Genomic DNA, 57,671 nt, shown 5'->3' with positions numbered 1-57,671 from the left:
AGTACTCAGGCATATCCATCGTGTAAGGCTTTTTGGAGGTAGGATCCGCCACCTTATCTTCGGTTTTTGCCAGACTCGCCAGCATTTCCGGAGTACGTTTCAGAATCCAGACTGGCTTACCGCGCCACTCGACTGTTGTCATCTCACCCGGTTTCAAAGCTGAAATATCAACTTCCACCGGAGCACCAGCTGCTTTGGCTCGCTCAGATGGCTGGAAAGTGCTCACCAGTGCTCCTGCTGTTGCCAAACCTGCCACACCACCCGCCGCGCAAGTGGCGACGAGCAAACCGCGACGGCCAGAATCGACCTGCTTTTCGTTACTCATACCAACCCCAATCTGTCAAAAATCAAAACCCGATGAAGCTCAATCCAACTTCTAGCAACATTAAATTATAAAGTAGCTGGATATGCTTTTAAAGCAAAAGATACCCGAAACGCCCGTTTCAAGGCTTTTTTTCAACAACTTACACACTTTTTGATTTACTTCAGATCTTTTCCTGTACTTTGTGATTAAAGCAAAAAATTTACGAAAAGATAATTAACAAAGCATCCTGATTATTCAGGCTACTTTCGGCCTTAAAATACAATCTAACTATCTTGGCAGCGTTTGCCAATATATTAATCAATATATTTACGGAGAAAAATAATGAGCATGATGCAGGAATTTAAAGCTTTCGCAAGCAAGGGCAACGTCGTCGATCTGGCGGTTGGTGTCATTATCGGTGGTGCTTTCGGCAAAATCGTTGACTCTCTGGTGGGAGATGTTGTCATGCCTATCATCGGGCGTATCTTTGGCGGTCTGGATTTTTCCAACTATTATCTGCCGCTGAATGGACAAGGAACCACATTGACGCTGATCGAGGTGAAAAAAGCCGGCGGCGTGCTTGCTTACGGCAGTTTCATTACAGTTGCGGTCAACTTCCTGATTCTGGCCTTTATCATTTTTCAGATGGTGCGTCTGTTTAATAAAATGAAAAAGGCAGAACCTGCCCCCGCCCCAGCACCAGTTGTAACGCCGGAAGATGTGTTGTTGCTCAGAGAAATTCGCGACTCACTGAAAAAATAACAATAACGCAACCTCAAAGGGATTGCCTGACGACGCCGGCAATCCCAACGGATATCAAACCGGATTATCAATATCTACAAATAAGTGTTCGATTCCGAACTTTTCTGCAAGCAACCCGCCCAACGCCTGAATACCATAACGTTCGGTCGCATGATGACCACACGCCAGGTAAGCGACGCCGGACTCTCTCGCGAGATGCACTGTTGGTTCCGATATCTCACCACTCAGATAAACGCTTGCTCCTGCCGCGATCGCCGCGTCTAACATGCCTTGTGCCGCGCCGGTACACCATGCAATTTTGCCCAGAGGCTCGTCCGACTCACCGATCAACAATGGCTGCCGTCCGAGGCACGTCTCGATATGCCGGGCAAATTGCCCTACAGTAACGATCTCCGGCACAACTGAATGACCGATCCAACCAAGGTCATCGTCACCAAATCTTCCCTCTGCCTGCAAACCGAGTTCATGCGCCAGACGTGCGTTATTTCCTATCAGCGGATGCATATCGAGCGGTAAGTGATAGGCAAATAAAGAGATATCATGTTGCAGCAAAAGTTTTAAGCGCTTTTGTTTCTGCCCGATGACGCGCATATCCTCGCCGCGCCAGAAATAGCCATGATGTACCAGTACAGCGTCAGCCTGCAGGCTGACAGCCTTATTCAGCAGCGCCAGACTTGCCGTAACACCAGTAACAATGCGCTTAATTTCATTTCGTCCTTCCACCTGTACGCCATTTGGGCAATAATCACGAACACGGGCAAGCTGCAATTCTGTCTCTAGAAATTGGGCAAGTTCATCCCTACTTATTGAATTTACTTTCATCATTTACCTTATGCGACGTCTTTGGTTATTGTTTGCCCAGACTGTAACAGTTGGTCTGGCGATTTGGTTTATTGTAACCACCTTAAAACCAGGCTGGGTAAATCAGCCGTTCAGCGCAGCGCAGGGCGACCCGATGGGGTCGGCACTCAGCCTGAAAGAAGCACCGGCAAACAGTGTCGGTGCGCAAAGCTCTTATCGCGGTGCGGCACAGAAAGCCATGCCGTCGGTGGTCAACATCTACACCTCGAAAGAAATCCAACGTGCGCGCAATCCATTATTAAATGATCCGTTTCTGCGTCGTTTTTTTGGCGAGCAATCAAATCAGAGAACTGAGCGACAATCCAGCCTGGGTTCAGGCGTCATCGTTAGTGCTGAAGGTTATATCCTGACTAATAACCACGTAGTCGAATCGGCGGATGAAATTGATGTCGCCCTTGCCGACGGACGCACTGCTGCGGCAAAAGTCGTCGGTACCGATCCGGAAACCGATCTGGCGGTCATTAAAATTAATCTGCCGAATATTCCTGCCATCACACTCGGACAACCCGACGACACCAAGGTCGGCGACGTTGTACTGGCGATTGGTAATCCTTTCGGTGTCGGACAAACGGTAACGATGGGTATTATTTCTGCACAGGGACGCAATAATCTGACCGACAACGCGTTCCAGAATTTCATACAAACCGACGCAGCGATTAATCCTGGTAATTCCGGTGGCGCACTGGTTGATATCAATGGCAACCTGCTTGGAATCAATACAGCGATCTACTCTCAGAGCGGTGGCTCGGTCGGCATTGGCTTTGCCACCCCGGTCTCGACTGTCAAAGCGGTCATGGAACAAATTATCAGCCAGGGACAAGTGGTACGCGGCTGGATCGGTGTAGAGCCTCAGGACATTACGCCAGAGCTGGCTGAAAGCTTTGGGCTGAAACAGAAATCGGGGGCAATTATTGCCGGTGTGATCCGCGGTGGGCCAGCAGACAAAGCGGGAATGAAGCCGGGTGATATTCTGGTCTCCATTGCAGGAAAGCCGGTCAGAGATACAACCGAAATGCTGAATCTGGTTGCACAACTCAAGCCAGGGAATACCGCAAAAATTACCGTGGTGAGAAATAAACAGGAACCCACTTTAGAAGTCACCGTCGGCAAACGTCCACCAAGCCGACGCGAAGAATAGGCTGATATATGCACCTGATTGATCTGCAAGCTTTTTTATCTGAGTTATCTGAAAACAATAATCGCGCGTGGTTCGTCATGAACAAGCCGCGTTACGATATTTTGCGCGCTGAGTTCTTACAGATGGTGACAGAACTCATACAAGGTATACAAAAATTCGACCCCGCAATCGCCGGTTGCGAACCGAAGAAGGCTCTGTTCCGGATTAATCGCGACGTCCGTTTTGCCAAAGACAAATCACCATACAAAACGACGTTTTCCTCCTCGATTCTGCCGAGCGGGCGCAAGAAGCCCAGCGAAGGCGGCGGGCCAGCTTATTATTTTCAAATGGACGCTACGGGCAGATTATTCTTTGCCGTGGGCGAATATATGCCGCCATCTGATCGGCTGCGGGCAATCCGTCAGCACATCGTTGATGATGCAGCAGGATTTGAAAAAGTGCTGAAAGATAAAAAACTCAAACAGGCTTTCGGGGCACTGCAAGAAGAAGGAAAACTGAGTCGCCCACCGAAAGGGTTTGATGCAGATCTGAAACACATCGAGTACATCAAACTCAAAAACTTTATGGTGTGGACAGAATGCCCGCTCAAAGGCATGGACAGTGACGACGTCAAGCGCACACTGCTGCAAGGGTTCCAAAGCGCGTTACCATTGGTGCACTGGTTACGCGCCGCATAATTCTGCGGGACGCATTCCGTCCCGCAGCATCTACTCGGCCGTGTCGGGTGACTGCGTTACGCGAACAAACAGTGGCGCAATGAGCAAACCAAGCTCATACAAAAACCACATTGGCAACGCCAGTGAAAACTGACTGACAATGTCCGGTGGCGTCACAATAGCCGCAATCACAAACGCCCCAACCACGACATAAGGTCGTATCGCTTTGAGTTTCTCAACTGTCACCAGGCCCATGCGCACCAAAACGACGACGACGACGGGCACTTCGAAGGTCACGCCAAACGCAAGGCACATCGACATAATAAAATCTAAATAATTTTCTATATCCGGTGCGATGCTGATCGACGCTGGCGAAAATTCGTTGATGAATTTAAATACCCGGCCAAACACCAGGAAATAACAAAACGCGACGCCGCCCAGAAACAGCAGAGATGAGGAAATGACCAGTGGAGCAACCAGTCGCTTTTCATGGGTGTACAAGCCTGGCGCGACAAAGGCCCAGACCTGATACAGTATCCACGGTAATGCCAGCATAAATGCCAGCAACAAGGTCACCTTCATCGGCACCAGAAATGGCGATATCACGCCCGTCGCGATCATTTTCGATCCGGCGGGCAACGACGCCAGCATGGGCCGGGCGAGAAAATCATAAATGGCTGCCGGCCCCGGCCACAGCATCAACACAATACATGCAGCGGCGAGACCGTAGACCGCCTTCACCAGACGGTCACGTAACTCAACAAGATGAGAAATGAAGGTTTCCTCAGCGCCGTGTTCAATCTTATCGCTCATGCGAATACCACCCAAAATAAAGAGCGCAGGGACATAAAAGAGGAATCAAAAAAAACTGACAGGTGGACGGGCTTTTGCCCTGTGTCTTGCCATCCGTGCGGAGCCGGACACGATATGGCTGCGCTGGCCATGCCGGCTTTTGTACCAGCCAGGAACTGCCGATGTTTTCGCCAGACGCTTGCGACGGAAATCTTTCGCTTTCTCGCTCACTTGATCATGGGTAACGGTAAATGGCGTCTGCAAATCATCTTGAGCATCGCGTTCAATCGAACGCAGCTCATTCTCTGCTTCCTGCAGTGAAGCGCTGACAGATTGCTCTACATTCTGAGCTGCTTCCTGTACGTCTTTCTGCATTTTGCGCAATTCTTCGAGTTCAATTTCTTTACTGACTTCGGCCTTCACATCGCTGATGTAACGCTGGGCACGCCCAAGCAAAGTGCCCGCCATGCGGGCAACTTTCGGTAATTTTTCCGGACCGATGACGATCAAGGCAACGACACCGATCAATGCCAGTTTGCTGATACCAAGATCAATCATGGCCGCATCCCACAGAAGTCAGCAACACTTGCTTCACTGTTTCGATTTTTCTTTGGCGTCAACATCAATCGTGCTTTTATCTGCCACTTGCTGAGTCGCAGTGGATGATTTTTCTTCTTCACCTTTAACGCCGTCTTTGAATCCTTTGACAGCCTTACCAAGATCAGCACCAACGTTACCAAGTTTTTTGGTGCCGAAAACTAATATAACCACGACTAAAACGATTAGCCAGTGCCAGATACTGAATGAACCCATGTTTGACTCCCAGGAGAGCAATGCTCTCTAAAAAAATTAGCGTTGTCCGCGCCAAGGCTGCGGACCACCGATCAGATGCGTGTGCAGATGATACACTTCCTGCCCACCATCCGGCCCTGTGTTAATCAGGGTTTTATAACCACCCGATAAACTTCCATCTGCCATCACCGTTGGTGCACAACCATGCTCAGTCGCAAGCTTAGGCACCAGCGCCAGCATTTTTCCCAGCAATTCCGTATGCTCTGACTGTGCGGAAGACAAGGTATCTATGTGCTTTTTTGGAATAATCAATAAGTGCACCGGTGCAGCAGGATGAATATCCTTAAACGCCAGTAAGCTCTCATCTTCATACACTATCGTTGATGGAATTTGCTTGGCAACAATTTTACAGAAGATACAATTATCCACGTTTATCCGATCAAATTAAACAAGGGAAATAATTCTCAGAACCAAAGCCGCACGCCTTACTCCTGGCGTGCTGCCTTTTCTTCGATACCGGAGATGCCCTCGCGCCTTGCCAGCTCATCTAATACTTGCTGAGGGCGCAAATCATACTGGGCCAACATGACAAGCGAATGAAACCATAAGTCAGCACATTCGTATAACACTTTGCTGGCATCACCTGAAACACGCGCATCTTTTGCGGCCATCACAGTTTCGGTTGCTTCTTCGCCGATTTTTTTCAAAATCGCATCGTCGCCTTTGGAAAACAAACGCGCGACATACGATTTATCAGGGTCGCCGCCATTGGCCAGTTTGCGACTTTCAATAATCTCTGCCAAACGTTCCAGCACTTGTACTTGTGTACTCATTTATAAATACTCTCAGGGTCTTTCAATACCGGATCCACTGCCTGCCAATCACCTTCATTCAGGCTGCCTTCAAATTTCTGAAAAAAACAAGAATGACGCCCGGTGTGACAGGCAATGCTGTCTGCCTGCTCAACTTTAATCAGCACCACGTCCTGATCGCAATCGAGGCGGATTTCTTTTACTTTCTGCACATGACCGGACTCCTCGCCCTTATGCCATAACTTTTTACGTGAACGGCTCCAGTAAACGGCTTCGCCGATCTCAACTGTTTTGCTTAACGCATCGCGGTTCATCCAGGCGAACATCAACACGTCGTTACTGCTGGCCTCTTGTGCGATCACGGGTACCAGCCCCTGATCATCCCACTTCACTTTGTTTAACCACGTCGCGGCACTCATATCAACCTCATAGGAATATTTTGCGCTGCCATGAATTGCTTCGCTTCTCCGACCGTGTGATGGCCGTAATGGAAAATGCTGGCGGCCAATACCGCATCTGCACCACCGACTTTGATACCGTCAGCAAGATCCTGCAAACCACCAACACCACCGGACGCAATCACCGGTATTGACACCGCGTCAGATACAGCACGGGTCAGGCCGAGATCAAAACCGGAACGGGTACCATCTTTATCCATGCTGGTCAGAAGAATCTCACCGGCACCAAGACGCGCCATATTTTGCGCCCACTCTACCGCATCCAAGCCAGTCGCATTGCGGCCGCCGTGGGTGAACACTTCCCATTTTCCCGGTGCGACATTCTTTGCATCAATCGCGACCACGATACATTGCGAGCCGTATTTATGCGCAGCATCTGCCACCAATTGCGGATTGGTCACCGCAGACGTATTGATGCCAACCTTGTCGGCACCCGCATTCAGCAAGCGTCGCACATCGGCAACCGTACGCACGCCGCCGCCAACCGTCAGAGGAATGAATACCTGCGATGCCACGGCTTCGATAATCGGCAGTATCAGATCACGCCCATCAGATGATGCGGTGATATCGAGGAAAGTAATTTCATCGGCACCCTGCGCATCGTAACGACGGGCAATCTCCACCGGGTCACCGGCATCGCGCAGCTCTTGAAAATTAATTCCTTTGACAACGCGACCTGCGGTCACATCCAGACAAGGAATAATGCGTTTAGCTAATGTCATTCAGCGTCTTCTTCATCCAAAAGCGGCTCACCACTGAGTTCGTCTGCCCGATCCTGTGCCGAGGCGAGATCCAGCGTGCCTTCGTAAATTGAGCGGCCACATATAACGCCCTCAATACCTTCCTCCTGTACCGCACACAGGGCTTCCACGTCGGCGAGATTATGCACGCCGCCGGAAGCAATGACCGGAATGCTGACGGCCTGCGCCAGTCTGACTGTCGCTTCAATATTGACGCCGCCCATCATGCCATCACGACCGATGTCGGTGTAGATGATGGATTCCACGCCGTAATCTTCAAATTTTTTCGCCAGATCAATCACTTCGTGACCGGATAATTTACTCCAGCCATCGGTTGCCACCTTACCGTCTTTAGCGTCAATGCCAACGATAATCTGACCGGGAAATGCGCTGCAGGCATCCGCCAGAAAGCCGGGGTTACGAACCGCTGCCGTGCCGATGATGATGTAAGACAGGCCGCCATCAAGATAGCGTTCGATGGTATCGAGATCACGGATACCGCCGCCGAGCTGAACCGGGATTTCCTCAGTGCCGGTTTCTTCGGCATATTCACGCACCGCTTTCAGAATGGATTTCACCGCGCCTTCATTTTTTGGCTTACCGGCAAAAGCCCCATTCAGATCGACCAGATGCAGCCGACGCGCTCCTTGTTTCAGCCAGTGACGGGCAGTTTCAGCCGGGTCTTCGGAGAACACGGTGGCTTGTTCCATATCACCTTGTTTCAGGCGTACACAGTGACCATCTTTCAGGTCGATAGCAGGGATGAGCAACATGATGTTAAAGAAATTAAGGTGTCGGTATCAGACAAAAAAGGGACAAAAAAGAAACGAAAGTACAACAGAAAATCAGACTATCCGGCAAAGCACAAAGCAACAACATTTCGCCCGATCAGCGACTCAAGGATTCCAGTGAACAAAGTTCTTATACAACTGCAAGCCGGCATGCGCACTTTTTTCAGGGTGAAATTGCGTCGCAAAAATATTATCGCGGGCAACGGCACAGGCGAAAAGCTGACCATAATCCGTCATACCCACAATATGCTCCGCATTGTCAGGCTGTGCATAATAGCTATGCACAAAATAAAAATATTCCTGATCGGGTATATCTTGCCACAAAGCGTGAGGACGGGATTGCTGCACACGATTCCAGCCCATCTGCGGCACTTTAAAACGCGAACCATCGGCTTGCAGTTGACCATCCAGATCAAAGCGTACAACCTTGCCCGGCAATAATCCCAGACCAGGCGTATTGCCTTCTTCACTCAGATCAAACAACATTTGTTCGCCAACACACACGCCGAACAAGGGTTTGTTACGGCTGGCATTGAGTACAGCTTCCTGCACACCGGAATCACGCAGACTGCTCATGCAGTCGGGCATCGCGCCCTGTCCTGGTAACACGATGCGGTCAGCACTCTGAATATCGGCCACCTCACCCGAAATCAATACGTTCGCTTCAGGTGCAACGGCACGCAAGGCTTGCGCTACTGAGCGCAAATTTCCCATACCGTAATCAACAACAACAATTTTATTCATAATGATCGCCCGACTGTCGCCGGGATCGGGATACGACTGACAATATTAAAGACAACCTTTGGTCGACGGAATCATACCGGCGGCACGCGGGTCCAGCTCGATGGCCATCCGTAATGCACGGCCAAACGCCTTGAACACGGTTTCGCATTGATGATGCGAATTATCGCCACGCAAATTATCGATATGCAGCGTAACCAGCGCGTGATTCACAAAACCCTGAAAAAACTCACGCGTCAGATCAACGTCAAACTGACCTATCATCGCACGGGTGAAAGGAATGTGATATTCCAGCCCGGGACGACCGGAAAAATCCACCACCACGCGTGACAATGCTTCATCCAGTGGCACATAAGCGTGACCATAGCGACGAATGCCTTTTTTGTCGCCGACTGCCTGCGCGAATGCCTGACCCAGCGTAATACCGACATCTTCGACGGTATGGTGCGCATCGATGTGCAGATCGCCGACCGCTTCTATCTCAAGATCGATCAATCCGTGACGGGCGATCTGATCAAGCATGTGATCCAGAAACGGCACGCCGGTATTGAGCTTTTGCTGACCGGTGCCATCGAGATTGATCGCGACGCGGATTTGCGTTTCATTGGTATTGCGGGATACCGCCGCAATGCGCGGCTGATATTCATTTTGCGTTGGCTTATTCATTTTGATGTCAGAGATGCTGCAAGCGCAGCCATAAAAAGAGCATTTTCTTCCTGAGTACTGACGGTGATGCGCAGACAGTTCTCAAGCAGAGAGTGCATTTTACCTACATTTTTGACTAAAATTTTGTGATCCAACAATTTAGCAAAGACTTGTTCAGCATTCGCCACACGGATCAGCAGGAAATTTGCAGCGGAGGGGAAAACCTGCACGCCGGGCAAGGCACTTAATGCCATTGCCAATTGGCTACGCTGCGCGCGTAATTCGGCTGCCTGCGCATCCAGCACTTCGACCCGCTGCAACACAAACTCTGCCGCCCCCTGCGTCAGCACATTGATATTGTATGGCGGGCGCACTTTTTCAAATTCATGCATCAGCGCGTTATTGCCTGCCATATAACCAAGACGTATGCCAGCCAGACCTAATTTTGACACCGTGCGCATGACCACCAGATTGTCGAATTCCGCCAGACGCGGCATAAAACTCGACGGTGCAAAAGGCTGATACGCTTCATCCACCACCACTACGCCACTGTCGCCAACGGCGTGCGCAATGGCAACGATATCGTCGGCATCATACAAAGTGCCGGTAGGATTATTCGGATACGCAAGATAAGTGATCGCCGGTCGGTGCGTGCGGATGGCTGCCAGCATCGCGGCAGTATCAAGTGTCAGATCAGCCTGCAGCGGCACGCCGATGAATTCCAGACCGGCAAATTTCGCCGACATCGCATACATCACAAATCCGGGCACCGGCGCCAGCACTTTCGCGCCCGGTTTGGCGCATGCCACCGAGATCATGGCGATCAGCTCGTCGGAACCATTGCCGAGCACGATCTCGCGATCTGCGGGCACGCCCAGCTTGTCGGCGATCAACTGCTTCAGGCTGAAATACGATGGCACCGGATAGCGATTCAGCGCCACCTGCGCCAGATGCTGCGCCAGCGCCTGCTGCATTTCCGCTGGCAACAGATAAGGATTTTCCATCGCATCGAGTTTCAGCAAACCTGCCGCATCGGGCACATGGTAAGCCGCTAAACTGCTGATTTCCGGGCGGATAATATCCGTGATACTCACTATATACTCCAGGCAGTATGTTCGATTAACACCAAAACATCCGCTATTTAATTAGGTTGTACGAGACCTTGTTCATATACTCCCCCAAAACTACACACCGGAGAGTTATACGGGATGCGCCTGAGCGAGGCGTTTTTGTATCATCTCGCAATAATCAGGATTCAGTTCAAAACCAACGAAATCGCGCCCGCAACGTTGTGCGGCGACAGCGGTGGTGCCGCTGCCCATAAATGGATCAAGGACGACGCCGCCGGGTGGGCAGGATGCCTTAATCATGCGTTCGATAATTTCTAAGGGCTTTTGTGTCGGGTGCTCTTCACGCTCGGCATGTTCACGATGCAGACGCGAAACACTCCACACATCTTTGGGGTTAAAGCCCAGCTCCAGCCATTTGGCGCCTTCAAAAATCTTACGGCTGCGGGCTTTTTTGGTCGCCGCATCATACGGAATGCGGATCGCATCCAGATCAAAATAATAATCCCGCGCTTTGACAAAAAAACCGATGGTGTCATGCACCGAAGAATATTTACGTACCGTCCCGCCCATCGATGGCACACGCCTATCCCAGATGATTTCATTCATCATGCTCATGCGCTGTTTGAGCATCACGAACACTTCCGGCGAATAACGCCAGGTCAGAAAAATATACAGACTGCCATTCGCCTTGAGCTTGGGTAATGCCAGATCGACCCATGCCGCCATCCAGTCAAGGTAGGCGGCGGCTTCCATTTTGTCGGAGTCGTTGCCGTAATCCTTGCCCAGACCATACGGCGGATCGGCCAGCAACAGATCTATGCTGGCATCGGGTAAACGCGCCAGCCCTTGCAGCGCGTCCTCGCAAAAAATCTGGTTCCGCCAATCGGCTGTCATGCTAGGAATTCATGTCGAGAATCACTTCAAGCGGAATTCTGCACTACGCGCATGGGCTTGCAAGCCTTCGCCATAAGCGAGCTCGGCGGCCACTTTACCCAGCGTCTGCGCACCTAACTCACTGACATGGATCATGGATGAGCGTTTCTGAAAATCATACACACCCAGCGGCGATGAAAAGCGCGCGGTGCGGGAAGTCGGCAACACATGATTCGGACCCGCGCAATAATCGCCTAAGGCTTCCGACGAATAACGACCGAGGAACATCGCACCGGCGTGGCGGATTTTATCTGCCCATTGCTGTGGTTGTTCAGCCGAGATTTCCAGGTGTTCGGCAGCAATGCTGTTAGCTATCGCACAGGCTTCGTCCATGTCGCGCACTTTAATCAGCGCACCACGATTCGCCAGCGAAGTGCGGATGACTTCGTGGCGCGGCATCTCTGGCAGCAAACGGGCGATGCTGGCCAGCACCGCTTCGATATACGCGGCGTCGGGGCACAATAAAATCGACTGCGCGAGCTCATCATGTTCTGCCTGCGAAAATAAATCCATCGCGACCCAATCCGGATTCGTTGTGCCATCGCACAAGACCAGAATTTCTGATGGGCCAGCAATCATGTCGATACCAACTGTGCCAAACACACGGCGTTTTGCCGCCGCGACATAAGCGTTACCAGGTCCGACTATCTTATCGACTTGCGGAATGGTCGCCGTGCCATACGCCAGCGCACCTACTGCTTGCGCACCACCTATGGTGAACACTCTGTCGACACCGGCAATCGCCGCTGCCGCCAGCACCAACGGATTCTTCACGCCATCGGGGGTCGGCACCACCATGATGATTTCCTGCACACCGGCAACCTTGGCAGGAATCGCATTCATCAATACCGAGGAAGGATAAGCCGCCTTACCACCCGGCACATAGATGCCGACGCGATCCAGTGGCGTGACCTTCTGACCGAGCACAGTGCCGTCGGCTTCGGTATAGCTGAAGCCTTCGGAGCCGCATTCTTTCTTTTGTATCTCGTGATACGCACGCACTCGCTGTGCTGCCGTTTCCAGCGCATGGCGACGTTCGGCACTGAGTGAATTCAGCGCATCCTGCATCTCTTGCTGCGACAACTCCAGCGCCGCAACACTGTCCGCACTGAGGCGGTCAAAACGATTGGTCGCGTCCAGCACAGCACTGTCACCATGCGCTTTTACGCTGGCTAAAATTTGTGCGGCAGCACGATCAATCGCTTCATCTTCACTCGCTTCAAAAGCCAGCAAGGCAGAGAGCTTTGCGGAAAAATCTGCCTCAGTTGAGTCCAGCCGGGTAATCAGGGATGCGGGGGATGCCATGCTCATTCTCTTTAATTATGCTTTTAAACTGGTGGCGCGCTCGAAAGCTTCAAGTATCGGTTGCAAACGTTCACGCTTCAATTTCAATGCTGCCTGATTCACCACCAGACGCGAGGAAATATCCATGATGTGTTCGACTTCAACCAGATTATTCGCGCGCAGAGTGCTGCCGGTGCTGACCAGATCGACAATCGCATCCGACAGACCAACCAGCGGCGCGAGCTCCATAGAACCATACAGCTTGATCAGATCGACGTGCACACCTTTGCTGGCAAAATGCTCGCGCGCAGTTTCGGTGTACTTGGTAGCCACGCGCAGACGAGCGCCCTGATGTACCGCGCTCTGATAATCAAATCCGGCCGAGACAGCCACCGACATGCGGCATTTCGCGATGTTCAGATCGATAGGCTGATACAAACCTTCGCCACCATGTTCGTGCAACACGTCTTTACCGGCAACGCCGAAATCAGCGGCGCCATACTGCACATACGTCGGCACATCGGAAGCGCGGACAATGATCACGCGCACACCCGGATCATTCGTTGCCAGAATCAGCTTACGGGATTTTTCCGGATCTTCGGTCACGCGAATACCGGCCGCTTCCAGCAGAGGCAGGGTTTCTTCAAAAATCCGCCCTTTGGATAAAGCCAGAGTGAGTTGTGCAGTCATTACTTGAGCCTTTGTATTTGTGCGCCGACGGCCGACAATTTCACTTCCATGCGGTCGTAACCACGATCGAGGTGATAAATCCGGTCTATCAGTGTTTCGCCTTCCGCTGCCATGCCGGCAATCACCAGCGAAGCTGAAGCGCGTAAATCGGTTGCCATGACTGGTGCACCGACCAGTTTATCGACGCCATTAATGATCGCTGTATGTCCATCGATTTCAATTTTTGCGCCAAGACGATTCATTTCCTGCACATGCATGAAACGATTTTCAAATATCGTTTCTGTGACGCGGCTACTACCAGACGCAACACAATCGAGCGCCATGAATTGCGCCTGCATATCGGTAGGGAAACCCGGGTATTCGGTGGTGCGGAAACTGACTGCCTTCGGACGGCTACTCATTTGCGCACGTATCCAGTCCGGGCCGGTCGTCAGAACGACGCCAGCTTCACGCAACTTATCGAGTGCCACATCAAGAATATCGCTGCGGGTATTTTTCAAGGTGATATCGCCACCGGTTGCCGCCACTGCACACAGGAAAGTCGCGGTTTCAATACGATCCGCGATCACAGTATGGGCAGCGCCATGCAAACTATCGCAACCCTGTATCACCAGTCTATCAGTGCCTATGCCTTCGATCTTCGCTCCCATTGCCACCAGCAGATTCGCCAGATCGGTCACTTCCGGTTCACGCGCGGCGTTTTCCAGCACAGTCTCGCCTTCCGCCAGCGTCGCGGCCATCAACAGATTTTCGGTGCCAGTGACCGTAATCATATCGGTCACGATACGCGCACCTTTGAGTCGCTTGGCTTTGGCATGGATATAACCGGCCTCGATCGTGATCTCGGCACCCATCGCACGCAAGCCTTTGATATGCTGATCCACCGGACGCGAGCCAATCGCACAACCGCCCGGCAATGAGACTTTCGCTTCACCGAAACGCGCCAGTAAAGGGCCGAGTACCAGTATCGAGGCACGCATGGTTTTCACCATGTCGTAAGGTGCTTCGAGTTTATCAATACCCTGCCCATTGAGCGTGGTGACGCCATTTTCCTGCGTGACGCGCAAACCCATCTGACGCAGCAATTTCAGCATAGTGTTGACATCCTGCAGCGATGGAACATTGCTCAGTACGACATCATCGGCACTCAGCAAACCTGCGCACAGAATCGGTAACGCGGCATTTTTTGCTCCGGAGATAACGATGTCTCCGTTCAGGCGGTGACCGCCGGTAATCAGTAACTTATCCATTATGCCTGGTACTCTTCAGGTGTCAGTGTTTTCATCGACAAAGCATGAATTTCTTCACGCATACGGTCGCCCAGAACCGCATAGACGATCTGGTGACGTTGTATCGGACGTTTGCCAGCGAATGCGGTGGAAACGATGACGGCATTAAAGTGCTGACCATCACCTTCAACTTCCAGATGGCTGCATTCAAGACCAGCAGCAATGTAGTTTTTAATTTGTTCAGGGGTAGGAAACACGGCGTATATCTCTTTCAAACTCAATTAGTAACACGCTGAAGGACTGATACCTGGCATCAATCAATCACGCAACTTATAACCACGCTTCAGCATCTGCACCGCAATCGCTGACAGTAAAACAAAGAAAACAGAAACAATCGCTAAACTATACAACGGTGCCACGTCTGATTTACCGAAGAAGCCAAACCGGAATCCATCGATCATGTAAAAGAATGGATTAAAGTGCGACACGGTTTGCCAGAACGGCGGCAAAGAATGTATCGAATAAAACACGCCGGATAAAAACGTCGCCGGCATGATTAAAAAATTCTGGAATGCAGCAAGCTGATCGAATTTTTCTGCCCAGATGCCGGCGATCAGTCCCATCGTTCCCAGCATCGCCGCGCCCAGCAACGCAAACAGAGCAATCCACCCTGGCGCTTCAAAATGCAGGTCAGTGAACCACACCGTCACAATAAACACACCCGCACCAACTGTGACACCACGTAATATCGCCGCCAGTACATAACCACCGAAAAGCTCCCAGTGCGATAAAGGCGGCAACAGTACAAACACCAGATTGCCGGTAATTTTCGACTGTATCAGTGACGACGATGAATTCGCAAAAGCATTTTGCAACACACTCATCATCACCAATCCTGGCACCAGAAACGCGGTGTAACGCACACCCGGATACACCTGCACATGAGCATCCAGCACATGGCCGAAAATCAGCAAATACAACAACGCGGTCATGATAGGCGCTGTGATCGTTTGCGTTGCGACTTTCCAGAAGCGCAGTACTTCTTTGTAAAACAGGGTGTTAAAACCGGTCATATTACTCATTGCTTGCCCTCCATAATTTGCAGGAAGACGTCTTCCAGATCGGCTTGCAACAATTGCATATCCTCAATCACACATCCACCCATGCGGAGCTCACCTAAGATTCCTTCTACCTGACCATAGTCGGTGACACGTAAAGCAAACTGACGTGGGTCGGCCAGGGTTTCATGGCTGATAATCTTGTCGCGTAACGTTACAGGTAAAGTCGTATTACCGGATGCGGCCAGAGTTACCCGCAATTGCGATCCTGAGATACGCTTAATCAGCGCAGCAGTGCTATCGAGGGCGACAACCTTCCCCAATTTCAGCATTGCAATACGATTACAAAGAGCCTGCGCTTCTTCGAGATAATGTGTGGTCAGCACGATGGTGTGACCTTCGCGGTTTAGACGCGCAATGAATTGCCACAAAGTCTGACGCAATTCAACGTCAACGCCTGCCGTTGGCTCATCAAGCACGATCACGGGCGGCTTGTGCACAAGCGCCTGCGCAACCAGCACGCGGCGCTTCATGCCACCCGACAAAGCGCGCATATTGGTATCGGCCTTATTGGTCAGATCAAGGTTTTCCATAACCTCATCTATCCATTTGTCGTTGTTTCTGAGGCCGAAATAACCGGACTGCATACGCAAGGTTTCGCGTACAGTGAAAAATGGATCAAAGACTAATTCTTGCGGTACGACGCCCAGATTTCTGCGCGCATTCCTGTAGTCGCTGACAACGTCATGTCCTTGCACCGTGACATGACCGGCATCGGCGCGGTTCAGGCCAGCGATGATAGAAATCAATGTCGTTTTACCAGCACCATTTGGGCCGAGCAGGCCGAAAAATTCGCCTTCTTCGATAGAAAGCGATACGCCGCCCAGAGCTTGCAAAGACTGGTAGCGTTTTTGAATATTACTAATTTGTATGGCGGCCATCTGGCATGCTTGCACTTACGTGCGTAAGAGAAATCGGATACGGAGAAAATCTAAGAGTTCACCCGCTGGGCGAACCCTTGATTATAGGGGATTTTCAGCATGGAGGCTGAAACTGCGTGCAGGAAACCGACGCATTCCCGGGGTGAGCGTCAATGTCGCTCGGAGGATGGGGTAATAAACTGCTCACTCAGACCGTAAAGCCTGATCAGACTGATCAGGCTGGCTGGCAACGCATGAAATTGCAGAGTTTGCTTTTTTGCCAGAGCCTGTCGCTGCCATTCAATCATAACGGCAACGGCAGCAGAATCAATCCGCTCCAGGCCAGACAAGTCGAAGTCCGACTGTCCCTGCGATATGGCAGCGTTTCCCGCTGCCAGCGCGGTACGGGCATTCTGCTGAGAGAGTTCGCCTGCTAGTTTGTACACAATAAATCCTTTGTCAGACTTATTTGGATGCCGCTTTGATTGGTGCAGAAGCGAGCTTTTTATTTTTTTCAGTCAAAGTTTTGATCAGACCATCAATCCCAGACTTGCTGATTTCAGCAGAAAAGCTGCCTTTATATGTTTCTACCAGCCACGCACCCAGTACGTTGATGTCATAGATTTTCCAGCCTGCTGGCAATTTTTCAAGACGGTAATTTAACTGGATAGGCTCGCCACGGGTTTGAATAATCTGCGAACGGACTTCGACTTCCGTATCTTCCGGTGCGGCACGAAGCGGCTTGAATTCAACGCGTTGGTCTTTAATCTGAGCGATAGCGCCAGAGTAAGTAAATACCAACAAAGTACGGAATTCGTTAATCAGTTGCTTTTGCTGTTCCGGTGTCGCATCTCTCCAGCTTTTACCTGCTGCCAGCGAAGTCATGCGCTGAAAATCGATGTAAGGCAAAATTTTGCTGTCCACCAGGTCATAAACACGCTTTTGATTGCCGGCCTGAATTTCTTTGTCCGCTTTCGCCAGATCAATAATTTCAAGACTGATGCGTTTGACCAACTGATCAGGCGCTTCCTGAGCAGCAGCTGCGGCAAAACCGGTATTGGCAAATGCCAGAGTGGCGAACATCGTTAATAAAAATCGGGTCATGATTGTTTTCATTTCTTTATCCTTCATATCCATCTGATTGCGACGTCTGTGTCGCCAGTTAACTCATCGGGGTGTTGATGGGTTGACTGTTGTTATATTGTTTTACAAATCCCTGCGGGAATTAATCCTCGTCTGGAGCGATCTGACTGGCGCGACGCTGCAAATATGCATCGCGGATAAACACATATTTATCCAGAGCTGCTTCTTCTATCAGCGAACCGGCATCCAGCACCGATGCACGGGCATCCACCAGACGCACAGCAGTACCTATATTGCGAACATAGACAGGCTCTTTATACGACCACAAATTACCTTTCATATCGACCGGCGTTGCCAAAGCATCACGTACGGTGGAAGAACCCAATAGTGGCAAGACCAGATAAGGCCCGGAACGGACACCCCAGCGACCCAGCGTCTGACCGAAATCTTCGCGGTGTTTAGGCAATCCTGCCGGCGAAGCGATATCAAGTAAACCAGCCAGACCAAATGTTGAGTTAAACGCAAAACGCATTACGTCGGAGCTACCTTCAGCAACTTTGCCTTGCAACAGATTGTTGACCGCATTCCAGACATCGCCGATATTGCTGAAAAAGTTACCGACACCGGTCTGAACAAACGATGGCGTCACATCGCGATACGTTTGCGCGACCGGTTTCAATACCGCCTGATCCAGCGAATCATTGAAATTGAACATTGCGCGATTAAACCCCTCAAGAGGATCGCGTGGATTTTTACCGATATTGGTTTTGGTACTGATCACGTCCAACGTACGGTCTGCTTTGTCTTTGATTTTATCGACTGAGACGGTGCTGCAACCTGTCAGCAACACAGTCATGCTCAGTACCAGTACGGCGCAAAAACGCGCGTTTAGCTGCTTGAATGTATTTTTCATTTTTTCTCTTCCGCATTGCTGTCTGCGGCCTTACTGAAAAGAAACTGACTGATCAGATTTTCCAGAACGACCGCCGACTGCGTCATTTTTATCCTGTCACCGGCAACCAGATTCGCGGTGTCACCACCGGCTTCCAGGCCAATATATTGCTCACCCAATAATCCTGCCGTCAGAATCTTGGCAGATGTATCCTTCGGAAACTTATAGCGTGTTTCTAATTGCAGTATCACCGTTGCCTGAAAGGTTTTATCGTCAAATCTGACTTCCGAAACCCGTCCAACGACGACACCCGCACTTTTTACTGCGGCACGTGGTTTCAGTCCGCCGATATTGTCAAAACGCGTTACCACTTCATACGTTTTCTCTAGTGAAAGCGAACTCATATTGCCAGCTTTCAATGCCAGAAATAGTAAAGCGGCAGCACCAAGTAAAACAAAAAGTCCAACCCAGAAGTCCAGAGATTTTTTTTGCATCATCAATCCTTACCTATTTCAAACTCCCGTATATCAGGGAGTATCTGCATTTATTCTTAATTTGCCGTTTATTTAAAAAGACTTCCGCCGCACAGATCCACATACTCCCCAGGAGTATGTGGAAGGCCACGCTTATTGGAACATCCAGGCTGTCATCAGGAAATCCAGCCACAACACCAGCAGAGAGGAAATCACAACGGTACGCGTTGTTGCTCGGGCCACCCCTTCCGGTGTTGGTTGCGCTTCATAGCCCTGAAATAAAGCCACAAACGTCACAGCAAAACCAAAGACGATACTTTTCAATACACCGTTACCGATATCCTGACCGATTTCCACACCGGCCTGCATCTGCGACCAGAACGCGCCGTTATCCACGCCGATCAATTGGACGCCAACGATATATCCGCCAATCACACCCATGGCATTGAAAATGGCAGTCAGAATCGGCAAGGAAATCAAACCAGCGATAAAACGTGGCGCTAATACCCGTTGTATCGGATTAACTGCCATCATTTCCATCGCAGCCAGTTGCTCACCCGCCTTCATCAGACCAATTTCTGCTGTCAGAGAAGTACCGGCCCGACCAGCAAATAACAAGGCAGCGACGACCGGACCAAGTTCACGCACCAGAGAAATTGTCACCAGCAAACCAAGTGATTCACCTGAGCCGAAGCGGTTTAAGGTGTAATAGCCCTGATAACCAAGTACAAATCCGACAAACAAACCGGATACTGCAATAATGACCAACGAATAATTACCAATGAAATGAATCTGATCGGTAATCAGGCGCGGCCGCCGCCACAAACCAAAGCCGCTGAACAAAATTGAGAAAAAGCTACGCGTGGCATAACCCAGATCACTGGACATTCCGCGCGTCCACTTACCGACAGATTCAATGATCATAATGCCCCTTTCAGACCCAGATCATCCAGCAAAGTTTTGCCGGGATAATGGAAAGGTACGGGACCATCCGCCTGGGCATGTACAAACTGTCTGACATACGGATCTTCCGATGCCATCATCTGCTCAGGCGTGCCATCAGCCACGATTTTTCCCTGTGACAGGAAGTAAATGTAGTCTGCAATCGCAAACGACTCATGAACATCGTGTGAGACCAGTATTGATGTAGACCCCAAGGCATCATTCAAGTTCCGGATCAGATTTGCGGCCACGCCCATAGAAATCGGATCAAGCCCAGCAAACGGCTCGTCGTACATCATTAGCTGCGGATCCAGAGCAACCGCCCGCGCAAGCGCAACCCGGCGCGCCATACCGCCGGAAATTTCTGCCGGCATCAGATATGCAGCATTTCTTAATCCGACTGCTTCGAGTTTGAGCATCACCAGGTCGCGTATCATCGCTTCGCTCAAATCCGTATGCTCGCGCATAGGAAAAGCGACATTATCAAAGACGCTCAGGTCGGTGAATAATGCGCCGTGCTGAAACAACATACCCATTTTGCGCCGCATCGCATATAAATCATCACTGGCAAGATCCTGCACGTGCTGACCATTGACGCTGACACTGCCACGCTGCGGACGAATTTGTCCGCCTATCAAACGCAGGATAGTGGTTTTACCGGAGCCGGAGCCTCCCATGACGGCAATCACTTTACCGCGCGGGAAGTCCATATGAAGTCCGGATAAAATTGTCCGTTCTCCATATCCGAAATGAACATCGCGAATTTCAACGAGATTTGACACAACGAGGGATTAAGTTTTGCAAAGGCTAGATTGTAATGCAGAACTGGAAATGAAGTTGTATCGACAAGTATAAGCAAAAAAATAACAAATTAATTATTATTTGAAATAGCAACCAATTTTTAAATTAAATTCCGAAATAAAATTTAAATCGATATTTAATTCAAAATCGAGAATAAATTAAGACAAAAATTAATGAATTTGAAGTCATTAATTTTAAAAATTTGACTGGATTCATCAAAAAAACTGACTGATTTCTCCTTTTTCAAGAGAAATCAGTCGTTTTTATCAGCGTGGAAGGACGGACTCGCCCATCAGAAACGCATCGACTTCGCGCGCACATTGACGCCCTTCGCGGATAGCCCAGACCACTAATGACTGTCCGCGACGCATATCGCCTGCAGCATACACTTTCGGTACATTGGTTTTGTAGCAGGCATCGCCCTCGGTGGTCGCTTTAGCATTACCGCGTGCGTCTTTATCAACACCGAATGCATCCAGCACCTGCTGCACTGGTGAGACAAAGCCCATTGCCAGCAACACCAGATCGGCTTTCATTTCAAACTCGGAATCGGCAACTTCCTGCATTTTGCCGTCTTTCCATTCAACGCGACAGGCGATCAGTTTTTCAACTTTGCCACCTTTGCCTTCAAGACGCTTGGTCGCAACCGCCCAGTCACGCTCGCAACCCTCTTCGTGAGAAGAGGATGTACGCAACTTCGTTGGCCAGTATGGCCACACCAGAGGTTTATTTTCCTGCTCCGGCGGTTGTGGCATTAATTCAAATTGCGTCACGGATTTGGCGCCATGACGATTCGAGGTCCCGACGCAATCTGAACCAGTGTCACCACCACCGATGACAACCACATGCTTACCGGTCGCCAGAATCTGATCTTTCACTTTGTCACCAGCATTAACCTTATTTTGCACTGGCAAAAAGTCCATTGCAAAATGCACTCCTTTGAGTTCACGCCCTGGTACTGGCAGATCACGCGGAGTTTCTGCACCACCGGCGATAATCACCGCATCGAAATCTTTTTGCAGCTGTTCCGGTGACATTGTTTCTTTCGACCAGTTGGTCACTGTGGCAGGAAAATCTTTACCGACGAAGACGCCGGTACGGAAAGTAACACCTTCCGCTTTCATTTGCTCGACACGGCGATCAATATGGGATTTTTCCATTTTGAAGTCAGGAATACCGTAGCGTAATAAACCGCCAACACGGTCATTTTTTTCAAACACGGTGACATCGTGTCCGACACGTGCGAGTTGTTGTGCGGCCGCCAGCCCGGCAGGACCAGAGCCGACAACCGCAATTTTCTTACCGGTTTTAACGCTGGAAATCTGCGGCACTACCCAATTATTTTCCCAGCCTTTATCGATGATGAAATGCTCAATCGATTTAATCCCAACGGCATCATTATTGATACCCAAAGTACATGCGGATTCGCAAGGTGCCGGGCAGATGCGTCCGGTAAATTCCGGGAAATTATTGGTTGAATGCAGGACTTCCAGAGCTTGCTGATAATTTCCGTGATACACCAGATCATTCCAGTCAGGGATGATATTGTTCACAGGGCAACCGTTATTGCAAAACGGAATGCCGCAATCCATGCAGCGGGCCGCTTGCGTCTTTGCCTGGGCATCGCCCAGATGGACTAAAAACTCTTTGTAGTGTTTTTTACGTGATTGTGGTGCTTCGCTTGCTTCCTGCAAGCGCTGATATTCCATGAAGCCGGTGACTTTACCCATTTTTTAACCTCAATATCGTTGCGGGCTGTTGCCCTATCTATCGTGAATCGCACAGGAGCAGGCACCCCGGCAAGGGGTACCTCATCTCAACTACGCGACGACTTTGTCTTTTTCATTGGCAGCGTTTCTGGCAGCGTACATTTCAGCCAGCGCACGTTTGTACTCGGTCGGGAATACTTTGACGAACTTAGCGCGGCTGCTTGCCCAGTTATCCAGCAAGTTACGGGCGCGGGTACTGCCGGTGTGTTTGAAATGACGCTCAATCAGCTGACGCAAAATCGCCTCATCGGTATCACCTTCACCGCCACGCAACATACTGTGCCAGATCGATTTATCGATTGAAGTCGCCTGAATATCGCCTGCCAGCACAGGTTCCAGGGTCACCATAGACATATTGCATTTGCTTTCAAACGTCCCTTCCGGGTCATAGACATACGCAATACCACCAGACATACCGGCAGCAAAGTTACGTCCAGTGTTGCCCAACACGACAACCGTACCGCCAGTCATGTATTCGCAACCATGATCACCAGTTCCTTCCACCACAGTAACTGCGCCTGAATTACGTACAGCGAAACGTTCACCGGCGACGCCATTAATAAACGCTTCACCAGAGATGGCGCCGTACAACACGGTATTGCCGCAAATAATGTTATCGACGGCCCAGCCACGGAACTCGGTATTCGGACGAATGATGATGCGACCACCGGATAAACCTTTACCGACATAGTCATTGCCTTCACCGACCAGATCGAGCGTCACACCATGCGCGAGGAACGCGCCGGCAGATTGCCCTGCCGTTCCTTGCAACTGAATATGGATAGTGTCGTCAGGCAAGCCAGTGTGACCATATTTCTTCGCCACTTCACCGGACAGCATCGCACCGACAGTACGATTCAGATTTTTCACCGGAGAAATGAAGGAAACTTTCTCACCAGTTTCCAGCGCATGTTTTGCCTGCGCAATCAGTTTGTTATCAAGTGCTTTTTCGAGGCCATGATCCTGCACATCAACATGACGGACTGCTGCTCCATCGGCCAGTTCTGGCTGATGGAAGATACGGCTGAAGTCCAGACCTTTGGCTTTCCAGTGCGATACCGCTTTGGATTTATCCAACAGGTCAACCCGCCCGATCAGCTCATCGTAAGTACGCACGCCGAGTTGCGCCATGATCTGACGTAATTCTTCAGCAACAAAGAAGAAATAGTTCACGACATATTCGGGCTTACCTGAGAATTTCGCCCGCAGTACCGGATCTTGTGTTGCGACGCCGACAGGGCAGGTATTCAGGTGACACTTACGCATCATGATGCAACCTTCCACAACCAGCGGCGCAGTTGCGAATCCGATTTCGTCTGCACCCAGCATCGCAGCTATTGCAACGTCACGCCCAGTTTTCATCTGACCGTCTGCCTGTACGCGAACACGTCCACGCAAGCCGTTGAGTACCAGCGTTTGCTGGGTTTCGGACAAGCCGAGTTCCCACGGTGTGCCAGCATGTTTGATCGATGACAACGGTGAAGCGCCGGTACCACCATCGTGACCTGCGATCACCAGATGATCTGCCTTGGCTTTCGACACACCAGCGGCAATCGTACCGACACCCACTTCAGATACCAGCTTGACGGAAATCGATGCATGCGGATTGACATTTTTCAGGTCATGAATCAACTGCGCCAGATCTTCAATCGAGTAAATATCATGGTGCGGAGGCGGAGAAATCAAGCCCACGCCTGGTACTGAGAAACGCAACTTCGCAATGTACTCAGATACTTTATGACCAGGTAACTGCCCGCCTTCACCCGGCTTCGCACCTTGCGCCATCTTGATCTGTATCTGATCAGCCGATGTCAGATATTCGGCAGTCACACCAAAACGACCGGATGCGACCTGTTTAATACGGGAGCGCAGGGAGTCGCCATCCTGCAAAGGGATATCCACTTCTATCTGTTCTTTACCAATCACCGAAGCGAGTGTTGCACCCTGCTTGATAGGTATTCCTTTGAGCTCTTGCTGATAACGCGCAGGATCCTCACCGCCCTCGCCGGTATTTGATTTGCCGCCGATGCGGTTCATCGCCACCGCCAGCGTTGCATGCGCCTCGGTGCTGATGGAACCGAGAGACATCGCTCCAGTCGCAAAACGTTTAACGATTTCTTTTGCTGGCTCGACCTGCTCCACAGGAATTGCTTTGGATGGGTCTATTTTGAATTCGAACAGACCACGTAAAGTCATGTGGCGTTTCGACTGATCATTGATGATCTGTGCATACTCTTTATACGAATTGTAGTTATTCGCGCGGGTCGAGTGCTGCAGTTTTGCAATCGCATCCGGCGTCCACATATGGTCTTCACCACGGACACGGTACGCATATTCACCACCTGCATCCAGGGCATTGGCTAATACCGGATCTTTGCCAAACGCCAGTTTATGCAGGCGCAGTGCTTCTTCTGCCACTTCAAAAACGCCTATACCTTCGACATTCGACGCTGTGCCTTTGAAGTATTTGTCAACCAGAGATTTATTCAGGCCGATCGCTTCAAAAATCTGCGCACCGCAGTAGGACATATAGGTAGAAATGCCCATTTTGGACATCACTTTCATCAAGCCCTTACCAATCGCTTTGGTGTAGTTGTAAATGGCTTTTTCTGCCGACAAATCGCCGGACATATCTTTCGCCATATCGGCCAGCGTCTGCATCGCCAGATACGGATGTACCGCTTCTGCGCCGTATCCTGCAAGCAAAGCAAAGTGGTGTGTTTCGCGTGCTGAGCCGGTTTCGACGACCAGACCGGTTGTGGTACGCAAGCCCTTGCTGACCAAGTGCTGATGAACGGTAGAAGTTGCCAGCAATGCTGGAATCGCCACAAAATCAGCGTTCATTTTGCGGTCGGTGATGATCATGATGTTATGACCGGATTTCACCGCGTCGACCACTTCTGCGCAGATGGAGGCGAGACGCGCTTCAATACCATCTTTCCCCCAGGCGATCGGGTAGCAGATATCCAGTTCATACGATTTGAACTTGCCACCGGTATTTGCGCTGATATTGCGCAATTTGGCGATATCTGCGAAATCCAATACCGGCTGAGAAACCTCTAAACGCATCGGTGGATTGATGTTATTCGTATCGAGTAAGTTAGGTTTAGGGCCGATAAACGATACCAGCGACATCACCATCGCTTCGCGGATAGGATCAATCGGCGGATTCGTCACCTGAGCAAACAGCTGTTTGAAATAGTTATAGAGCGGCTTGAGCTTGTTCGACATCACGGCCAATGAGGAATCATTCCCCATAGAACCGATCGCCTCTTCACCATTGGTCGCCATCGGTGCCATGAGGAATTTGATATCTTCCTGTGTGTAACCAAAGGCTTGCTGGCGATCCAGCAAAGTGGCCGCTTCCGGTGCGACGTCCAGCTCAGCATTCAGGCTGCTGAGTTTAATGCGGACAGATTGTATCCACTGCTTATAGGGTTTCGCGTTGGCATAGGTATCTTTGATTTCTTTGTCATCGATGATGCGACCCGCTTCCAGATCGATCAGGAACATTTTTCCTGGCTGCAAACGCCACTTCTGAATAATTTTCGATTCAGGAATAGGCAGTACGCCGGATTCCGACGCCATCACCACCAGATCATCGTCAGTCACGATATAACGCGCAGGACGCAGACCATTACGATCCAGCGTACCGCCAATCTGACGGCCATCAGTAAACGCCATCGCGGCAGGGCCATCCCATGGTTCCATCATCGCAGCGTGGTATTCGTAGAATGCGCGGCGATTGTCGTCCATCAGGGTATGATTTTCCCATGCTTCAGGAATCATCATCATCATTGCCTGTGCGATCGGATAACCTGCCATGACCAGCAATTCAAGCGCGTTATCAAAGCTCGCGGTATCGGATTGACCTTCGAAAATCAACGGGTAGAGCTTTTGCAAATCATCGCCCAGTACCGCAGATTTCATCACCCCTTCGCGTGCTCGCATCCAGTTGAAGTTACCTTTGACAGTATTGATTTCGCCATTGTGCGCAATCATGCGGTATGGGTGAGCCAGTGGCCATTCCGGGAAAGTGTTGGTAGAAAACCGTTGATGCACCAGAGCCAGCGCAGAAACACAGCGCTCATCTTGCAAATCTTTGTAATAAACGCCAACCTGATCTGCCAGCAACAGACCTTTATATACAATGGTACGTGCCGACATCGACGGTACAAAATATTCTTTACCATGCAGCAAATGTAATGCTTCAATCGCATGTACGGCAGATTTACGGATCACGTACAGCTTACGCTCGAGTGCGTCAGTCACCATGATGTCCGCGCCACGTCCGATGAATATCTGGCGAATCACAGGCTCTTTGTCACGCACCGTTGGCGACATCGGCATCTCGCGATCTACCGGAACATCGCGCCAGCCCAGAACAACCTGACCTTCTGCCCTGACTGCGCGCTCGATTTCCTGCTCACAGGCCAGACGGGACGCATGCTCTTTTGGCAAAAAGATCATACCAACACCATACTCACCTGGCGGCGGCAACTGGATGTTCTGCTTTGCCATCTCTTCACGATAATACTGATCAGGAATCTGAATCAGGATACCGGCACCATCGCCCATCAAAGGATCGGCACCGACAGCACCGCGGTGATCGAGATTTTTCAAGATCAGCAAACCCTGTTCGACGATAGCGTGATTTTTCTTGCCTTTAATGTGTGCAATAAAACCGACGCCACAGGCATCATGTTCATTGGATGGGTCGTATAAACCTTGGGCATGCATAGCGATCTCCAGATGGAAAAATTGAAAGTCTGGTGATGAGAATAGTGCAGCGCAAAAGAAAGTTCAATCTAAATAATTAGGGTCAGAGACAAATAAAATAAGAATTAAATTGCCATATTTTTTAATAGGGTCAGAGTTATTTAATTCGAACTTTTGTCTTAATCCGCATCGATTTCACACAACGTTAATCTATCGGGGCCTTTGGCATTTTTCTTGGTCGTCCACGCTTCGCCGGAGCGACGCGCCGCTCAGTCAACTTGCTGATTTCTTTCTGAAACGACGCTGATCCCAGCAGCCATCCTTTTTGCACAGCATTGTCTAACTGTGCCATATCCGCGACAGATAAGGATTGGCTCATCATTTCCTTGTAATTTGCTTCCCGTTGAAAGGGTGTATTTCCCAAAGCCCAAAATATGGGGTGATCTGAGACCAGAGGATCTGTCCTCTGTCCGATATGATGCTGGTAACTTGACCACGGATACTCACTCGCATCGGTAACCAATCCACTACGCAGGGGGCTGCCCTCCACATACAAACTGCACTGCAGGAAATGCCGTTCTGCCTCCAACACGGTCGCTTTATATCGTCCCTGCCACAGACTCCCGGATCGCTGATATTTCCGGTTGAAATAAGGTACGTAGTAACGCCCCACCCATTGCATAAATTTACTCAAACCCTGTTCATCTGAGGGTGTCAGTAAAAGATGAAAATGATCCGGCATCAAAATATAAGCGTGGATCGCAACTTGAAACTGCTTTGCCGCCTGCGCAAGCCAACTCAGAAAAGTCGTGTAATCCTCGTTATCCCTGAATAACAGTATCCCTTCATGGCTTCGCTGTAATACGTGATGCAAAGTCTGAGGAATTACTAAACGGGGTAGCCTTGCCATAACGGTTATCTGTGCTCAAAAAACTCATTGTAAAACAAGGCCGCATAAATCTTATGACTGATTTGAATTGACGAAGCCAGATAAGACAACGCGGACAAATAGAGACACAATTTCAATTATCTAAGCTGAAATTGCGCCGAAACAAAAAATCAGTACATTTACGTAAGTAGTTCACCCATATAATTTCATCTCGTATGACGCTGCAGTGTTCATATCACTGCTTTTTTTTCATATCCGATTTTCATCATACTCAAATAAAAGAATCCTCAATCAATGTGTCTCTTGCATTAGAAAAATGGAATACATATGAACTCACTACTCAAACAGCTCTCCGTCGGAAAACGACTAGGCCTGGGCTTCGCCCTTATCCTCGTCTTTTCCATTTTCGCTACGTTGGTCGGCTTAACACAATTGCACAATGTCGCGACCTCAACGAAGACCTTACTGGAAGAGCCCCTTGCTGCCGAACGTATGATCAGCGACTGGTACCGTAATATCCACTCCGGCATACGTCGTGCAACAGCGATCGCGAAAAGCAGCGATCCTTCTTTAGCTGCTTTTTTTGCAGAAGAACAAGCAGAGTCCACTAAGAACTCGTCGGCACTACTTAAGGGAATTACAGAAAAATTCCAAAGCGAGCAAGAGAAAAAAATGCTGAAAGAAGTTGAGCAATTGCGCGCTGGCTATTTATCGTCAAGGGATCAGATAAGTGCATTAAAAAAAGCAGGCAATGCAGAAGAAGCAAGCAAAGTTCTGGAAAAAGTGTTTATACCTGCGTCGGCCACCTTCATTAAAAAAGTAGAAGAAATGCAGGCACTGCAACGCTCACAGATCGACGCAATGGCCGCAGAGATCCAGGCGAATTACGAACGCAGCCGTACTTTACTCATCGTTTTGATTCTTCTCACCACCACTCTGGCTATCGTCACCGGCTGGCTGCTCACCCGTTCGATTACAGAACCCTTGATTCAGGCAACGAATGTCGCTCAGAAAATGGCGATGGGCGATTTGACGGAGGTCGTTGATGTTCACCGTAACGATGAAATCGGTACCTTGATCACTGCCATTAACGGTGTCAGCAGCGGTCTGAGTCATGTGATTGCCGATGTGCGTAATGGCACCGACGCGATTAATGTTGCCGCTGCTGAAATCGCTTCCGGTAATGCTGATTTATCGTCCAGAACAGAATCTCAGGCTAGTTCGCTCGAAGAGACGGCGTCTTCGATGGAAGAGCTGACTTCAACAGTGAAACAAAATGCGGACAATGCGCGTCAGGCAAATCAGCTGGTGGTGACGGCAACGGGTGTGGCGATTAAAGGGGGAGAAGTCGTTGATCAGGTCGTTGAAACGATGGGTTCAATCAAGGCCAGCTCGAATAAGATTGTCGATATTATTGCGGTGATTGATGGGATTGCCTTTCAGACGAATATTCTGGCGTTGAATGCAGCCGTCGAGGCCGCTCGTGCGGGTGAACAGGGTCGTGGTTTTGCAGTGGTTGCATCGGAAGTGCGTAATCTGGCACAACGTAGTGCTTCGGCAGCGAAAGAGATTAAGCAGTTGATTGATGACTCTGTCAGTAAAGTGGAGCACGGTAGTCGTCTGGTGGATAACGCGGGTAGCACGATGCAGGAAATCGTGACCAGCGTGCAGCGTGTCGCTGACATCATGTCGGAAATCAGTTCGGCCAGTCAGGAACAGAGCGCTGGTATTGAGCAAGTGAATATGGCGATCAATCAGATGGATGAGATGACGCAACAGAATGCTGCGCTGGTTGAGGAAGCGGCCGCTGCGGCGGAAAGTATGCGTGAACAATCTGATAATCTGACGCAAGTCGTGGCGCAGTTCAAAATTGCGGCGCAGCTGCAAACGGCCAACACACCTGTCAAAACACCGGCACGTGCGCTGAAACCAGCCACTGCGGCGGTGCGTCCGGTCAAAGCTGCACCTGCTCCTCGCAAACAAATTACGACGGCATCAACGTCAAATCAGGACTGGGAAGAATTCTGACCGGCATGTATTAACGCTGAATGTTCCGCGTTAATACTGTCAAAACACAAAAAGCACGATCGACATTGCTGTCTGTCGTGCTTTTTTTATGCGGCATCGTAGACAAATATGAAAGCGCATTCGTTAACAGCGCCGATCAATGACTGAATATACTTCAGGCCATCATTGCATCAGAGCTTGCTAAGCTGAAGAGAACAGCTAAATTAAAAAGACTCACAATTTTTCAACAATCCAGCAAAGCCCCGGTGAAGTAAAAACCCACACAAAACTATATAGATCACGATATTGCTTTGGAACAAAAAAACGTCCTATGTCCTTCACTGATTAACGAATATAATGCCGGACATATGAAACCGCAGCAATTGCGGCAATGTTTTTTCTTTCATATCCGAATACCCTCGCAATCATCACATTACAACAATCCTCAATCAGTGCACCTCATGCATTAGAGAAATGGAATACATATGAACTCACTGCTCAAACAGCTCTCCGTCGGAAAACGACTAGGCCTGGGCTTCGCCCTTATCCTCGTCTTTTCTATTTTCGCTACTTTGGTTGGCTTAACACAACTCAACACAGTTGCCACATCGACCAAGACCTTATTAGAAGAACCTCTTGCAACCGAACGCCTGATCAGCGATTGGTATCGCTATATACACACAGCAATCCGCAGGACAGCCGCAATCGCTAAAAGTAGTGATCCTTCTTTAGCCGCTTTTTTTGAGGCAGAAGGGGCTGAGTCAACTAAAGTATCAGCCGACTTATTCAAATTAATCGTAAAACAACTTCAGAGTGAACAAGAAATTAAACTCTTGAAAGAAGTTGAAAAACTTCGTGAAGCCTATTTGTCCACACGTAATAAAGTCGTGGCACTGAAAAAAGAGGGAAATACCGACGAAGCGAACCAGTTGCTTGAAAAGACATTCATGCCGACTGCGCTAAGCTACGTGAAAAAAGTAGAAGAAATGCAGGCACTGCAACGCTCACAGATCGACGCAATGGCCGCAGAGATCCAGGCGAATTACGAACGCAGCCGTACTTTACTCATCGTTTTGATTCTTCTCACCACCACTCTGGCTATCGTCACCGGCTGGCTGCTCACCCGTTCGATTACAGAACCCTTGATTCAGGCAACGAATGTCGCTCAGAAAATGGCGATGGGCGATTTGACGGAGGTCGTTGATGTTCACCGTAACGATGAAATCGGTACCTTGATCACTGCCATTAACGGTGTCAGCAGCGGTCTGAGTCATGTGATTGCCGATGTGCGTAATGGCACCGACGCGATTAATGTTGCCGCTGCTGAAATCGCTTCCGGTAATGCTGATTTATCGTCCAGAACAGAATCTCAGGCTAGTTCGCTCGAAGAGACGGCGTCTTCGATGGAAGAGCTGACTTCAACAGTGAAACAAAATGCGGACAATGCGCGTCAGGCAAATCAGCTGGTGGTGACGGCAACGGGTGTGGCGATTAAAGGGGGAGAAGTCGTTGATCAGGTCGTTGAAACGATGGGTTCAATCAAGGCCAGCTCGAATAAGATTGTCGATATTATTGCGGTGATTGATGGGATTGCCTTTCAGACGAATATTCTGGCGTTGAATGCAGCCGTCGAGGCCGCTCGTGCGGGTGAACAGGGTCGTGGTTTTGCAGTGGTTGCATCGGAAGTGCGTAATCTGGCACAACGTAGTGCTTCGGCAGCGAAAGAGATTAAGCAGTTGATTGATGACTCTGTCAGTAAAGTGGAGCACGGTAGTCGTCTGGTGGATAACGCGGGTAGCACGATGCAGGAAATCGTGACCAGCGTGCAGCGTGTCGCTGACATCATGTCGGAAATCAGTTCGGCCAGTCAGGAACAGAGCGCTGGTATTGAGCAAGTGAATATGGCGATCAATCAGATGGATGAGATGACGCAACAGAATGCTGCGCTGGTTGAGGAAGCGGCCGCTGCGGCGGAAAGTATGCGTGAACAATCTGATAATCTGACGCAAGTCGTGGCGCAGTTCAAAATTGCGGCGCAGCTGCAAACGGCCAACACACCTGTCAAAACACCGGCACGTGCGCTGAAACCAGCCACTGCGGCGGTGCGTCCGGTCAAAGCTGCACCTGCTCCTCGCAAACAAATTACGACGGCATCAACGTCAAATCAGGACTGGGAAGAATTCTGACCGGCATGTATTAACGCTGAACATTCCGCGTTAATACTGTCAAAACACAAAAAGCACGATCGACATTGCTGTCTGTCGTGCTTTTTTTATGCGGCTACGTGCTTAGTGGAACGCGCCAGCCAATTCTGGTGTTTTTGCTTTCAGGCGGAATGCACTCAGTGCTTTCGTCGCATCTGGAACCGCTGTTACTTCCGCGATGCCGCTCATTAATTCTGAAATACGGCTTTTCAACGCTTTAGCCTGGGTCGCCAATTTGAAATGCGCTGGACGCTGAGTCTGTACGATACTCCAGCGAACGATAGGCGCATGTCCACTTCCATCTAACAATGCACGATCACGCATCCATTTTTCAAAGGAACGGGAAGGCATATCGGTCTCAATCCAGATCAGATTGTCAGACGTCATCTTTTTATTATCGGAAGGGCGAACCAAAATTTCGTAAATCATTTTTCAGACTCCTGTTGGGGAATCTCCGCTGCGTTAAAAGTACGGGCAAAGATTCTATGAGTCGAAAAACGAGCCGGAAGCCACTTCGGTTGACACGTAATGTTACGAAACTAAAAAAAACTATACTTTTTTTTCATTGAAATTATAAAAAATTTATTATTTTCTTAAAAAAACTGAATTTCATCGTTTTTTTTAATTTTAAAATTTTAAATTTGGTCAACGCTTACGCTTGTTAATACAGCCTATTATTTATCTTTTTAATAATTTTTTAGTTTTCGATTTAAGCCATCTGCCCTAAGGTTTTGCGGAAACGTGCCAACGAGAGCATGAACAACACCGAACCAATTACTAACAATGCAAAAAAAGCCCGCCACACAACTTCAAACCCGGCACCGCGATACAAAATGGCCTGACTCAACTCGGTAAAATGCGTTGTAGGCGCCAGAGACATCAGCCATTGAACAAAAACGGGCATACTTTCGCGTGGCGTCATACCACCGGACAACATTTCCAGCGGCATCATCGTCAGCATCATCAACAACCCAAACTGCGGCATGCTCCGTGCCAGAGTTGCCATAAAAATTCCCATAGATGTTGTTGCAAACAGATGCAAAGTCACACCAATGAGGAATAAGGGGATGGAACCGTCAATCGGAACGCGCAAGGCGCCTTGAATAATAACGGTCAGCGAGACCAACACGGCAACGAGCACAACCAATGCCATCGACCAGACTTTTGCCAACATAATTTCAGTCGGTGTCACAGGCATCACCAATAAATGTTCTACCGTACCATGCTCGCGTTCACGAATAAGCGCCGCCCCCGTCAGAATAATTGAGAGCATCGTAATGTTATTCACCAGCTCCATCAATGAGCCAAACCAGGATGGATTGAGTGCCGGATTAAAACGCGAACGTAGTGCAAGTTCTACGGGCTGTATGGGTGTGTCACGATAACGTTGCACAAATTCATTGACTTCCCCCATGATTATTTGCTGTATCGCACCGTTGCCGGAAAATGCCTGGCTCATGCGCGTCGCATCGACATTCAACTGAAGCTGAGGTGCCTTCCCGGCAATAACATCGCGCTGAAAATCAGGTGGAATGATCAGAACAAATGTGTAGAGTCCGGCGTCAAGCCCGGGGTCAACCTGAGCCTGGTTGATACGTACTGGTTTGGTAAATTGCGGTGGATAAAATGCAGAGATGATCCGCACTGATAAAGCAGAATCATCTTCATCCACAATCGCAATCGGTGCGCGGTTCAGGGTTTCCGGCATCGCCGTCCCGGCGACATAAATCGCCGCAGTGAATGTATAAATAATCAGCGCCAGCATCATGGGATCACGCCAGAGACTCCATAACTCTTTGACGCCCAGACGATAGATATTTGCCAGATGACGTTGCATATCAGCGCTCCTGTTTTTTCAGCAAGGCAATCGCCGCGCCGAGAATAACGGGAATTGCCAGCAACAAGGGCCAGAATGCCGCGTGCAAATCATCAAAACCCAGTGCCTTGCTGAAGACGCCGCGGCTGATATTAAACATATACGTTGCCGGATAAATCTGTCCAACCAGACGCCCGATACCTTCCAGCGAAGAAACAGGATTGATCAGCCCGGCAAACTGAACGGCCGGAATCATCGTTCCTATCATGGTAAAAAACATGGCTGCAATCTGGCTGCGGGTCAATGCTGAAGCTAATAAGCCCATTCCGGTTGAACAAATGCTGAACAACCACGCGGCAAGCAATAAAACAAAGAAATTTCCCTTTACGGGTACGTCGAATATCGTGACGGCAGCAAGGCTCATTAAAAGAAAATTCAGCATTGCCAACGCGACATACGGCACTTGCTTGCCAAGCAAAAATTCGCTGCGCGTTGTCGGAGTCACATAAAAATTAATAATCGAACCCAACTCCTTTTCGCGCACAACCGCCAGTGCCGTCAGCATTGCAGGCAGCATCAACAGCAACAGCGGAATCACCGCCGGCACCATTGATGGCAAACTCTTCACATCAGGGTTGTACCGATAACGGGTCTCCACACTGGTGACACCTGACAAAGTTGATCCGGTACGTTCATGCACCTGCTGTAAGAACCATTGCTGGTGCATGCCTTGCACATAGCCATTCACCGTTTCTGCACGTTGCGGCATAGCGCCATCCACCCAGGCACCGATCTGCACCGATTTTCCCCGCTCCACATCGCGGGCGAAACCAGGCGGAATTTCTATCGCCAGTGACAACTCACCGCTACGCATGCGCCGGTCAAGCTCTGCGTAGTCGGCAATCGGCGCATGCTCAACAAAATAACGCGACCCCGCAAGATTGAGTATGTAATTCTGGCTTAATACAGTTTGATCCCGGTCGAGTACGGCAAAGCGTAAGTTTTCAACGTCCATGCTGATGCCATACCCCATCACAAACATCAGCAGCAAAGATCCCAGCAAGGCCAGCGTGCTGCGAACCGGATCGCGCTTTAATTCCAGTGCTTCACGCCAGGTATAGGTGTAGATACGTCCAAGGCTGCGCCGGCAACGTTGTCTGAAGTTGGATGCTGATGTGGCGGAAGACGCAGGCAGTACGGCGTTGTTGACACTATCCACCGCGTTAGCATCAGAAACTGGTTGCGGAACATCACCTCCATCGGCTTCAAGCAGATAATCGATAAATGCTTGTTCCAGCGTTGCGGCACCCCGTTGTGCAACTAATGCTGCCGGTGCATCGCTGGCAAGTACGCGTCCCGCATGCATTAGGGAAATACGGTCGCAGCGTTCAGCCTCATTCATGAAATGAGTGGAGATAAAAATGGTAACGTGGTCGCGCCGCGCCAGCTCTATCATCAATCGCCAGAAATTATCACGTGCGACAGGATCAACGCCAGACGTCGGTTCATCCAGAATCAGCAATTCGGGTTGGTGCACCATCGCAACGGCCAGTGACAGACGTTGCCGTATGCCGAGTGGCAGTTTATCCGGCAGCATGTCAACAACATCCTGCAAATCAAAACGTGCCACCATATCCGCCACACGCGCCGCGACTTCCGATTCAGGCACATGGAATAAGCGCGCATGCAATATCAGATTCTGTTGCACATTCAGCTCGGCATACAAGGAAAACGACTGCGACATATAACCGACACGACGACGAATCGCGATATCGTGCGGATTCACTTTCTGACCAAACAACCATGCATCACCTTCAGTCGCAGGCAGCAAACCTGTCAACATTTTCATCGTGGTCGATTTACCGCAACCATTCGAACCGAGAAAGCCAAATATTTCACCGCGCCGGATGCGAAAACTGACATGGTCAACCGCCACAAAATCACCGAAGCGCATCGTCAGATTTTGTGCCTCAATTGCGACAGCAGCACTGTCGGCCATCGTCAGCGGCGGGATTTCGACTCGCTGGTGTCCACGCCGCTTGATCTCCGGCAGCAAACCAATGAAGGCTGCCTCCAGCGAGAGGGTCGCCGTTTTCTGCATCAGTTCAGCAGGTGTTCCGGTCGCCAGCACCTGACCATCATCCATCGCCACCAGCCAGTCAAACCCTTGCGCTTCATCCATATACGCCGTCGCAACGATGACACTCATACCCGGACGACTGACGCGAATACGCGCAATCAAATCCCAGAACTGTGCACGAGCCAGCGGATCGACACCAGTAGTCGGCTCATCCAGAATAAGTAAATCCGGATCGTGAATCAGCGCACAACACAAACCGAGTTTCTGTTTCATACCGCCGGATAATTTGCTCGCTGGCCTATCCAGAAAAGGAGACAGACCGGTACTGCGCGTCAACTCATCAATGCGGCGACGACTCTCGGTGGCATCATGCCCAAACAGACTGGCAAAGAATTGCAGGTTTTCTTCAACCGACAAAGTCGGGGAAAGATTCTTACCGAGCCCCTGCGGCATATATGCAATGCGGGGGCAGACCTGCTCACGATGGTGACGGCTGGCCATATCGCCGCCGAGCACGTCAAGATATCCCTGCTGCAAGGCACGTGCGCCGGAAATCAGCGATAACAAGCTGGATTTACCAACACCATCGGGGCCGATAATCCCCACCATACAATTCGCTGGGATATCCAGCGTAATATCATCCAGCGCACAAACCTTGGCGTAATTCAGCCGCAGGTTTTGACCACGCACGACAGGTGATGCTGAAGCAGACAGGCTCACGGCAGCGCTTTCAAATTAAGCGATGCTGGCCATGCCGCTTGCGTATCAGGCTTAATCCACGCGACGCCCGGCAAACCCGTTTTTACCTGTTGCAGGTACTTGAGCAATAAATCGCGATCAATTCTGGCTTTCACGCGAAACATCAGTTTCTGACGTTCGCTGGCCGTTTCGACGGTCTTCGGAGTGAACTGCGCCGTGCTGGCAACAAACGACACTTTGGCTGGGATCACGAACTGCGGCGCCGCATCCAGAACGATACGCACCTCACTGCCAAGCGCAACTTTCCCTGCAACACTTTCCGGCACGAAAAACGTCATATAGACATCTGAGAGATCAACCAGATTCAGCACCTTGCCACCACCGCCCAGAATTTCACCCGGCTGCGCAACACGATATTGAACCCGTCCGGCACGTGGCGCTTTCAATTCGCTGTCAGCCAGTTCGACATCGATCCGGGCAGTGGTCGCGGCAGCGGCCCGGACGCTCGACTGCGCCCCGGTGACTTGTGTCACGGCCGCTGTCACCGCTGCATTTGCCGCCCGGACCTGCGCCTTGGTGGCGGCAAGGGCAGCGGCCGCACTGTTGACACGTGCGCGATCATCATCGAGTTCCTGACCGGATGAAGCACCTTCTTTGAACAGCGTTTCCGAGCGAGCCAGTCGCCGTTGTGCCGCATCGAGTTCACTTTCGCGCTGCACTACCAACGCCTGCGTTGCCTGCAAATCACTCTCGCGTAAGGCAACCTGTGCTTCGGCGCCTTTCACCGCATATTCAGCTTGCTGCTGACGTGCTACGGCTTCATCTCTTTGCGCCTGCAAACTATCGATTTGCATACGCGCCAGCAATTGCCCTGCTTTAACAAACTCCCCCTCGGCAACAAGAATCTCCTGCACCCGCCCACCGAGCTTGGTCGCGACATCGATTTCAGTCGCTTCAATACGACCATTACCGCTCACCACACTGTCACTAGGATCCGCCCCATTCCGGCGCTGATAAACAACATAGGCAGTGATTGCAATGGCAACTACTGTAACAAGCAAGACGATTTTTTTGATAGTCGGATTCATGCGTTTATTCCTGATTGTTTTTGGGCACCGATACGGGATCGACAGTAGACACAGATAATTCATCAACAAACTGACTGCCGCCGCCAAGTGCCGCGAAAAGTGCGACCTGTGCTGACAGGCTGGCGCGATGTATTTGTACCAGTTGCTGCTCACTCGACAGCAAATCACGTTCTGCATCCAACACTTCCAGATAGCGTGCCGAACCATGGTCATAGCGTAGCTTCGCCAACCGTGCACGCTCAGCCTGTACTTTCAGGGTCTCGCGCGCAATTCCTTCCTGTGCTGCCAACCAGTGGCGCGCAGCTAAAGCATCAGCAACATCCCTGAAAGCAGCCTGCACTGTTTGCTCGTAACGGGCAACAGCCTGCTCGCGCCGCAACCGGGCGACTTCAGTAACTGCCTCGCGTCTGCCACTGTCAAAAATCGGTAAGGTAATGCTCGGTGAAAAAGTCCATGCCTGACTGCCACTGCTGAATAATCCGTTTAACTCAGCACTTGCTGTGCCAGCAAACGCGGTTAAGGCAATTCGTGGAAAAAAAGCAGCCCGAGCGACAGCCATATTCGCTTGTGCTGCTCGCAGCGCATGCTCGGTAGCGAGTATGTCCGGTCGCTGCAATAGCAGATCTGAGGGCAACCCAGCCTTCAATTCAGGTAATGGAGGCAGAGCATTGAATTGCCCGGACGCAGGCGGCAGTTGCAGTGGTAGCCCCACCAACAAGGTCAATGCATTGATCTGGGTCGCACGTGTATGTTCGAGTTGCGCCTGCAATGCCATTGCCTGTTGCGACAACAACTCGACCTGCGTCAGTTCAAGTCTGGAAGTTGCCCCCAGATCGACACGACGACGAAATATACGCAAGGATTCGGCGCGACTCGCGACAGTGCGTTGTGCCAGCATCAGACGCTCATCCGTTTCGCGCAAAGCAAGATAATTGTTCGCTATTTGTGTGATCAGACTCAGCGCCGTCGCGCGGCGGGTCGCATCGCTGGCAAGATACGTTTCCAATGCAGCCGCATTCAAACTACTCACACGCCCCCAGAAATCAATCTCCCAGCTACTGAAGCCAACACCAAGCTGAAACTGGTTACCAACAACTGGTCGACCCGATACATTCAGATCGCCGGGCACAGCAGTACGCGTCGCATCCAGACTGCCAGCAATCGTAGGCAAACGATCTGCCCGTTGTATGCCGTAAGCCGCGCGCATTTCCTGCACACGCAACACAGCAACGCGCACGTCGCGATTATTGGCTAAGGCCAGCTCAATGAGATGACGCAGAGCCGGGTCAGTAAAATACGTTTGCCAACTGATCTGAGTGGCAGGGATACCTGCATCGTGCGCCGGTGCCTCGGTATAAACCTCAGCAACAGGCGATGCAGACGATTGATGTGCCGGTGCAGATAACGTACAGCCTGCCAGCAACGCAAGCAGCAGCGTCGTTGACGTCATTGATATCAGCTGCACAGGAAGTCCGGCAGATACATCGTCAGAGCGATCATTTCGGGATTTTTGATACCGATATCCATGCAACATACTTCATCACCTTTGTTCCTGACGTCTAGTGGAAATTTCCTCAGCCGCACTGTTGATTCTCAGATCAATACCGGTTCAACTTCGCTGACAGCGATACCCTGAACATACGGCGACTAAAAACACCACCGCTGACTGAACAAGTGAGCCAAGTGATACAACACCGATGTTAAAAACGCCTACCTTCAGGATGCCAATCTAATAATAAGTGAAATCATCACTTCACAGACTGTTCAAGCTCAGGGTACATGCAATTTTTTTATGGCAGATCAAAGTGTCTGCTGCGTCATGCCAGCGTGCGGAAATTTTTCAACGATGAAATTAATAAAACTTCGGACTTTTGCAGAAAGCAAACGGCGACTGGGGTAAGCCATGAAAATAGTGACACTACCAAACAAGTGATCAGGAAGCAGCCGGATCAGGCGACCGCTGCGGATATCATTTTCCAACGAATAGGATGGCAATAAGACCAGGCCCATATCGGCAAGAGCACATTCCCGGAGAATATCTGTGTTATTCGAAACAACCCGGCTATTGACTGGTATCTGCTTTAACGCTTGTTTTGATTTCCCGGGATAAGAGAACTCTTCCGCATCCCGCTCGTGAATCATCCAATTGTGACGCATAAAATCAAAGCCATAATTCAGACACCGATGTTGAGAGATATCGTCTAAAGTTTGCGGTGTGCCGTTGGCTCGCAGATATTCAGGTGTCGCGCACAACATGACTTCCGGTGCTGCCAGTTGACGGGCGATCATGCTGCTATCGATTTTTTGTAAATCAAGAAAAAAACCAACATCAATCCCCTCTTCCACCATATCGATAGAATGCGAAGAAATTTTGATGTCCAGAATAATATCGGGGAATTTTTTTGCAAAAAGTGGCAGCAAAGGGGCCAGTTGTGACACGCCAAAGCCCGGCACCGAATAAATCCGCAAGGTGCCACTCGGCTTTTTTGCTGATGTTGCAGCAATCGCATCAGCATCTTCGATATCAGCCAAAATCTGGCGGACGCGTTCGAGATAAACATGCCCGGTTTCAGTCAGCGATAATTTGCGCGTAGTCCGGTTTAATAAGCGCGTACCGAGATGTGATTCAAGGTCTGCGACGTAGCGGGTCACAACGGCATTTGACATCTCCAGAGCAGCTGCGGCTCTGGCAAATCCGCCCAACTCAACGACCTTGGAAAATATGCGCATTGATTGTAGCCTGTCCATTTTTCAAGCCCCTTATTGTTCCGCTATAAGCAATAGTATATTCCCGATACTCGTCTTTTTTGATTAAAAAGAAAAGCCTACACTTCGTCCGTCAATAAGCCTTTGACACAATACGCTTATTCAACAAAGCCAGATCCCCACCTTATAGATCGTCGTTCGGCACACTCAAAGACCACTTTTACCGGGTTGTATGTAGGCCGCAATGCTATCGGCAGCATAAGCATCAGGGATAGGGCATTTTGACTCTTGATAACTGAATTGGAAACTTAAATGAAAACAACATATTTATTCATTGCTGGCCTGATCAGCCTCAGCACAAGTGCAGTCTTTGCAGCAGAAACAACGACACCAGCTCCTAAAACCCGTGCCGAAGTTGTCGCTGAACTGGTGCAGGCGCGCGCTCAGGGTGAAGAAGTTGGTATGGAAGGAATGATCTGGTACGAAGCGCAAAAAACTGAATTAGCAAAAGCCAACGCAGCAAAAAAAGAAACTGCCAAAGCTGACAAAAAATAAGCACCGACGGTACCGGAAAAATGGCCAGACTGGTCTGCTCTCTCAGAGCTCTGCCAAAATGAAAAACGCACTCGACATAAAAATCGAGTGCGTTTTTTATCCTAATATCGTTATTCTGAACTCAAAACTCAGAACTCTTCCCACTCATCATTTCTGGCAGGTTTAGCTGCGCTTACGCTGGTCAGTTGTGGCGTCGCCTTTTTACTTTTTTTCAATACAGGCTCGTGTTTTGCCTGGCTGATGCGGCTCTGGGTCTTCGTGTCTCTCACTTCTTTTACTGTGCTTTTCAGATTAATAGCACTGCCACCGGACAACTGAAACACGCTGACCACTTGCGCCAGATCTGCAGCCTGATCCTGTAAAGAAGCAGCGGCAGCAGCGGCCTCTTCCACCAGTGCGGCATTCTGCTGGGTAACAGTATCCATTTCCGTAATCGCCTGATTAATTTGTTCGATTCCGGCTTCCTGTTCAATACTGGCTGAGGTAATTTCTCCCATGATGTCAGTGACACGTTTCACGCTGTTAACGATTTCTTCCATCATCACACCAGCCTGGTCCACCAGACGGCTACCGGTATCAACTTTACTAACGGAATCATCAATCAACTGCTTGATTTCCTTCGCAGCACTGGCGGAGCGATGCGCGAGACTACGCACCTCACTGGCAACGACGGCAAAACCACGCCCCTGCTCACCTGCACGCGCGGCCTCAACCGCGGCATTCAGTGCCAGAATATTTGTCTGAAAAGCGATGCCATCAATCACACTGATGATATCGACAATTTTCTTAGACGAAGTATCGATCGCCCCCATCGTATCGACCACCTGCGAAACAACAGCACCGCCTTTGACCGCAACTTCAGAAGCTGCCACAGCAAGCACATTGGCCTGACGGGCATTATCCACGTTTTGTTTTACGGTGGAGGTCAGTTCTTCCATGGACGATGCGGTTTCTTCAAGCGAGCTTGCCTGTTGTTCTGTACGCGAAGACAAATCCAGATTGCCACTGGCGATCTGCGCCGACGCTGTCGCAATCGTGTCTGTTCCATCGCGCACCTGGCCGACAATATTCTGCAAACTGCTGTTCATTTCTTTTAATGCCTGCAGCAAGAGACCTGTTTCGTCTTGTGAAGTAACGTGAATTTGCTGATTCAGATTGCCGCCTGCGATCGTATTTGCAATCGTCACAGCCTCATTCAGCTTCACTGAGATTAAGCGCGCAATCCAGTAAGCGAACGTAAATGACAGAACCGCAATCACGACTATCAGTACGACGATCCAGGTTCTGGAATCGCTATAAGTTTTTCCAGCAAATTCACTCGACTTCTCAGCGCCGGCATCATTGATATCTGCCAGCTTATCCACCTCGGCCAGCATGGCACGATAAACCTTTGTCGATTCACCGCGCATTAGGGTAATGGCTTCTTCTTTCGTCCGCTTAGAAGAATACTCAATGATCTTGGTGTGCTCCGCCAGAAATACAGTAATGCTTTTTGCTACTTCCGGATAAATCTTTTTCTCTTCTTCTTCACTGATCAGCGACTCATATTTTTTTTGTAAAGAGATCAAATCGTCGACCTGCTTTGCAGCATTTTTTTCTGCGGTCTGCATATCTTCCGGCGTCGTTGCCAGAATATGCTGTTGTTCAAAACTACGGATGCGCGCCATCGCCATTTTTACCCGCCCCAAGACTTGTATGCTTGGCAGCCAGTTAGTCGCAACCGCAGTTGCAGCTTCATTGACCTTACTTAACTGGACGATGGAAAAAACACCGAGAAAAATGCTCAGCACGATTGCGATCGAAAATGACAGCAATAACTTGGAGGCAATTTTTAAGTTGTTAAACCATTTCATAATGTAGACTCTTTTTCTTGTTGAATTTGATCGGTCAGACAAACACACTGTTTGCGCATGTCATATCCGATTCTAGGACTGACGCACTGCGATCGATATTGACCGATATCAAGTTGTGCCTATCTGTGCAAGCTGGATATGTCTTTCATTTCAGTACCATATTCCAGATTCATTTTTTTATGCATTAGCGCAAACTCCGGCGCTACGCCCCCATTTATTTCCCCGAGAGCAACCTGCCACATAAAAAAATAATGAACACGAGTTCATTGTCAGCAGGCATGTTCTGTCCAAGAAACCTGATTCAAAGAAACACTGGATGTTTATTTATTCATGCCAGAACAGGCGGAATAATATCCTGATATTTTCATAAAAAAACATCAGCACACAAGATTTAACTTAAGTAAATATTTGTTAAATTTTTACAATGTATTTGTGCCAAAATTTTTATCGGATCACACCGATTTTCTAGCGTCCGCATTGCTGAAATTTCTTTACGTCAGAAGCCGCTGTTGAATCAGGAATCCTATAAGTTGGCGTTATCGTGCACAGTCCTTTCCCATGCCGCGTAGCGAGCGGCCTGGATCATATGCGCTTGAATATCATGGAATTACCAAGATATAAGATGCCTGAAAAAAGGCTGATTGCGACGCCGGCAAATACCAGAAACTCCATCATGGCTTGCCCTTGTTGAAATCGACTGTGCGCCAACTGTGTCATTATTTGATATTGAAAACCTTAGGATCTATGGACGCGCTGACTTTCACCGAAACCGGTTCAGTAATGACGACACCGAACTGATCTTTTGCAGTCAATGCCCTGACATAACCTGCCACGTATTTACCGTCGTAGCCGATAAATTTGGTCGAACCCTGGGTTTCAATCATGCAAACCTGACCTGCAATTTGCGTCGTCGCACTTTCTGGCAAGCATTTCAATTGGATGCCATTGACCACCTTGGCATCGGTATAGATTGCGCTATTTTCCTCGCCACCTTTAGTTTCTGCTTGCACAGGCTGCGAGACACGCTCGCCATTTTCCTGAACATCAATGTGATAGCTGTTTCCATTGTTCACAACACGTAATGTTTCTGTTTTTGCGATCGACGAGGCACAGCCGCTTTCCGGAGTCATATCGACCTTGATGACGTTACTGACCGTTGTATGCGAATAATTTTTTCCATCGCTGACATATGTATCTTTATCGATAATGAAATCAGCTGGAATATCAATAAACGGCTTGACTGGCAGATTTTTTATTTGCGCGAAACCGACGCAGGCGTCATAACCATTTTTATACCAGTCGCGATACTGCGCAAGGTTCTCAGGTTTTGTCACCGTTACCACCTCGTAACCCGATCCCGCTGAGCTACTGTTATTGCCATCTGGATTGGCTGAACTGCTGGAACTATTCCCACAAGCAGTAGTGCATATCAAAAGTGTCAGAGCGATACTTTGCTTGAGATACGGCGTTTTATTTCCTGACCACATATGGAATCCTCACCTAATAAATTTGAAATTGAGATCAACCTATTGCTGGCAACAACAATGTTCGCCAGCGAGGAGTAAATAAACCCGGATACTCTTCTTTTCCATCGTGTCGCAGAGATCGATAAGAGCGATCAAATGACATGCAAGCGTGTCGCCACTGCGTACACGCCGCTACCACCGGAATAGAGATCAAGTTTTTGTTACGATCAATTTACGCGGCATTGCCCTTGAGTACGATGCCGGCGACCGATATGATTTTTTGGATACAGTCATCAATCTCCGACGATTTATCCAAAAAATGAGACGGATTAATGCGTGAAAATCATAGTGCAATATAAGAAATTATTTTTTAACAATTACATTGATTTACATTTCTTTTAAAGATATAAATTTTCTTTATTTCTGAGGAAAACAATTCCATATATATCAAAGACTTATCGTTATTCAACATATTTCTTTTTGCTAATCAAATCGCAAACATCTTATAAAAAAAATTTGTATTTATTTTTCTCTGCAAACAAGAAAAAACCCTACAAATCAAAGACTTGTAGGGTTTAGTTTACAAACTAAAGAATACTGGGTCTCAAAACGGAATATCGTCATCCATATCTGAGAAGTTCGGTGCCGGGCGAGAAGCTGGGGCCTGACGTGGCGCAGGCGCTGCGGCCTGGCGTGGAGCGGGAGCAGGTGCTCCGCCGCCGTAACCGCTGTCATCCATGGCTGCGCCGCCGCCCATGCCCTGACGACCGCCCAGCATCTGCATGCTGTCCGCCTTGATGTCGGTTGCGTATTTTTCGACGCCGTCTTTGTCTGTGTATTTGCGAGTGCGTAAGCTGCCTTCGACGTAGACTTGTGAGCCTTTTTTCAGATACTGGCCAGCGATTTCAGCGAGCTTGCCAAAGAAGGTAATGCGATGCCATTCGGTCTGCTCTTTCTTTTCGCCAGTCGCTTTATCTTTCCAGCTATCGGTTGTCGCGACGGTAATGCTGGTCATCGCGTCACCACTTGGCATGTAGCGTGTTTCAGGGTCGCGGCCAAGATTGCCGACGATGATGACTTTATTCACGGATGCCATGTAATTCTCCTGTTTTCCTGTAATTCAAATGTGTATTAATTAAGCCTGCACTGCGGGCGCTGCTTTCGTGCGTTTAGCAATGTCGGGCATGTTGATCGCGATTATAAGCCACAGCACCGTCATTATTGCGCATACAATAAAGACGCTTGATCCGCTAAGATTTTGTTTGACCCACCCACCCACAGCGCCGCCACAAAACAAGCCTATCGCTTGCAAGGTGTTATACACGCCCAGTGCCGCACCTTTCGCTGCAGGCGGCGCAATACGCGAGACTAACGATGGCTGACTCGCTTCTAAAATATTGAAAGCCACAAAAAAGGCAAACAATAAACTGACCAAAGCAAAAGGCTGTTGCAGGAACTGCCAGAAACCCAGCTGCACCAACAACAGTAAGGCAATCGCACCGACAAACACCTGTTTCATCTTGCCATATTTTTCACCGATAAAAATCGCTGGCAGCATCGCAATAAACGACGCAAACATAATCGGTAAATAGATTTTCCAGTGCGATGCAACCGGCAAATCGAGAAACTGAACCAACACCGAAGGCACGACGACAAACATCGCCATCTGTGACAGATGCAGTACAAACACGCCATAATTTAAGCGCATCAGTTCGCGGTTTTTCAGGACAACGGATAAGGGCACAGGCTCGTGCTGCAAGGCAGGGGCATCCGGTGTGACATATAAAACGACAACTATCGCGATCAGCGAGAGTACCCCAGTCAGCGCAAAAATGCCGCCCATACCGATGCTCTGATACAACAAGGGGGAGATCACCAGCGACAAGGCAAACGTCAAACCGATAGAGCCACCTACCATCGCCATCGCTTTGGTTCTGTGCTCGTCGCGCGTCGAGTCAGCGATTAAGGCAGTAATGGCGGCGGAAATTGCACCTGCGCCTTGAATCGCCCGGCCGATCAGAACGCCCATGACGGTGGTGGCGGATGCAGCGACAAACGCACCAACGGCAAATAAAATCAGACCGATGACGATGATACGTTTGCGGCCAAATTTATCCGATGCAATGCCAAATGGAATCTGACCAAATGCCTGGCTCAGACCATAAATCCCCATCGCCAGCCCGACCAGCAAGGCGTTATCGCCGTCCGGCAGCGTTTTTGCGTGTATCGCAAAGACTGGCAAAATCAAAAATAATCCGAGCATGCGCAAGGCAAAGATCGACGCTAATGATGTGGCGGAACGGATTTCATCGCGGCTCATCCCGGATGATTCACTTTGTATTGCACCAGTGCTATCGGATTTTGTTGCCATAGTCATATTAAAAACTCGCCCACGTGAGGTAATTTGCGCAAAGCAAAGACGAGCCTGCGGTAATGTTCAAAAACCCGTTATAGTAGCAGGTTGCTTGCCTCAGCCCAAATTCAGATCAAATATCATGACGACACGACCAAAAGCCGCTAAAGCACCAAAACCAGCCGAAATCGAGTTCGATGCGGACGATATTGCCCGTATGCAGAAGCGCGAGCTGATCCGCGTACGCGGCGCGCGTACGCATAACCTGAAAAACATCAACATCGATTTGCCGCGCAATAAGCTGGTCGTGATTACTGGCTTATCGGGTTCAGGTAAATCGTCGCTGGCGTTTGACACGTTGTACGCTGAAGGCCAGCGTCGTTATGTGGAATCGCTGTCGGCCTACGCACGGCAGTTTTTGCAGCTGATGGAAAAACCGGATGTCGATCTGATCGAAGGCCTGTCACCTGCGATTTCTATTGAGCAGAAAGCGACTTCGCATAATCCGCGCTCGACCGTCGGTACCGTCACCGAAATTCACGACTATCTGCGCCTGTTGTACGCCCGCGTCGGCACGCCATATTGCCCGGATCATCCGGAAAATCCACTGGCCGCGCAATCGGTATCGCAAATGGTCGATACCGTGCTGGCAATGCCGGAAGATACCAAACTGATGATATTGGCACCTGTGGTATCCAACCGTAAGGGCGAGCATGTCGATCTGTTCGAGCAAATGCAGGCGCAAGGTTTCGTTCGTTTCCGTGTGCAAAGCGGCACGCATGAAGCGAAGATTTATGAAGTCGATGATTTGCCTAAGCTGAAGAAAACTGAAAAGCATACGATCGATGTTGTCGTTGATCGCGTGAAAGTCAAAGAAGAAATCAAGCAACGTCTGGCGGAGTCTTTTGAAACCTGCCTGCGGATTGCGAATGGCCGCGCACTGATCGTGGATATGGATAGTCAGCAGGAACAGTTATTTTCGAATAAATTTGCCTGCCCTATCTGCGGCTATTCCTTGCAAGAGCTGGAACCGCGTCTATTTTCGTTTAACAATCCTATGGGCGCTTGTCCGGAATGTGATGGGCTGGGTCATATCGAATTTTTCGATCCTAAACGCATCGTCGCTTTCCCGAATCTATCATTAGCGAGCGGCGCCGTTAAAGGTTGGGATCGCCGTAATCAGTTTTATTTCCAGATGCTGTCGAACCTGGCGGCATTCTATGAATTTGATATTGATACGCCGTTTGAGCAATTACCGGAATCAGCGCAGCAAATCATTTTGTACGGCTCCGGCAAACAAACCATACCGTTTACCTACATCAACGAAAAAGGCCGTACCGTCATCAAAGAGCACACGTTTGAAGGTGTGGTGACCAACCTGCAACGCCGCTATCGTGAAACCGACTCGATGGCGGTGAAAGAAGAGTTGGCGAAATTCATCAATGAAAAACAATGCCCATCGTGTGACGGTGCGCGTCTGCGGGTAGAGGCACGCAATGTCAAAGTTGGCGCAGGCAAACAGGAAAAAGCGATTTACGATATCAGCGCCATGCCTTTGCGCGAGACTTTGCATTTCTTTGAACATCTGACCTTACACGGTGCGAAACGCGATATTGCCGACCGTATCATCAAAGAAATCACGGCACGCCTGACTTTCCTGAATAACGTCGGCCTCGATTATCTGTCACTCGAACGCAGCGCCGATACACTCTCCGGCGGTGAAGCCCAGCGCATCCGTCTGGCATCGCAGATTGGCTCCGGGCTGACTGGCGTGATGTACGTACTGGATGAACCTTCCATCGGCTTGCATCAGCGCGATAACGACAGACTGATCGACACGCTCAAACATCTGCGCGACATTGGTAACAGCGTGCTGGTCGTCGAACACGATGAAGACGCAATACGCTGCGCCGATTTTGTGGTCGATATGGGTATCGGTGCTGGCGTGCATGGTGGCGAAGTGATCGCGCAGGGTTCGCTGGATGACATCATGACAAACACACGCTCACTGACCGCAAAATACCTGAGTGGCGAACTGGAAATTTCAGTACCGGCCAAGCGTCATGAAAGCCATCCGGACAAGCAATTAGTCATCGCCGGTGCGCGTGGCAATAATCTCAAAAATGAGACCATGCATTTGCCGGTTGGTTTGCTGACCTGCGTCACTGGTGTCTCTGGCTCAGGCAAATCCACACTGGTGAACGACACGCTGTATCACGTCGCGGCGCGCCATCTGTATGGCTCGCAAACCGAACCGGCACCATTTGATCATGTCAGCGGGTTGGAGCATTTCGATAAAGTGATCTCGGTTGATCAAGCACCGATCGGACGCACACCTCGCTCTAATCCGGCGACTTACACCGGTTTGTTCACACCGATACGCGATTTGTTTTCGACCGTGCCAACCGCCAAAGAACGCGGTTACAGCGCAGGCCGTTTTTCATTCAACGTCAAAGGCGGTCGCTGCGAAGCCTGTCAGGGCGACGGCGTGATCAAAGTCGAAATGCATTTCCTGCCGGATGTGTATGTACCATGTGATGTCTGTCACGGCAAGCGCTATAACCGCGAAACGCTGGAAGTACAGTACAAAGGAAAAAACATCCATCAGGTGCTGGAAATGACCGTCGAAGATGCGCATGAATTCTTCAAACCTGTTCCCGTGATTGCGCGTAAATTACAGACCTTGCTGGATGTGGGACTGGGTTATGTCCGCCTCGGACAAAGCGCCACCACCTTGTCCGGCGGTGAAGCGCAACGCGTCAAACTGTCGCTGGAATTATCGAAACGTGATACCGGCCGCACGCTGTATATTCTCGATGAACCAACGACAGGTCTGCATTTCCACGATATCGCCCTGTTGCTGAAAGTGATACACAGACTGCGCGATCAGGGCAATACGCTGGTCATCATCGAACATAATCTGGACGTGATTAAAACCGCTGACTGGCTGATTGATCTGGGCCCCGAAGGCGGCGCTGGCGGTGGCCGCATCATCGCCACCGGAACACCGGAACAAGTTGCCGCCAATCCCGACAGCGTGACCGGCAAATACCTGTTACCTCTTTTAAAGAAACGCAAGAAGTAGTCTCACCATGTCTATTCGTCTGATTGTCGGCCTCGGTAATCCGGGGCCTGAGTATGAACAAACCCGCCACAATGCTGGCTTCTGGCTGATCGATCAGCTACGGGTCAGCTTGCAGCGCGATAAAAATTTTAATGCGCTGGTCGGTAAAACACGTATTGCGGGAGAGGAAGTCTGGCTGCTGGAACCGCAAACGTTTATGAACCGGTCCGGGCAATCTGTCGGTGCGATCTGCCGCTTTTATAAAATCACGCCGGATCAGGTGCTGGTCGTGCACGATGAACTCGATATGCTGCCCGGTGTCGCCAAACTGAAAAAAGGCGGATCTTCGGGCGGCCATAACGGGCTCAAAGATATTACGGCAGCGCTGGGCACGCAAGATTACTGGCGACTACGGATTGGTATCGGCCATCCGCGCACGCTGAATCTGAATCAGGGCGTCGCCGATTTCGTACTGCATCGGCCGCGTAAAGAAGAGCAGCCACTGATCGACGAAGCGATAGCAAAAAGTTTAGATGTGCTGCCCCTGATGGTCGAAGGTCAGACCGCCGAAGCGATGACCCGTCTGCATACCAGCGCAAAGTAAGCGGGACAACTTAGAGATGCCTTCTTCCATGCAGATTTTTGCCGGAAAAACGGCCTTTGCGCACCTTCAGCAACATGGTCTGCAGGCAGCAGATATCGCGCTGATTCCCGCTGCTGCCGGTGGCCCCAAAGGTCTGATTTTGCAAGGACTGGATCAATGGTTGTTCGGTGAATGGCTGCCTGCAGCACCGCGCCAGCGCACGCTGATCGGCGCATCCATCGGTGCCTGGCGCATGGCGGCGGCAAGTTGTGCGAATCCTGTCGCGGCATTTCAAAGGCTGGCCGATCTGTATTGCGAACAGCAGTATCCGGAAAAACCTCCCGCCGCGCTGGTGACGCAAGAGATCACGCAATTATTGCAGCGTTTCATCAGCGGCTACGAGCATGAAATCGTCAATCACCCTTTACAGCATTTGCAGATACTGACGAATCGCGGGCGTGGTCTGTTGCAGTCACCCACCACCGCAATGCAGGCGAGAGCCGGTTTCGCCAGCGCCGCATTCGCCAATCTGCTGTCACGCGATTTTCTGGCGCGGCATATAGAACGCGTGGTCATCGGCAATCGCGCCGCAGCTAGCACCTGGCTGGAAAAGCCATTCGATCATTTCCCTACCCATTTGTGCGACTTAAGCACCGACAATCTCGCGCCCGCATTACTGGCATCCGGCACCCTGCCGCTGGTGATGGAACCGGTCAGGCAGATTCCAGGCGCACCGGCTGGCACCTACTGGGATGGCGGCATGATCGATTACCATCTGGCCCTGCCTTACGAGCGCATACTAAGCAATGCGGACAAGGGCGATGCCGGGCTGGTGTTGTATCCGCATTTCACCGACCGCATCATCCCCGGCTGGCTCGATAAAGCGCTGCCGTGGCGACGTGCAGGCCAAGGCCGTCATCGCAACTGGGTCGACAATGTGATCATGATTTCGCCTTCGCCAGAATTTGTACGGCAACTGCCGCGCGGCAAACTGCCGGATCGGCAGGATTTTTTCCATTACGGGCTGAATCATGCGCTGCGCGTTCAGCAATGGAAAATCGCGATCGCAGACAGCGCCCGTATGCGCGATGATCTCGCAGCGTTCATCGCACGGCCGGACATGTCGCAAGTCCGCCTCCTGAATCACTAAACTGACTTAGTTGAACTGACTTAGCTGAACTGAATTTCAAATACATAGCCCCAATCAATATGCGCCTTACAAGAGATAAATGCTCTGTACGGCGCATATTTACTTGGTGATGAAATAAAACTGCCCCGGTCATCCCAATTTTGGTGCAGATTTTTTGAGTCTGTCACAGTGATCGGTTAAGATGCTGATCCTTTCAAGAAAGACAGAAGTTCAGCATGAAAACCCGCATCCGCACCGAAGCCGCCGCTCTCTGGCAAATTGCCTGGCCTGTTTTAATCGGCCAGCTTGCCACAGTAGGCATGGGTGTCGCCGACGTTGCGATGACCGGGCATTTCAATGCCGAAGAGCTGGCTGCCGTCTCGCTCGGCACTTCACTCTGGACTATCGTGCTGGTGACGGTGATGGGCATCATGATGGCGGTCAATGCTGTCGTTTCGCATGAAGTCGGCGCTGAACAATACGAGCGCGTTCCGCATATCGTCAGGCAATCGCTGTGGTTGGGTCTTGGCGTCGGTTTAATCGCCTGCCTGTTACTGAATGCGTCCACGCTTGTATTTTCACATCTGCAACTGCAGCCGGAAGTACAGGAAAAAGCGAGCCGCTTTGTGCATATCATCAGCATAGGCATGCCTGCTTTTGCGATGTACCGCGCCTTGTATGGCTACACCACCAGTCTGAATCAGACCAAGCCTGTGATGGTGATGGCATTGGGCGGGCTGCTGTTTAATGTCGTCATGAACTGGCTGCTGATCTATGGCCATTTCGGTCTGCCACAACTCGGCGCCAGCGGCTGCGCGGTCGCGACCGGCGTCGGTATCTGGTTGATGTTCGGTACGATGATCTGGTGGATGCGACGCGCTCCGGCATATCGTGCGACCAATCCGTTTTCGCATGTCGAGCCGCCACACTGGGCTGAAATTCGCTCCACGCTCAAGCTGGGTCTGCCTATTGGTGTCACGTATTTTGCCGAAGTATCGGCATTTGCCTCAGTCGGTTTGCTGATCGCCCGTTTCGGTGTGATTGAAGTCGCGGCGAATCAGATTGCGCTGAATTTTTCCTCGCTGGTATTCATGGTGCCGATGAGCTTGGGCATCGCCATGACGACCCGCGTCGGTCAGGCACTCGGCGAAGGCGATGAGCTGCGCGCGCGCTTTGTATCCTGGGTTGGGGTTGGCCTCTCGCTTGCCTTTTCATTTGTCTCCGCCACCGGCATTACGGTCTTCCGCGACAGTATCGCGGCAGCATATACCTCAGACCCGGCAGTGCAAAAACTAGCGGCGGATCTGCTGTTGTTCGCCGCTATTTTCCAGTTATCCGATGCAGCGCAGGTCACAGCATCCTGCGCAATCCGTGGCTACAAAATCACCCGTACCCCGATGCTGATTCATCTGATGGCGTTTTATGGTTTTGCCCTGCCGATAGGCTGCCTGCTGGGATTAGCGCCGGAATGGATGCCGTGGCGGCCATCGTCACCAATGGCATCGCAAGGATTCTGGATCGGTCTGATCCTCGGATTAACCATTGCCGGCGGCCTGTTACTCGCTTATTTGCAGCGTATCAGCAGTATCCGGGTCAGAATGGCAGTCAAATCCGGTAAAATAGCGGGTTAATTCAATCTGATCGGCAAAACACTATGAGTCTCCAATGCGGCATCGTCGGCCTGCCTAACGTCGGCAAATCCACCTTATTCAATGCACTGACTAAAGCGGGCATCCCGGCAGAAAACTATCCTTTCTGCACCATTGAGCCTAACGTCGGCGTAGTGGAAGTACCCGATCCACGCCTGAAACAATTGTCGGAAATCGTCAAACCTGAACGCATACAAAATGCGATTGTGGAATTTGTCGATATCGCCGGTCTGGTCGCTGGCGCATCCAAAGGCGAAGGTCTGGGTAACCAGTTTCTCGCGCACATCCGTGAAACAGATGCGATCGTCAACGTCGTACGCTGCTTTGAAGATGACAATGTGATTCACGTTGCCGGTAAAGTCAGCCCGCTGGATGACATCGAAGTGATACAAACCGAACTCGCGCTGGCCGATATGGGCAGCGTGGAAAAAGCGATCCACCGCGAAAACAAAAAAGCCCGCTCCGGCGACAAAGATGCTGCCAAGCTGGTCGCTTTGCTGGAACGCATCATGCCAGCGCTGAACGAAGCCAAGCCAGTACGCGCACTGGGTCTGGATGCCGACGAAATGGCATTGATCAAACCACTGTGCCTGATCACCGCCAAGCCTGCGATGTATGTCGCCAACGTTTCCGACGACGGCTTTACCAATAATCCATTGCTGGATCAACTGACCGCATTTGCCGCATCCCAGAATGCGCCTATCGTGGCCATCTGCGCTGCGATCGAATCTGAAATCGCCGATCTGGATGACGCCGACAAAGCCGATTTCCTGGCCGATATGGGCATGGAAGAACCTGGCCTTGATCGACTGATCCGCGCAGCTTACAAATTACTCGGCCTGCAAACTTACTTCACCGCAGGTGTTAAAGAAGTCCGCGCATGGACTATCCACATCGGCGACACCGCACCGCAAGCAGCAGGTGTGATTCACACCGACTTTGAACGCGGCTTCATCCGCGCCCAAACCATCGCATTCGATGACTACATCGCCCACAAAGGCGAAGCGGGCGCCAAAGAAGCCGGCAAAATGCGCGCCGAAGGCAAGGAATACGTTGTGAAAGATGGCGACGTTCTGAACTTCCTGTTTAACGTCTGAGTCGGACAATAAAAGTCAGATCTGTTCAGGCCTGATTGCACGCTAGCAAGCGGAGCTCATAACCGGGCTCCGCTTTTTTATTGGCGTCAGCGCTTAGGGCTGCTCACGGCTTGCTGGCGGTTTGCTGATTGCGTCCTGGTGCGAAGTATAGACATTGCTGCGACTGAGCGGGACTTGTTGCTCAAGTGCAGCTAACCACTGGTCTGTCGTACAGGAGCTGGCAAAATTTGAATGAAATACGACCTGAAATACGCGGTGGATTTCTTCCGCACTGGCAGCGCCAGCAGCATTGCGGTACGGCAGCGAGCCGCTGGCATCGCTCAGGATTTCGACCTGATAGCCACGATGCGCAGCCTCAAATACGGTGCTGGCATTGCAGTTATGCGTCATATAGCCAACGATGCTCAGCGTGTCGATCTGTAATGCCTGCAATTGCGCATCCAGTGTTGTTCCGCTAAATGCGCTGGCCTTGGCTTTTTCTATTAACACATCAAACGGTCGTTGCATAAGCTCGTCATGCAATGCCCAGGTTGCGGAACCACGGGCGAACACCGGTGACGTTTCAGGCGCAGAATGCTGAATAATCAAAACAGGAATTCCTGCGTGATGCGCAGCATCCATCGCCCTGCCTATCTGCTGCAAAGACGATTGCGGATCGGGATAACTGATGCGCATCTGACCACTGAAGTATTCATTCTGCACGTCAATCACAATCAGGGCGCGGCGCGGTGCGGACGGGTTTAATGCGGGAGCAGACATATATTTTCCTTTTTCAGATAAGCGAGGCAACTCAGTATCAGCAACAAATGCGGTGCTGTATGAACGAATATTTTGCGTGAAATTCGCTGTCTTTCAGAGTGACCCGATTGACATATTTAGATACAATCAGGCCATGTCAACTCCATCTACCACATTAATAAAATCCGCTGCATCGCCGCTTACGATTGGCGTGCTGGCGTTTGATGGCATCAGCCCGTTTCATTTATCGGTACCCAGCCTGGTGTTCGGTGACTTGCATAAATACGCTGACACCCCTGAAATACGCTTACGTGTCTGCTCGCAGGCGGGCACAGCGGGAAATCACAAAATCAGAACCAGTGCAGGCTATACGCTGGAAACCAAATATGGCCTGTCAACACTCAGGCGAGCCGACATCATTATCATTCCATCGTGGCACGAAGATTTACGAACGACGCCGGACGAGTTAATCAAATTGCTGCGCGTGGCTAACAAAAACGGAGCACATATCGTTGGCCTTTGCCTCGGCGCTTTCGTATTAGCCGATGCTGGTTTGCTGAATCAACGCGAGGCAACGACCCATTGGGCACTGGCGCAGGAGTTTGCGAGTCGCTATCCGCAAGTCCATGTCAAGCCGGATGTACTGTACGTTGATCAGGACAAAATCACGACATCGGCAGGAACCGCGGCGGGTATTGATTGCTGCCTTCATCTGCTGCGCACCTACTTTGGTGCCGAGTTAGCGAATCAGGTTGCACGCAGGCTGGTGGTAGCCCCCCATCGTCAGGGCGGACAAGCGCAATACATAGAACAACCCATACCGGTACTTGCCAGCGACGATCGCTTAGGGAAAGTCTTACATTGGATGCACAGTCATTTAGATCAGACGCAAACGCTGGATATGCTGGCCAATAAAGCGCTGATGAGTCGCAGAACATTTACCCGTCATTTTCAGCAACTGACAGGAACCACGGTTGGCAAGTGGCTGCTGCATCAAAGACTGAACTATGCGCAACGGCAATTGGAATCGAGCCGGCAGACTATCGAAGAGATTGCATCCGCTGCCGGTTTCGGCTCCGCCCTACTGATGCGACGGTATTTTGCACAAGTGCTGAAAATTTCGCCTTCCGCCTACCGTCTGCAATTCCGTGGCACCGCTGATGCACCTTAAAAGTGATGTGATTGACAATTTAAACTCACCGGTTTTGCCATAAGGCATTAAAATAGTTGACCTGACCGCATTTACTCTCAGATTTACCGCATGCCCTCCATTTCCGAACTCACGATGTATCCAATCAAATCCTGTGCTGGCATTGCGCTGACAGAAGCAGTGATAACCGCGAGTGGATTGAGCTACGGCGGTGTCAGTGACCGTGAATGGATGCTGGTCGATGAGAGCGGTCTTTTTCTGACGCAACGTGAATATCCCCGCATGGCCTGTCTGCGGATAACGATTGCTGGTGACACCTTACGCGTCGATACCGATGCGATGGCAACGCTGAGTATTTCGCTCAAAGCGAATGCCGATGCGCAAAAAATCACTGTCCAGATATGGGAAACGGAAGTCATCGCAAATGATGCCGGTGAAGAAGCGGCGATCTGGTTTAGCCAAGCCTTAGGTACGCGATGCCGGCTGGTGCGTTTCTCGCCACAGGCACAGCGTTACGCCAATACCAAATGGACTGGCGACACACTGGCGCCGACCCACTTTGCGGATGGTTACCCTTTACTATTGATTGCGCAGGCCTCACTCGAAGATCTGAATCGCAGAGCCATTGCACAAGGACGTCAGGCCGTCCCCATGAACCGCTTCCGCCCTAACATCGTCATTGAGGGCGTTGAGGCATTCGAGGAAGACTATGCCGCCAGCTATCTGCTGGAAAATGGCATACAGCTGCGTCCTGTTAAACCCTGCCCGCGCTGCCCGATTCCGGCGGTCGATCAATTGACGGGTGAAGTCGGCGCAAGCCCCGTCGACATTTTACAAAGCTATCGCGCCAACCCGATTGTTGATGGCGAAATTACATTTGGCATGAACGTCATCCTCGAACAAGGTGCGGGTTTAGTACTACGCGTCGGCGATGAAGTTGAGATGCCGATTGCGTTTTGAATACCGCATTCTCTCGAAAAAAATAAGGAAGTATGGACAGAGCCAATGTGAACGCCAGACGTCAGGCACAAAGTCTGGAAAATCTCCGGGTGGAGAATCACGCCCTCCGCTCACAGCTCGACGATATCCTGGAACTGGCTCACAGGAATCAAAGCATACTTGCGCGTCATCAGAGTTTTGAATTGAAAATCATCGGTGCGAGTCATTTCAAAGAACTGATCAGCTATATT

General features: G+C 50.4%; 54 protein-coding genes (2 of these 54 only partly in view). 14 read left to right on the top strand and 40 right to left on the bottom strand.

The window, feature by feature from the left end:
* Window positions 1-325 carry the 5' portion of a ubiquinol-cytochrome c reductase iron-sulfur subunit gene (petA, locus tag H8K26_RS14640; protein WP_186884521.1) on the bottom strand. 290 nt of this gene lie to the left of the window's left edge, so only the first 325 of its 615 coding nucleotides appear in the window; its start codon is at window positions 323-325; its stop codon lies off the left edge, out of view.
* 321 nt (window positions 326-646) lie between these two features.
* Here petA and mscL point away from each other — a divergent pair, with 321 nt between their 5' ends.
* Window positions 647-1,066 (top strand): large conductance mechanosensitive channel protein MscL, encoded by a 420-nt coding sequence (gene mscL / locus H8K26_RS14635; RefSeq protein WP_317889279.1) that lies wholly within the window; start codon window positions 647-649, stop codon window positions 1,064-1,066.
* 54 nt (window positions 1,067-1,120) lie between these two features.
* Here the strand turns inward: mscL and H8K26_RS14630 are convergent, their stop codons facing one another.
* Window positions 1,121-1,873 (bottom strand): Nif3-like dinuclear metal center hexameric protein, encoded by a 753-nt coding sequence (locus tag H8K26_RS14630; protein WP_390366965.1) that lies wholly within the window; start codon window positions 1,871-1,873, stop codon window positions 1,121-1,123.
* A gap of 25 nt (window positions 1,874-1,898) precedes the next feature.
* Between H8K26_RS14630 and H8K26_RS14625 the strand changes: the two genes are divergently transcribed.
* Window positions 1,899-3,065: a Do family serine endopeptidase gene (locus H8K26_RS14625; protein ID WP_190480524.1), complete on the top strand. Its 1,167-nt coding sequence runs from the start codon at window positions 1,899-1,901 to the stop codon at window positions 3,063-3,065.
* 8 nt (window positions 3,066-3,073) lie between these two features.
* The gene (locus H8K26_RS14620) at window positions 3,074-3,742 is read left to right on the top strand and encodes a DUF2461 domain-containing protein (RefSeq protein WP_190480522.1); all 669 of its coding nucleotides are present in this window, start codon (window positions 3,074-3,076) and stop codon (window positions 3,740-3,742) included.
* 30 nt (window positions 3,743-3,772) lie between these two features.
* Here H8K26_RS14620 and tatC read toward each other — a convergent pair whose 3' ends face one another.
* The 27 genes from tatC to H8K26_RS14485 form a co-directional block, all read right to left on the bottom strand.
* On the bottom strand, window positions 3,773-4,534 hold the full coding sequence (gene tatC / locus H8K26_RS14615; RefSeq protein ID WP_186884518.1) for a twin-arginine translocase subunit TatC: 762 nt from the start codon (window positions 4,532-4,534) through the stop codon (window positions 3,773-3,775).
* A gap of 45 nt (window positions 4,535-4,579) precedes the next feature.
* Window positions 4,580-5,071 carry a Sec-independent protein translocase protein TatB gene (gene tatB / locus H8K26_RS14610; protein WP_190480521.1) on the bottom strand — a complete coding sequence of 164 codons (492 nt, stop codon included), beginning with the start codon at window positions 5,069-5,071 and terminating at the stop codon, window positions 4,580-4,582.
* A gap of 33 nt (window positions 5,072-5,104) precedes the next feature.
* Window positions 5,105-5,326 carry a Sec-independent protein translocase subunit TatA gene (gene tatA, locus H8K26_RS14605; RefSeq protein ID WP_186884516.1) on the bottom strand — a complete coding sequence of 74 codons (222 nt, stop codon included), beginning with the start codon at window positions 5,324-5,326 and terminating at the stop codon, window positions 5,105-5,107.
* Window positions 5,327-5,362: 36 nt separating this feature from the next.
* On the bottom strand, window positions 5,363-5,734 hold the full coding sequence (locus H8K26_RS14600) for a histidine triad nucleotide-binding protein (protein WP_186884515.1): 372 nt from the start codon (window positions 5,732-5,734) through the stop codon (window positions 5,363-5,365).
* Between the two features lie 56 nt (window positions 5,735-5,790).
* The gene (locus H8K26_RS14595) at window positions 5,791-6,138 is read right to left on the bottom strand and encodes a phosphoribosyl-ATP diphosphatase (protein ID WP_186884514.1); all 348 of its coding nucleotides are present in this window, start codon (window positions 6,136-6,138) and stop codon (window positions 5,791-5,793) included.
* Complete coding sequence (gene hisI, locus H8K26_RS14590; RefSeq protein WP_186884513.1) at window positions 6,135-6,536, bottom strand: phosphoribosyl-AMP cyclohydrolase; 402 nt, start codon at window positions 6,534-6,536, stop codon at window positions 6,135-6,137. The genes H8K26_RS14595 and hisI overlap by 4 nt, the downstream gene beginning before the upstream one ends.
* Window positions 6,533-7,297: an imidazole glycerol phosphate synthase subunit HisF gene (gene hisF / locus H8K26_RS14585; protein ID WP_190480519.1), complete on the bottom strand. Its 765-nt coding sequence runs from the start codon at window positions 7,295-7,297 to the stop codon at window positions 6,533-6,535. The genes hisI and hisF overlap by 4 nt, the downstream gene beginning before the upstream one ends.
* Window positions 7,294-8,088, bottom strand: coding sequence for a 1-(5-phosphoribosyl)-5-[(5-phosphoribosylamino)methylideneamino]imidazole-4-carboxamide isomerase (gene hisA / locus H8K26_RS14580; RefSeq protein WP_186884511.1), 795 nt, complete (start codon window positions 8,086-8,088; stop codon window positions 7,294-7,296). The genes hisF and hisA overlap by 4 nt, the downstream gene beginning before the upstream one ends.
* A gap of 123 nt (window positions 8,089-8,211) precedes the next feature.
* A complete protein-coding gene (gene hisH / locus H8K26_RS14575; RefSeq protein ID WP_190480517.1) occupies window positions 8,212-8,850 on the bottom strand; it encodes an imidazole glycerol phosphate synthase subunit HisH in 639 nt (212 codons plus the stop codon).
* A 45-nt stretch (window positions 8,851-8,895) separates the two neighbouring features.
* The gene (hisB, locus tag H8K26_RS14570; protein ID WP_186897756.1) at window positions 8,896-9,513 is read right to left on the bottom strand and encodes an imidazoleglycerol-phosphate dehydratase HisB; all 618 of its coding nucleotides are present in this window, start codon (window positions 9,511-9,513) and stop codon (window positions 8,896-8,898) included.
* A complete protein-coding gene (gene hisC / locus H8K26_RS14565) occupies window positions 9,510-10,589 on the bottom strand; it encodes a histidinol-phosphate transaminase (protein ID WP_190480632.1) in 1,080 nt (359 codons plus the stop codon). The genes hisB and hisC overlap by 4 nt, the downstream gene beginning before the upstream one ends.
* Window positions 10,590-10,691: 102 nt before the next feature.
* A complete protein-coding gene (locus H8K26_RS14560; protein WP_190480515.1) occupies window positions 10,692-11,456 on the bottom strand; it encodes a DNA-methyltransferase in 765 nt (254 codons plus the stop codon).
* Window positions 11,457-11,477: 21 nt separating this feature from the next.
* Complete coding sequence (hisD, locus tag H8K26_RS14555; protein WP_390366924.1) at window positions 11,478-12,800, bottom strand: histidinol dehydrogenase; 1,323 nt, start codon at window positions 12,798-12,800, stop codon at window positions 11,478-11,480.
* 15 nt (window positions 12,801-12,815) lie between these two features.
* Window positions 12,816-13,469 (bottom strand): ATP phosphoribosyltransferase, encoded by a 654-nt coding sequence (gene hisG, locus H8K26_RS14550; RefSeq protein ID WP_186884506.1) that lies wholly within the window; start codon window positions 13,467-13,469, stop codon window positions 12,816-12,818.
* Window positions 13,469-14,719: a UDP-N-acetylglucosamine 1-carboxyvinyltransferase gene (murA, locus tag H8K26_RS14545; protein ID WP_186897752.1), complete on the bottom strand. Its 1,251-nt coding sequence runs from the start codon at window positions 14,717-14,719 to the stop codon at window positions 13,469-13,471. The genes hisG and murA overlap by 1 nt, the downstream gene beginning before the upstream one ends.
* Window positions 14,719-14,955, bottom strand: coding sequence for a BolA family protein (locus H8K26_RS14540; protein WP_186884504.1), 237 nt, complete (start codon window positions 14,953-14,955; stop codon window positions 14,719-14,721). The genes murA and H8K26_RS14540 overlap by 1 nt, the downstream gene beginning before the upstream one ends.
* 60 nt (window positions 14,956-15,015) lie before the next feature.
* A complete protein-coding gene (locus H8K26_RS14535) occupies window positions 15,016-15,771 on the bottom strand; it encodes an ABC transporter permease (RefSeq protein WP_186884613.1) in 756 nt (251 codons plus the stop codon).
* A 5-nt stretch (window positions 15,772-15,776) separates the two neighbouring features.
* Window positions 15,777-16,697: an ABC transporter ATP-binding protein gene (locus H8K26_RS14530; RefSeq protein WP_186897751.1), complete on the bottom strand. Its 921-nt coding sequence runs from the start codon at window positions 16,695-16,697 to the stop codon at window positions 15,777-15,779.
* Window positions 16,698-16,846: 149 nt separating this feature from the next.
* A complete protein-coding gene (locus H8K26_RS14525; RefSeq protein ID WP_390366963.1) occupies window positions 16,847-17,125 on the bottom strand; it encodes an STAS domain-containing protein in 279 nt (92 codons plus the stop codon).
* Window positions 17,126-17,141: 16 nt separating this feature from the next.
* Window positions 17,142-17,792, bottom strand: a complete 651-nt coding sequence (locus H8K26_RS14520) for an MlaC/ttg2D family ABC transporter substrate-binding protein (RefSeq protein ID WP_190480509.1) — start codon at window positions 17,790-17,792, stop codon at window positions 17,142-17,144.
* Window positions 17,793-17,901: 109 nt separating this feature from the next.
* Window positions 17,902-18,672: an MlaA family lipoprotein gene (locus tag H8K26_RS14515; RefSeq protein ID WP_223827038.1), complete on the bottom strand. Its 771-nt coding sequence runs from the start codon at window positions 18,670-18,672 to the stop codon at window positions 17,902-17,904.
* Window positions 18,669-19,145: an outer membrane lipid asymmetry maintenance protein MlaD gene (gene mlaD / locus H8K26_RS14510; RefSeq protein ID WP_186884500.1), complete on the bottom strand. Its 477-nt coding sequence runs from the start codon at window positions 19,143-19,145 to the stop codon at window positions 18,669-18,671. The genes H8K26_RS14515 and mlaD overlap by 4 nt, the downstream gene beginning before the upstream one ends.
* 132 nt (window positions 19,146-19,277) lie before the next feature.
* Window positions 19,278-20,048, bottom strand: a complete 771-nt coding sequence (gene mlaE, locus H8K26_RS14505; protein ID WP_222610808.1) for a lipid asymmetry maintenance ABC transporter permease subunit MlaE — start codon at window positions 20,046-20,048, stop codon at window positions 19,278-19,280.
* Window positions 20,045-20,848 (bottom strand): ABC transporter ATP-binding protein, encoded by an 804-nt coding sequence (locus H8K26_RS14500; protein ID WP_186884499.1) that lies wholly within the window; start codon window positions 20,846-20,848, stop codon window positions 20,045-20,047. The genes mlaE and H8K26_RS14500 overlap by 4 nt, the downstream gene beginning before the upstream one ends.
* A 285-nt stretch (window positions 20,849-21,133) precedes the next feature.
* Window positions 21,134-22,597, bottom strand: a complete 1,464-nt coding sequence (locus H8K26_RS14495) for a glutamate synthase subunit beta (protein WP_186897749.1) — start codon at window positions 22,595-22,597, stop codon at window positions 21,134-21,136.
* 90 nt (window positions 22,598-22,687) lie between these two features.
* Window positions 22,688-27,376 carry a glutamate synthase-related protein gene (locus H8K26_RS14490; RefSeq protein ID WP_190480507.1) on the bottom strand — a complete coding sequence of 1,563 codons (4,689 nt, stop codon included), beginning with the start codon at window positions 27,374-27,376 and terminating at the stop codon, window positions 22,688-22,690.
* Between the two features lie 184 nt (window positions 27,377-27,560).
* A complete protein-coding gene (locus H8K26_RS14485; RefSeq protein ID WP_186884496.1) occupies window positions 27,561-28,265 on the bottom strand; it encodes a transposase in 705 nt (234 codons plus the stop codon).
* 306 nt (window positions 28,266-28,571) lie between these two features.
* Between H8K26_RS14485 and H8K26_RS14480 the strand changes: the two genes are divergently transcribed.
* A complete protein-coding gene (locus H8K26_RS14480) occupies window positions 28,572-30,272 on the top strand; it encodes a methyl-accepting chemotaxis protein (RefSeq protein WP_190480505.1) in 1,701 nt (566 codons plus the stop codon).
* Window positions 30,273-30,736: 464 nt separating this feature from the next.
* Entirely contained in the window at window positions 30,737-32,437 is a 1,701-nt protein-coding gene (locus H8K26_RS14475; RefSeq protein WP_190480502.1) for a methyl-accepting chemotaxis protein, read from the top strand.
* A 102-nt stretch (window positions 32,438-32,539) separates the two neighbouring features.
* Here the strand turns inward: H8K26_RS14475 and H8K26_RS14470 are convergent, their stop codons facing one another.
* The 6 genes from H8K26_RS14470 to H8K26_RS14445 form a co-directional block, all read right to left on the bottom strand.
* Window positions 32,540-32,884, bottom strand: a complete 345-nt coding sequence (locus H8K26_RS14470) for a hypothetical protein (protein WP_186897745.1) — start codon at window positions 32,882-32,884, stop codon at window positions 32,540-32,542.
* A 280-nt stretch (window positions 32,885-33,164) separates the two neighbouring features.
* Window positions 33,165-34,292, bottom strand: coding sequence for an ABC transporter permease (locus H8K26_RS14465; protein WP_186884492.1), 1,128 nt, complete (start codon window positions 34,290-34,292; stop codon window positions 33,165-33,167).
* A gap of 1 nt (window position 34,293) precedes the next feature.
* Window positions 34,294-37,071, bottom strand: coding sequence for a ribosome-associated ATPase/putative transporter RbbA (gene rbbA, locus H8K26_RS14460; protein ID WP_190480500.1), 2,778 nt, complete (start codon window positions 37,069-37,071; stop codon window positions 34,294-34,296).
* On the bottom strand, window positions 37,068-38,138 hold the full coding sequence (locus H8K26_RS14455) for an HlyD family secretion protein (RefSeq protein ID WP_190480498.1): 1,071 nt from the start codon (window positions 38,136-38,138) through the stop codon (window positions 37,068-37,070). The genes rbbA and H8K26_RS14455 overlap by 4 nt, the downstream gene beginning before the upstream one ends.
* Before the next feature lie 4 nt (window positions 38,139-38,142).
* Entirely contained in the window at window positions 38,143-39,588 is a 1,446-nt protein-coding gene (locus tag H8K26_RS14450) for an efflux transporter outer membrane subunit (protein WP_190480496.1), read from the bottom strand.
* A 350-nt stretch (window positions 39,589-39,938) separates the two neighbouring features.
* Window positions 39,939-40,868: a LysR family transcriptional regulator gene (locus H8K26_RS14445; protein WP_317889278.1), complete on the bottom strand. Its 930-nt coding sequence runs from the start codon at window positions 40,866-40,868 to the stop codon at window positions 39,939-39,941.
* Window positions 40,869-41,156: 288 nt separating this feature from the next.
* Here H8K26_RS14445 and H8K26_RS14440 point away from each other — a divergent pair, with 288 nt between their 5' ends.
* Entirely contained in the window at window positions 41,157-41,399 is a 243-nt protein-coding gene (locus H8K26_RS14440; RefSeq protein WP_186897742.1) for a DUF4148 domain-containing protein, read from the top strand.
* A gap of 128 nt (window positions 41,400-41,527) precedes the next feature.
* Here H8K26_RS14440 and H8K26_RS14435 read toward each other — a convergent pair whose 3' ends face one another.
* The 4 genes from H8K26_RS14435 to H8K26_RS14420 all read right to left on the bottom strand — a co-directional run bounded on the left by H8K26_RS14435 (window position 41,528) and on the right by H8K26_RS14420 (window position 47,038).
* Window positions 41,528-43,252, bottom strand: a complete 1,725-nt coding sequence (locus H8K26_RS14435) for a methyl-accepting chemotaxis protein (protein ID WP_190480492.1) — start codon at window positions 43,250-43,252, stop codon at window positions 41,528-41,530.
* A gap of 716 nt (window positions 43,253-43,968) precedes the next feature.
* A complete protein-coding gene (locus tag H8K26_RS14430; RefSeq protein WP_190480490.1) occupies window positions 43,969-44,586 on the bottom strand; it encodes a hypothetical protein in 618 nt (205 codons plus the stop codon).
* Between the two features lie 736 nt (window positions 44,587-45,322).
* On the bottom strand, window positions 45,323-45,814 hold the full coding sequence (gene ssb / locus H8K26_RS14425; protein WP_186884484.1) for a single-stranded DNA-binding protein: 492 nt from the start codon (window positions 45,812-45,814) through the stop codon (window positions 45,323-45,325).
* A gap of 39 nt (window positions 45,815-45,853) precedes the next feature.
* Window positions 45,854-47,038: an MFS transporter gene (locus H8K26_RS14420; RefSeq protein ID WP_186884609.1), complete on the bottom strand. Its 1,185-nt coding sequence runs from the start codon at window positions 47,036-47,038 to the stop codon at window positions 45,854-45,856.
* A 250-nt stretch (window positions 47,039-47,288) separates the two neighbouring features.
* Here H8K26_RS14420 and uvrA point away from each other — a divergent pair, with 250 nt between their 5' ends.
* The 5 genes from uvrA (at window position 47,289) to ychF (ending at window position 54,593) form a co-directional block, all read left to right on the top strand.
* Window positions 47,289-50,156, top strand: coding sequence for an excinuclease ABC subunit UvrA (uvrA, locus tag H8K26_RS14415; protein WP_186884608.1), 2,868 nt, complete (start codon window positions 47,289-47,291; stop codon window positions 50,154-50,156).
* A gap of 7 nt (window positions 50,157-50,163) precedes the next feature.
* The gene (gene pth / locus H8K26_RS14410) at window positions 50,164-50,739 is read left to right on the top strand and encodes an aminoacyl-tRNA hydrolase (RefSeq protein ID WP_186884483.1); all 576 of its coding nucleotides are present in this window, start codon (window positions 50,164-50,166) and stop codon (window positions 50,737-50,739) included.
* 16 nt (window positions 50,740-50,755) lie between these two features.
* Window positions 50,756-51,868 carry a patatin-like phospholipase family protein gene (locus H8K26_RS14405; RefSeq protein ID WP_190480488.1) on the top strand — a complete coding sequence of 371 codons (1,113 nt, stop codon included), beginning with the start codon at window positions 50,756-50,758 and terminating at the stop codon, window positions 51,866-51,868.
* A gap of 215 nt (window positions 51,869-52,083) precedes the next feature.
* Window positions 52,084-53,478 (top strand): MATE family efflux transporter, encoded by a 1,395-nt coding sequence (locus H8K26_RS14400; RefSeq protein ID WP_190480486.1) that lies wholly within the window; start codon window positions 52,084-52,086, stop codon window positions 53,476-53,478.
* Window positions 53,479-53,501: 23 nt separating this feature from the next.
* Entirely contained in the window at window positions 53,502-54,593 is a 1,092-nt protein-coding gene (gene ychF / locus H8K26_RS14395; RefSeq protein WP_186884480.1) for a redox-regulated ATPase YchF, read from the top strand.
* A gap of 93 nt (window positions 54,594-54,686) precedes the next feature.
* Here the strand turns inward: ychF and H8K26_RS14390 are convergent, their stop codons facing one another.
* The gene (locus tag H8K26_RS14390; RefSeq protein ID WP_190480484.1) at window positions 54,687-55,352 is read right to left on the bottom strand and encodes a cysteine hydrolase family protein; all 666 of its coding nucleotides are present in this window, start codon (window positions 55,350-55,352) and stop codon (window positions 54,687-54,689) included.
* Between the two features lie 133 nt (window positions 55,353-55,485).
* Between H8K26_RS14390 and H8K26_RS14385 the strand changes: the two genes are divergently transcribed.
* From H8K26_RS14385 to H8K26_RS14375, 3 genes are all read left to right on the top strand, one after another.
* Window positions 55,486-56,502, top strand: a complete 1,017-nt coding sequence (locus H8K26_RS14385; RefSeq protein ID WP_190480483.1) for a GlxA family transcriptional regulator — start codon at window positions 55,486-55,488, stop codon at window positions 56,500-56,502.
* Window positions 56,503-56,592: 90 nt separating this feature from the next.
* On the top strand, window positions 56,593-57,441 hold the full coding sequence (locus H8K26_RS14380; protein WP_190480481.1) for an MOSC domain-containing protein: 849 nt from the start codon (window positions 56,593-56,595) through the stop codon (window positions 57,439-57,441).
* A gap of 32 nt (window positions 57,442-57,473) precedes the next feature.
* On the top strand, window positions 57,474-57,671 hold the 5' portion of the coding sequence (locus H8K26_RS14375) for a GGDEF domain-containing protein (protein ID WP_190480479.1). 933 nt of this gene lie beyond the right edge of the window; the window shows 198 of its 1,131 coding nt (coding positions 1-198); it begins with the start codon at window positions 57,474-57,476; its stop codon lies off the right edge, out of view.

Source organism: Cognatundibacterium aquatile (assembly GCF_014699135.1).
GTDB classification, from domain to species: Bacteria; Pseudomonadota; Gammaproteobacteria; order Burkholderiales; family Burkholderiaceae_D; genus Undibacterium; species Undibacterium aquatile.
This window is presented reverse-complemented; position numbering and strand designations above follow the sequence as displayed.

Bases quoted from the DNA above. Each gene is read 5' to 3' on its own strand.
- H8K26_RS14595 (WP_186884514.1), bottom strand. From the start codon at position 6,138: ATGAGTACACAAGTACAAGTGCTGGAACGTTTGGCAGAGATTATTGAA.
- murA (WP_186897752.1), bottom strand. From the start codon at position 14,719: ATGGATAAGTTACTGATTACCGGCGGTCACCGCCTGAACGGAGACATC.
- H8K26_RS14380 (WP_190480481.1), top strand. From the start codon at position 56,593: ATGCCCTCCATTTCCGAACTCACGATGTATCCAATCAAATCCTGTGCT.
- H8K26_RS14435 (WP_190480492.1), bottom strand. From the start codon at position 43,252: ATGAAATGGTTTAACAACTTAAAAATTGCCTCCAAGTTATTGCTGTCA.
- H8K26_RS14480 (WP_190480505.1), top strand. From the start codon at position 28,572: ATGAACTCACTACTCAAACAGCTCTCCGTCGGAAAACGACTAGGCCTG.
- H8K26_RS14485 (WP_186884496.1), bottom strand. From the start codon at position 28,265: ATGGCAAGGCTACCCCGTTTAGTAATTCCTCAGACTTTGCATCACGTA.
- H8K26_RS14490 (WP_190480507.1), bottom strand. From the start codon at position 27,376: ATGCATGCCCAAGGTTTATACGACCCATCCAATGAACATGATGCCTGT.
- mlaD (WP_186884500.1), bottom strand. From the start codon at position 19,145: ATGCAAAAAAAATCTCTGGACTTCTGGGTTGGACTTTTTGTTTTACTT.
- H8K26_RS14625 (WP_190480524.1), top strand. From the start codon at position 1,899: ATGCGACGTCTTTGGTTATTGTTTGCCCAGACTGTAACAGTTGGTCTG.
- hisA (WP_186884511.1), bottom strand. From the start codon at position 8,088: ATGTTGCTCATCCCTGCTATCGACCTGAAAGATGGTCACTGTGTACGC.
- hisB (WP_186897756.1), bottom strand. From the start codon at position 9,513: ATGAATAAGCCAACGCAAAATGAATATCAGCCGCGCATTGCGGCGGTA.
- H8K26_RS14420 (WP_186884609.1), bottom strand. From the start codon at position 47,038: ATGAGCCGCGATGAAATCCGTTCCGCCACATCATTAGCGTCGATCTTT.
- hisH (WP_190480517.1), bottom strand. From the start codon at position 8,850: ATGAATAAAATTGTTGTTGTTGATTACGGTATGGGAAATTTGCGCTCA.
- H8K26_RS14390 (WP_190480484.1), bottom strand. From the start codon at position 55,352: ATGTCTGCTCCCGCATTAAACCCGTCCGCACCGCGCCGCGCCCTGATT.
- H8K26_RS14620 (WP_190480522.1), top strand. From the start codon at position 3,074: ATGCACCTGATTGATCTGCAAGCTTTTTTATCTGAGTTATCTGAAAAC.
- tatB (WP_190480521.1), bottom strand. From the start codon at position 5,071: ATGATTGATCTTGGTATCAGCAAACTGGCATTGATCGGTGTCGTTGCC.
- H8K26_RS14450 (WP_190480496.1), bottom strand. From the start codon at position 39,588: ATGACGTCAACGACGCTGCTGCTTGCGTTGCTGGCAGGCTGTACGTTA.
- H8K26_RS14475 (WP_190480502.1), top strand. From the start codon at position 30,737: ATGAACTCACTGCTCAAACAGCTCTCCGTCGGAAAACGACTAGGCCTG.
- hisD (WP_390366924.1), bottom strand. From the start codon at position 12,800: ATGGCATCCCCCGCATCCCTGATTACCCGGCTGGACTCAACTGAGGCA.
- hisF (WP_190480519.1), bottom strand. From the start codon at position 7,297: ATGACATTAGCTAAACGCATTATTCCTTGTCTGGATGTGACCGCAGGT.
- H8K26_RS14440 (WP_186897742.1), top strand. From the start codon at position 41,157: ATGAAAACAACATATTTATTCATTGCTGGCCTGATCAGCCTCAGCACA.
- hisG (WP_186884506.1), bottom strand. From the start codon at position 13,469: ATGACTGCACAACTCACTCTGGCTTTATCCAAAGGGCGGATTTTTGAA.
- H8K26_RS14405 (WP_190480488.1), top strand. From the start codon at position 50,756: ATGCCTTCTTCCATGCAGATTTTTGCCGGAAAAACGGCCTTTGCGCAC.
- H8K26_RS14455 (WP_190480498.1), bottom strand. From the start codon at position 38,138: ATGAATCCGACTATCAAAAAAATCGTCTTGCTTGTTACAGTAGTTGCC.
- H8K26_RS14560 (WP_190480515.1), bottom strand. From the start codon at position 11,456: ATGACAGCCGATTGGCGGAACCAGATTTTTTGCGAGGACGCGCTGCAA.
- H8K26_RS14535 (WP_186884613.1), bottom strand. From the start codon at position 15,771: ATGACCGGTTTTAACACCCTGTTTTACAAAGAAGTACTGCGCTTCTGG.
- uvrA (WP_186884608.1), top strand. From the start codon at position 47,289: ATGCAGAAGCGCGAGCTGATCCGCGTACGCGGCGCGCGTACGCATAAC.
- H8K26_RS14445 (WP_317889278.1), bottom strand. From the start codon at position 40,868: ATGCGCATATTTTCCAAGGTCGTTGAGTTGGGCGGATTTGCCAGAGCC.
- H8K26_RS14465 (WP_186884492.1), bottom strand. From the start codon at position 34,292: ATGCAACGTCATCTGGCAAATATCTATCGTCTGGGCGTCAAAGAGTTA.
- H8K26_RS14400 (WP_190480486.1), top strand. From the start codon at position 52,084: ATGAAAACCCGCATCCGCACCGAAGCCGCCGCTCTCTGGCAAATTGCC.
- H8K26_RS14530 (WP_186897751.1), bottom strand. From the start codon at position 16,697: ATGGCCGCCATACAAATTAGTAATATTCAAAAACGCTACCAGTCTTTG.
- tatA (WP_186884516.1), bottom strand. From the start codon at position 5,326: ATGGGTTCATTCAGTATCTGGCACTGGCTAATCGTTTTAGTCGTGGTT.
- tatC (WP_186884518.1), bottom strand. From the start codon at position 4,534: ATGAGCGATAAGATTGAACACGGCGCTGAGGAAACCTTCATTTCTCAT.
- H8K26_RS14470 (WP_186897745.1), bottom strand. From the start codon at position 32,884: ATGATTTACGAAATTTTGGTTCGCCCTTCCGATAATAAAAAGATGACG.
- mscL (WP_317889279.1), top strand. From the start codon at position 647: ATGAGCATGATGCAGGAATTTAAAGCTTTCGCAAGCAAGGGCAACGTC.
- pth (WP_186884483.1), top strand. From the start codon at position 50,164: ATGTCTATTCGTCTGATTGTCGGCCTCGGTAATCCGGGGCCTGAGTAT.
- H8K26_RS14520 (WP_190480509.1), bottom strand. From the start codon at position 17,792: ATGAAAACAATCATGACCCGATTTTTATTAACGATGTTCGCCACTCTG.
- hisI (WP_186884513.1), bottom strand. From the start codon at position 6,536: ATGAGTGCCGCGACGTGGTTAAACAAAGTGAAGTGGGATGATCAGGGG.
- H8K26_RS14495 (WP_186897749.1), bottom strand. From the start codon at position 22,597: ATGGGTAAAGTCACCGGCTTCATGGAATATCAGCGCTTGCAGGAAGCA.
- mlaE (WP_222610808.1), bottom strand. From the start codon at position 20,048: ATGATCATTGAATCTGTCGGTAAGTGGACGCGCGGAATGTCCAGTGAT.
- ssb (WP_186884484.1), bottom strand. From the start codon at position 45,814: ATGGCATCCGTGAATAAAGTCATCATCGTCGGCAATCTTGGCCGCGAC.
- H8K26_RS14515 (WP_223827038.1), bottom strand. From the start codon at position 18,672: ATGAAAAATACATTCAAGCAGCTAAACGCGCGTTTTTGCGCCGTACTG.
- ychF (WP_186884480.1), top strand. From the start codon at position 53,502: ATGAGTCTCCAATGCGGCATCGTCGGCCTGCCTAACGTCGGCAAATCC.
- H8K26_RS14385 (WP_190480483.1), top strand. From the start codon at position 55,486: ATGTCAACTCCATCTACCACATTAATAAAATCCGCTGCATCGCCGCTT.